Genomic DNA, 56,492 nt, shown 5'->3' on the forward strand with positions numbered 1-56,492 from the left:
AGCAGTCCGCCGATCGCGCCGAACACCCAGGCGAGGGTGCGGCGGCCGCGGTGGGGCGCTGAACGGTCACAAGCACCCAGCATAGGCGGGCCGTGGCTCCGCCCTGTGATGCCCGTGGTCGAGGAGGACGGTCAGCCGAGCTCCGCCTGCCGCTCCTCGACGACCGCCCGCACCTTCGCGAAGAGCGGATGCCGCGCATCCAGACCTGTGACCTCTGCCGTGACCGCGTCCGCTGTGCCCGTGCGCAGCAGCTCCTGCAGGGCGACGGACTGCTCGTCGTCGGGGTCGGTGAACTCCAGGGCCGCCGCCATCGCCGCCACCAGCGCGTTCGGGGGAAGGCCGAGCTCGGCCGCTCTCGCGGCAGGCCCCACGAACCTCTCGTGGCGGGAGAGCTTGCGCAGCGGCTGGCGGCCGACGCGGTGCACGGTGTCGGGAAGCTCGGGGTTGCGGAAGCGCTCGAGGATCGTCGCGCGGTAGTCGGCCAGATCCTCGCCGGAGAGCCCGTGGGTCGCGGCGAGAACGGCGGAGGTCTCCTCCAGCGCCGCCTGCACGCGTGCGGCGATCGACGGCTCGGCGAGGGCGTCGGCGATGCGCTCGATCCCGGCCTGCGCGCCGAAGTACGCCGTCGCGGCGTGCCCGGTGTTCACCGTGAAGAGCTTGCGCTCGATGAAGGGGCCAGATCGTCCACGAAGTGCGCCCGGGGATCGTCGGCGGGGTGTCGCCGAAGGGCGCCCGCTCGATCGTCCACTCGAAGTAGGGCTCGACGGTCACATCGATCCCCGCACCTTCGGGCTGGGCGGGGACGATGCGGTCCACGGCGGTGCCGGCGAAGACGGCGCGGGAGAGGACGGATGCGGCATCCGCCCCCGCCGCCTTCTCGATCTCTCCGTGCAGGGTCTCGGTCGCCCCGATCGCGTTCTCGCAGGCCATGACCTGCAGCGGCGGCAGCGCGTCCGCGCGCCGGGCGAGCCCGGCGGCGATCACGGGGGCGATGAAGCGCAGGACGGTCGGACCCACGGCGGTGGTGACGACGTCCGCCGTCGCCACTTCCGCCGCCACTCCGTCCGGGTCCGCGCCGCTGTCGACGCCGCGGAATCCGGTCACGACGCGGTCGATGCCCCCGGGGCCCGCCTCGTGGACGGTGTAGGAGTCGGCGGCGTTGAGCGCGTCGATGAGGGGCGCCGCGACATCCGAGAAGACCAGCTCGTAGCCGCCCTCGTGCAGCAGCAGGCCGACGAAGCCGCGACCGATGTTGCCGGCCCCGAAGTGGACGGCCTTCACTGCTCGTTCACCGCCGCGAGCGCCTCGTACAGCTCCTCGGGCGTGTCGAGCGACTTCAGCCGGGCGACGTCGTCCTCGTCGGAGAACAGGATCGCGATCTGGGAGAGGATCTCCAGGTGCTCGTCGCCGCGCCCGGCGATGCCGATCACGAAGGTCACCGGCTCGCCGTCCCAGTCCACGCCGCCGTCGTAGCGCACGACCGACAGCGCCGAGTCGAGGATGGCGTCCTTGGTCTCGTTCGTGCCGTGGGGGATCGCCAGCTCATTGCCCATGTAGGTCGAGACGGTCTGCTCCCGCTGCTGCATGGCGTCGTAGTAGGCCGAGGTCACCGCCCCTGCGGCCTCGAGGATGTCCGCCGCCTCCCGCATCGCCTGATCCCGCGTGGCGGAGCCGGAGCGGATGCGGACCTGGCCGAGGGTGAGGATGCTGCGTGCCATGGTGGCTCCCTTCGTTCTTAGGATGCCGGCGCGCTCCCCAGCAGCCCGCCGGCATCCAGCCTGTCTCAGTCGCCTTCGGCCTCGCGCTGCGCGCGGACCATCTCGACCACCTCTTCATACTTCGGGGAATTCATGAAGTTGTCCACCGAGATGTGCACGGCGTCGGGGGCTTGGCCGCGGGCGCGATCGGTCAGCTGCTGCTGGGTGATCACGAGATCCGCGCTGGCGTCGAGGTTCGCGACGGCCTGGTTGGTGACCGTGACATCCTCGATGCCCGCCTTCTTGAACTTGTTGCGCAGGACGCTCGCGCCCATCGCCGAGGAGCCCATGCCGGCGTCGCAGGCGAACACGATGTTCTCGATACGGGTGGCGATCGCGGCGGGGCGGCGGCGGTCGCCGCGGCGAGGTTCGACAGCGTCGACGAGGTCTTGCCCTTGTTCGCCTCGGTCTTGGCGATCGCTGCAGCCAGGTCGCCCGCGCCCTCCGTGGCCAGATCCTTCTTGCGCGAGGCCCGCAGGATGATCGCGGAGATCACGAACGACACCGTCGCGGCCAGCACGACCGAGAGGATCACTCCCACGTAACTGCCCACGGGCGTCTGGATCAGCACCGCGAAGATGCTGCCCGGTGCGGCCGGTGCGCGCAGCCCCGACTCGAAGATCGCGTTGGTCGCGACACCCGTCATGCCACCGGCGATGGCGGCGATGATCAGGAGCGGCTTCATCAGCACGTAGGGGAAGTAGATCTCGTGGATGCCGCCCAGGAACTGGATGACGATCGCTCCCGGTGCCGAGGCCCGGGCGGCGCCGACGCCGAAGATCGCGAACGCGAGGAGGATGCCCAGGCCCGGGCCGGGGTTGGCCTCGACGAGGAACAGGATCGACTGACCGGTCTCGATCGACTGCTGGGTGCCGATCGGGGTGAACACGCCGTGGTTGATGGCGTTGTTGAGGAACAGCACCTTCGCCGGCTCCACGATGATGCTCAGAAGCGGCAGCAGACCGTACTGGACGAGCCAGTCCACGATCGCTCCGAGGCCGTTGCTGATCCACTCGACCAGCGGCCCGAAGATGTAGTAGCCGAGGATGGCCAGGAGCATGCCAAGGATGCCGGCGGAGAAGTTGTCCACCAGCATCTCGAAGCCGGGCTTGATCTTGCCCTCCCAGAGCTGGTCGACCTTCTTCATGAGCCAGGCGGCGATCGGACCCATGATCATCGCGCCGAGGAACATCGGGATGTCGGTGGCGACGATCACACCCATCGTGGCGATCGTCGCCACGACACCGCCGCGGGCGTTGTAGACGATGCGACCGGCGGTGTTGGCGATCAGCAGCGGCAGCAGGTAGACGATCATCGGGCCGACCATCTCGGCCAGCCGTTCGCTGCCCGACCACTGCCAGGCCTCGACCGGACTTTCGGCGCCCACCCACCCGTTCGGGATGAACAGGGCGGTGATGAGGCCCCAGGCGATGAACGCCGAGATGTTGGGCATGATCATGCCCGCGAGGAAGGCGCCGAAGCGCTGGACGCCGACTTGCGCCCTTCTCGCCCCGGAAACCTGTGTTGGTGACGTCGTCGTCATGATTGTCGTCTCTCTCTTTCGGGTGGTGGGGGATCAGGCCGCAGCCGCTGCTGCCGCCAGGGAACGTGCCTCCGCGGCATCCGACGCCCCCAGCGCCGCCTCGGCGATGCGCCGGGCATCGTCGAGGGAGTGCTGGGCGAGCGTCTGACGCACGTCGGCAAGGGCCACGGGGGCCATGGAAAGACTCGTGGCGCCCAGGCCCGTGAGCACGACCGCCAGAAGGGGTCCGCGGCGGCTTCGCCGCAGATCCCGACGGGCTTGCCGGTCGTGCGCCCGGCATCGCCGACCTCGCGCACGAGGCGGAGGACGGCCGGATGCCAGGGTCCTGGAAGGAGGCGACCGAGCCGAGCATGCGGTCGGCGGCCATCGTGTACTGGGTGAGGTCGTTCGTGCCGATCGAGGCGAAGTCCGCGTCGCGCAGCAGTCGCTCGGCGAGCAGGGCGCTGGCGGGGATCTCGACCATGACGCCGGCCGTGCGGATGCCGTACTCCCGCGCGAGCGCGGTGAAGTACTGCGTCTCCTCGACCGTGGCGACCATGGGCGCCATGACCCACAGATCTGCCTCGGTCTGGGCATCCGCCTCGGCGAGGGCCGTGAGCTGCTCGCGCAGGATGTCCTCGCTCGCGCGGAGCGCCCGCAGGCCGCGCAGGCCCAGGGCGGGGTTCTCCTCGTGCGCGTCGTTGAGGAAGGCCAGCGGCTTGTCGGCGCCGGCGTCGAGGACCCGCACGACGACCTTCTTGCCGGGGAAGGCGGCCAGCAGCTCCTGGTACGCCTCCCGCTGCTGGGCGACCGTGGGCGCCTGCGCCGAGGAGAGGAAGAGGAACTCGGTGCGGAACAGCCCCACGCCCTCGGCGCCGCGTGCGACGGCATCCGGGGCATCCGCCGGGGAGCCGAGGTTGGCGAGCAGGGCGACGGGCGTACCGTCCTTCAGCGCGCCCGGGGTGAGCGGCGCGTCCGTGGCCGCGGCGCGGTCGGCGGCGCGGCGCTGGGCGCGGGCGAGCTCCTCGTCGCTCGGGGCGCTCGTGATGACACCCGCCGCGGCGTCGACGATGACCGTCTCGCCCTCGGTGAGGTCTGCGGCACCGGCGGCGCCCACCACAGCGACGATGCCCTTCTCCCGGGCGAGGATCGCCGTGTGCGAGGTGGGGCCGCCGTCGGTCGTGACCAGCGCGATCACCTGATCGAGATCGAGCGTCGCGGTGTCGGCCGGGGCCAGGTCGCGGGCGACCAGTACGAAAGGATGCCCGGGATCGGGCACCCCGGGCGCCGGCACGCCCCGGAGGCGTGCGATCACGCGCAGGGCGATGTCGTCGAGATCCGCGGCGCGCTCGCCGAGGTAGCCGCCGACGGCCTCGAGCGTCGCACGGAACCCGCGAAGGCGTCGTGCACCGCCCACTCCGCCGTGCCGCCGTCGCCGATGCGGGCGTCGACCTCATCGTGCAGAGTGGGATCCTCGGCGATCATGGCCTGAGCCTCCAGCACGTCCTGGGCCGCACCGCCGGCGGCGGCACCGCGCGTCTCCAGCTCCCGGGCCACATGCTCGACGGCCTCGCGGAAGCGGGTGCGCTCCTCGTCGGGGTGAGCGCACTGGGCGTGCTCTCGGGTGCGGGCGGCGCCTCGGTCATACGGGCGACCGGTCCGTGCGCGACGCCCAGACCGATGCCGACTCCTCGGAGCTCGCTCATCCGGCGGCGTCCTGGTCGTGGTCGGTGGCCAGAAGCTCGGCGAGCGTGTCCAGCACGCCCTCGGCGCCGTCGCCGTCTGCGGTGAGGGTGACATAGTCGCCCTTCTCCACGCCCAGCGCGATGACCCCGAGGATGCTCGCCGCGTTGACCGGCTTTCCGGCATCCTTGGCGATCGTCACGGGGATGCCCGCATCCTTCGCCGCCTGGGCGAACAGCTTCGCCGGGCGGGCGTGCAGGCCGTGGGAGGAGCCGATGTGTACGGTGCGGGAGAGAGCGGTCATGGTCTACCTTTCGCTGGGGGCGTCGAGGCCGAGGGTGGTGCGGACGAGAGCGAGGGTGCGCCGGCCGGACAGGTCGGTGAAGATGTCCTCCGGCAGGGCGGCGAGCGCCGCACCGTGACGAGCGGCCATCTCGGCGAACTCGGCGGCGCGCGGGGCGAGATGCGGTCCGATGAGGACGAGGTCGACGGCGTCGACGTCCACACCCAGCGAATCCTCCGTTCCGGCGGTCGCGCTCCAGGCGAGTCCTTCCGCGTGAGCGGCCGTGCGCAGTCGCTGGGCGACGAACGTGCTGGACGCGCCCGCGGCGCACACCACCAGAATCCTCATTGATCTCTCCTTCCGAGCCATTCTGAAAGAACGCTGGGAAGGGTGCCACCACAGTCCTTTCCGCCCCTGCGGAATCCCGTTGCGGCATCCGTGCGCCGGTGGTTCCTGACATCATGGGGGATGTCGCGTTCGCCGCCGAGCCGGCTGTGCACACCAGGGAAGGACGGAGCATGTCGCGTCAGCGCCAGGATCAGCTCCTGTCCGCTCTCCTGCGTGAGGAGTCATGGGTGACGGCGGCGAGCCTCGCGGACGCGTTGGGGGTCACCCCCCGCAGCATCCGCTCCTATGTCGTCGCGCTCAACGCCCGCGTCGCGGCGACGGATGCCGTGGAGTCCGGCCCCGCCGGCTACCGCGCCGGTCCCGGTGCCCACGCGGCACTGCAGCAGCGCGAGGCGGGGGAGGCGACGCCGCGGGATCGTCTGCACACGCTCGTGCGGGCCCTCCTGGACGCCGAGGAGGGCGTCGACGTCTACGAGACCGCCGAACGGCTGCACGTGAGCGAGGCGACGCTCGAGTCCGATCTCGGACGAGTGCGAGGGCTGCTCGCGGGAACCGGTCTGACGCTCGTGCGCGATCGTGCGATCGTGCGCCTGCGCGGGGAGGAGTCGGCGCAGCGACGGCTGCTCTCGCGTCTCGCGCACGACGAGATGGAGTCGCGCGTCTTCAGCCCCGACGCCTTCCGGCGGGCGCTGCTCGGCAGCACCGCGGCCGAGGCCGTAGGCCCCTTCAAGGCGGCGCTCGTGCGGCGGCTGGGCGAGCTCGGCTACTACGTCAACGAGCTGGCGATCGCCGACGTGCTGCTGCACATCGCCATCGCGACCGAACGCGTCGCCGCGGGGCACGCGCTGGCGGCGACGGGCACCGACGACGGGGAGGTCGTGCAGGGGCTCGCCGATGCGATCGCCGAGCTCGTCGTGGTGCACTTCGGTGTGGAGCTCGGGCGCGGCGACCGCGCGCACCTGGCGCGCCTCGTGCTCACCCGGGTCGTCGCCCCCGACGAGTCCGCCCCGGCCGTCGCCGCCCGTGCGGGTCTGGAGCCCGCGGTGGAGGAGGCGGTGCGCGCCGAGGTCGCCCAAGCGGCCGAGGACTACGACGTCGGCGTCAACGGCGAGGAGTTCATCCTGCGCCTGGCGCTGCACGTGCAGAACCTGCTGCGGCGCGCCCGGGAACAGGCCTGGAGCCGCAACCCGCTCACCCGCGACCTGAAATCGGCGTACCCGATGATCTTCGAGGTCGCCGTCTCGATCGCCAGCGGTCTGAACCGGCGCCTGGGCGTGCCGCTGAACGAGGACGAGATCGCCTACATCGCCATGCACGTCGGCGGCCGCCTGGAGCGCAATCGGCGGGCCGCCTCCATGCTCACGGCCACGATCGTCTGTCCCGGCTACTACGAGCTGCACGAACTGCTGCGATCGAGCGTGGACCGGTCGCTGGGCCAGTCGATCGAGGTCACGGGGGTGGAGACGCGCGTCGACCCCGACTGGTCGGCGATCGACACCGATCTGGTGCTCACCACGATCGACCCGGGTGCGCCGGGCGAGAACATCGTGCGGATCCAGACCTTCCTGACCGACGCCGACGTCGAGCGCGTGCAGCAGGCCGCCGCCCGCATCCGCCGCAGCCGTCGTCTCACGCGCCTGCGCGAGGAGCTGTCGCGCTACTTCGACGGCAGCGCCTTCGTGTCGCCCCTTCCCGATGCCGGTGAGGAGGAGCTGATCCGTCTGCTCGGTGAGCCGCTGCGCGAGGCGGGGCTCATCGACCAGGACTACATCGAGAACTCCATCGAGCGGGAGCGCATGAGCTCGACCGCCTTCACCGATGCGCTCGCGGTGCCGCATGCGCTGCAGATGACCGCCCGCCGCACGGCGCTGTCGGTGGGCGTGGCCGATGGTTCGGTGCGCTGGGGAGACGGGCGTGTGCAGGTCGTCGTGCTCGCCGCCTTCAGCGAGAGCGATCGCGCCGCGTTCCAGACCGTCTTCGAGCAGTTCGTCGAGGTCTTCAGCGAGCGCGACAGCGTGCAGCGGATCGTCCGGCGCGGAACGACCTTCCACGGCTTCCTCGACGAGCTCGTCGCGGTCATCGACGGCTGACGGCGCCGGGTCGGATGCCGAGGCTCAGTGCCGCGGCGCGAGGACGGCGCTCAGCGCGTCCAGGAGGTCGTCGGCATCCGATCCCTCGGCGCGCAGCGTCACCGTGTCTCCGGGATTCAGGCCGAGGTCCATGAGCGCGAGCACGCTGGAGACGTCGACCTCTTCGCCAGAGGCCGTCGTCAGCGTCACCGGCGTCGTGTGCTGCTGCGCGAGCCGGGCCAGCTGCGCCACGGGCCGGGCGTGCACCCCGTCGGGCACGCCGATCGTCACGCGTCTGTGGGTCATCGGCGCTCGTCCAGGAGCGCGCGCACGGCCTCTTCGAGATGGGCGACGATGTCACGGGCGGCCGATGCCGCATCCGCCCGTGCATCGATGTACACCTTCAGCTTCGGCTCGGTGCCGCTCGGACGCACGATCACCCGCGAGCCGTCGGCGAGCCGATAGCGGAGCACATCGCCGGGAGGCAGGTCGCCGCCCGGCACGGCGAGATCCTCCGCGGCGACGACGGGGGTCTGCCCGATCCGCTCGGGCGGGAGGGTGCGCAGGCCGAGCATGATGCGCGAGATGATCGACAGGTCGTCGACGCGGATCGACACCTGACCGCTGGCGAAATGGCCGTAGGTCGCCCCGTGCTCGGCGAGCAGCCCGGCGAGGGTCACGCCGCGACCGCGAGCCTCGGCGGCGAGGCCGAGCAGCGCCACGGCGGCGGAGATCCCGTCCTTGTCGCGCACCGTCTCGGGGTTGACGAGATACCCAGCGCCTCTTCGAAGCCGTAGACGATGCCGGGGCGCGCGAGATCCACTTGAAGCCGGTGAGCGTCTCGGAGAAGCCGAGCCCGTGGTGCGCGGCTATCGCCCCGAGCCCAGGAGAGGAGACGAGCGAGCATGCCAGAGCGGCGCCGGGGGTGCCCTCGACGGCGCGCGCGGCACGGGCGCCGAGGAGGAGCCCGACCTCGTTGCCGGTGAGGCGTCGCCAGCCGCCCTCGGCGGAGTCGTCGGGGATCGCGACGGCGAGCCGGTCGGCATCCGGGTCGTTGGCGATGATGAACTCGGCGTCCGTCTTCTTCGCGAGGGCGAAGGCGAGATCCATCGCGCCCGGCTCCTCCGGGTTGGGGAAGGAGACCGTGCGGAACGAGGGGTCGGGGTCGCGCTGCTCGGCGACGACGTGCGGCGCGGGGTACCCTGCCTTCGCCACGATGCGCGAGAAGGTCTCGGTGCCGACGCCGTGCATCGCCGTGTACACCCAGGTCATGTCCTGTATGCCCTCCGGCGCGGGGGCGACCCGCGCGGTCGCGTCGACGTACGCCTGCATGACCTCTTCGCCCGCGATCTCGTAGCCGTCCGACCGCGGCAGCGCCCCGATGTCGCCGGCCGCGGCGACGCGGGCGATCTCGGCGGCGATCTCGGCATCCGACGGAGAGACGATCTGCGCGCCCTCGTCGGCCCCGCCCAGATACACCTTGTAGCCGTTGTCGTTGGGTGGGTTGTGGCTCGCCGTGACCATCACCCCGGCATCGGCGCCCAGATGCCGGACGGCGAAGGCGAGCACCGGCGTCGGCAGGAGCCGGGGGAGAAGGATCGCCCGCAGCCCCGCGCCGGCGAAGATCTCGGCCGAATCGGTCGCGAACACCCGGGAGTTCTTGCGTCCGTCGTAGCCGATCACGACCGTGGGGCGTGTCGTGCGGCCGCGCAGGTAGGCGGCGAATCCCGCGGCAGCTTGGGCGACGAGCACCCGGTTCATGCGGTTGGGTCCGGCACCCAGCGCGCCGCGGAGCCCGGCCGTGCCGAAGGCGAGGCGCGCGCCGAAGCGATCCTCGAGATCGCGCAGGGCCGCGTCCTCGCCCGCGGCGGCCCGCGTCACGAGGCCGGCCAGCTCATCGCGGGTCTCGGCATCCGGATCCTGACGCAGCCACGCGCGGGCCTGCGCGAGCACCTCGCTCACAGCGCCTCGACGATCCGCGCCAGCAGCGAGGAGATCACCGGCTCCGCGGCCTGGCCGGCTTCGATGACCTCGGCGTGGCTGAGCGGCGTCTCCTGGATGCCGGCGGCGAGGTTGGTGATGAGCGAGAGGCCGAGGATCTCCATGCCCGCCTGGCGTGCCGCGATCGCCTCGAGGGCGGTGGACATGCCGACGATGTGCCCGCCGATGTGCTTCGCCATCTGCACCTCTGCCGGGGTCTCGTAGTGCGGACCTCGGAACTGGCAGTACACGCCCTCGTCGAGCGAGGGGTCGATCTGCCGGGCGATGTCGCGCAGTCGGCGCGAGTACAGGTCGGTGAGATCGATGAAGGTGGCGCCCTCGAGGGGCGAGTCGGCGGTGAGGTTGATGTGGTCGCTGATGAGCACCGGCTGCCCCGGCTTCCAGGTCTCGCGGATGCCGCCGGCACCGTTGGTGAGCACCATGATCTTCGCGCCGGTCGCGGCGGCGGTGCGCACGCTGTGGACCACGCGACGAACGCCGTGATCCTCGTAGTAGTGCGTACGCGCACCGATGACGAGCACGTTCCTCCCGGAGGGCGTGCGGATGCTGCGCAGAGTGCCGACATGACCCTCGAGCGCGGGCCGGGAGAAGCCCGTCACCTCGGTCGCCGGAACGGACGCGATCGTCTCGCCGATGATCTCGGCGGCCTTGCCCCAGCCGCTGCCGAGGGTGAGCGCGATGTCGTGGTTCTCGACGCCGGTGAGCCGGGCGATGTCGGCGGCGGCCCGGGCTGCGATCTCGAAAGGATCTGCCGCGGGGTCGTCGAGAGGGTTCTGCGGTGAATGAGCCATGCCTCCACTTTAGGAAGCCGGCGGCGTCTCGGCCAGGATTGCGGAAGAATGGATGCCATGGCATCCACCTTCGAACAGTCCCCGCGCGTCGCCGTCCTCGGCGGTGGCCCGGGCGGATACGAGGCCGCGCTGTCGGCGGCCCAGCTCGGCGCCGACGTGACGCTGATCGAGAGGGTGGGGGTCGGGGGCTCGGCCGTGCTGACCGACGTCGTGCCCTCCAAGAGCCTCATCGCGACGGCGGACGCCGCGGTGGCGATCTCCGAGGCGAGCGACCTGGGCGTGCAGTTCTTCGTCAAGGGCGAGAACGGCACGGCCTCCAAGCCGCAGGTGGCGATCAATCTCGCCGCCGTCAACAAGCGGCTGCTGTCGCTGGCCCGCCAGCAGTCCGACGACATGCGTGCGACGCTCGCCGACGCGGGCGTGAAGATCATCTCCGGCCACGGCCGCCTGGAAGGGCGCGGCACGATCATCGTCGCGACCGGGCCCGGCGGCACCGACTTCGACCGCGTCGAGGCCGACACGATCGTCGTCTCGGTCGGCGCCTCGCCCCGCGAGCTCGACTCGGCCAAGCCCGACGGGCAGCGCATCCTCACCTGGACGCAGCTGTACGACATGAAGGCGCTGCCCGAGCACCTCATCGTCGTGGGCTCCGGCGTCACCGGGGCGGAGTTCGCCTCGGCCTACATGAACCTGGGCGCGAAGGTCACGCTCATCTCCAGCCGCGACCAGGTGCTCCCCGGTGAGGACAAGGACGCCGCACGGGTGCTCGAGAGCGTCTTCACGCGCGGCGGCATGCAGGTGCTGTCGAAGTCGCGTGCCGAGAAGGTGGAGCGGACGGATGCCGGTGTCACTGTCACCCTTTCCGATGGTCGCACCGTCGACGGCAGCCACTGCCTCATGGCGGTCGGATCCATCCCCAACACGACGGGCATCGGCCTGGAGGAGGCGGGCGTCGAGCTCGACGCCTCCGGTCACGTCCGGGTGAACCGCGTCGCGCGCACCTCGGTGCCCAACATCTACGCCGTGGGCGACTGCACGAACTTCTTCCCGCTCGCATCCGTCGCCTCCATGCAAGGCCGCACCGCGATCTTCCATGCGCTCGGCGACATCGTGATCCCGCTCGAGGAGCGCAAGATCACCGCGAACATCTTCACCGCTCCCGAGATCGCCACGATCGGCGTCTCGGAGGCCGACATCGACAGCGGTGCCGTCGACGGCTTCGTGTACAAGCTGCCGCTCGCGGCGAACCCGCGCGCGAAGATGATGGGCGTGAAAGACGGCTTCGTGAAGATCTTCGCGCGCAAGGGCAGCGGCACCGTCATCGGCGGCGTGATCGTCGCCCCCAAGGCCTCCGAGCTCATCTACCCGATCGCGATCGCGGTGGAGCGGCGGCTGACGACCGAGCAGGTCTCGCGCGTCTTCGCCGCCTACCCTCGCTGTCGGGCAGCATCACCGACGCCACGCGGGCGATGCACATGGTCGCGCAGGGCTGACGGCCGGGTCAGGGCGCCTCTGCGCGGTGGAAGATCACCGCCCAGGCACCGTCGCCGGCATCCGAACCGGCCATGGCGGCGAGGCCCTCGACGAGTCGGGGCGCCTCTTCGACCACGAGCGGACTGTCGGCGCAGGACACCTCACGGCTGTAGACCATCGTTGAGTCGGCCGCCGCCATGCGGATGTGGAAGGTGGCAGTGTCGACGCCCGTGCAGTGCATTTCGATCGTGCCGAGGTAGCGCTCGTCCTCGATGCCGATGTTGATCACCCCGTCAAGCGCCCCGTAGCCGGAGGAGTCGGCGAGAGGAGCCCACATCGCCCCGAGACGTGTCTCGTAGGTTCCGCCCGAGACCATCGCCTCGCCCCATTCTGCATGAGCGCCCTCCAGTCCTGGGGAATCGCCGCTGCAGCCTGCGAGAGCGAGCGTGGTAGCGAGGGCGACGGCGCCGGCTGCGAGGAGACGCTTCATGCGTTCATCGTCGCATGCCGATGCCGCGGTTTCACGAGGACAGGCAGACGCGCCGCAACAGGCCGATCGGGACCGCATCCGCCTGTTGCGGGGTCTTCGCCTGTTCTCGCGCGGTGTGCGGTCGCTAGGAGATGACCAGCAGCTGGTGGCCCGAGGACACCGTCTCGCCGGGCGTGGCGTTGATCGAGCCGACGGTGCCGTCCTTGTGCGCCTGCAGCGGCTGCTCCATCTTCATCGCCTCGAGCACGACCACCAGGTCGCCCTTGACGACCTGCTGCCCTCCTCGACGGCGACCTTGACGACGGTGGCCTGCATGGGCGACTTGACCGCGTCGCCGGAGGCGCCGGCATTGACGACCGCGGTGTGGCTGCGGCGCGACGGCGGCACGGCGGCGGGGCGCCCGGCGACACCCGGGGCCTGCGCGATCCGGTCGGGCAGGGAGACCTCCAGGCGCTTGCCGGAGACCTCCACGACGACGGTGTGGCGGCTCTCCGCAGCGGCGGGAGCCTCCAGCTCGCCGTCCCAGGGGGCGATGTCGTTGTCGAACTCGGTCTCGATCCAGCGCGTGTACACGCCGAACTCGCCGTTCTCGGCGGTGAAGGCCGGTTCGCGCACCACCTTGCGGTGGAAGGGCAGGACGGTGGGCATGCCGGCGACCTCGAACTCGTCGAGGGCGCGGGCGGCGCGCTCGAGCGCCTGGGCGCGGTCGCGGCCGGTCACGATGATCTTCGCCAGGAGCGAGTCGAAGGCGCCCGAGACGCTGTCGCCGGCGGTGACGCCGGAGTCGAGGCGGATGCCAGGGCCGCCGAACGTCTTGAAGACGTGGATCGGGCCGGGCTGGGGAGGAACCCGCGACCCGGGTCCTCGCCGTTGATGCGGAACTCGATGGAGTGACCCACGGGCTCGGGGTCGTCGTAGTCGATCGTGCCGCCCGCGGCGATGCGGAACTGCTCGCGCACGAGGTCGATGCCGGTGATCTCCTCGGAGACCGGGTGCTCGACCTGGAGGCGGGTGTTGACCTCGAGGAACGAGACGGTGCCGTCGGCGCCGATGAGGAATTCGCAGGTTCCCGCGCCGACGTAGCCGACCTCGCGCATGATCGCCTTCGACGACTCGTAGAGCACGCGGTTCTGCTCCTCGGTGAGGAAGGGCGCGGGCGCCTCCTCCACGAGCTTCTGGTGGCGGCGCTGCAGCGAGCAGTCGCGGGTGGAGATGACGACGACGTTGCCCGCGGCATCCGCCAGGCACTGCGTCTCGACGTGACGGGGCTTGTCGAGGTACTTCTCCACGAAGCACTCGCCGCGGCCGAAGGCGGTGATCGCCTCGCGGGTCGCCGACTCGAACAGCTCGGCGACCTCGTCGAGCTCGCGGGCGACCTTCAGGCCGCGACCGCCGCCGCCGTAGGCGGCCTTGATGGCGATGGGCAGGCCGTGCTCCTTCGCGAACGCGATCACCTCGTCGGCGCCGTCGACGGGGCCGGGGGTTCCCGGGGCCAGCGGCGCGCCGACCTTCTCGGCGACGTGCCGGGCGGTGACCTTATCGCCGAGCGACTCGATCGCCTCGGGCGACGGCCCGATCCAGATGAGCCCCGCCGCGATCACGGCGCGGGCGAAGTCGGCGTTCTCGGCGAGGAAGCCGTAGCCGGGGTGCACGGCGTCTGCGCCGGCACGGCGGGCCACCGAGAGGATCTTGTCGATCTGGAGATAGGTCTCGGCGCTGGTCGAGCCGCCGAGCGCATAGGCCTCGTCCGCGAGGCGGGTGTGCAGCGCGTCACGGTCCTGTTCGGCGTAGACGGCCACGGATCCGATTCCGGAGTCCCGAGCGGCACGGATGATGCGTACGGCGATCTCGCCGCGGTTCGCGATGAGCACCTTGGCGATATCAGGCATGGTGTCCAGCCTAGTGAGGACTTGTGCGATCGCTTTGACAACATCCCACAAGAAAACGTCGAATCGGTAGCGGAGTGTCTACGACCCGGTGGCCTCGCGGTCAGGCGGCGATGCGGCGGAGCAGAGGGTCGGCGACTTTTCGGGAGGGGGCGCAGAGCGTCTGGCCGAGCAGGGCGAAGACATCATCGCGATGCCTGAAGTATCCGTAGTGGGCCCGGACGAACTGCGAAAGGTCGTAGCTCGCGTCGCCGGCACGGCCGTCCCAGTCGATGGCGCAGCGCCCGACGGCCTCGAACAGCGTCTCCGCGCCGCGGCTGGTGAACGCACCGCCCCGCGGCATCCGATCGGGCCGAAGAGTTCGGATGCCGCGTGCCACTCGTCGATCCTGAACTCCGGCCAGGCGAGCAGGATCCGGTCGGGCAGGACGGCCGTGAGGTGTGGGAACCGCGGATACCAGAAGGCGCGATCGATGGAGAGCGCCCGTACCCGGGTGGGTACCCCGATCGCCCGCGCGACGCTCTCGAGGATCGCGAGCCGTTGACTGCAGGAGCCGAAGCCACGCAGGAGGGTCTGCGAGGCCGGCGTCCTCTCCTCGACGGAGTAGACCGCGCGCACCTCCTGGCGGATGATCGCGTGTGCCGCGCCGAGGACGGACACGGGATCGCTGGACCGTGCGTCGTCGCGCGCCCGGTCGATCATTCGTGTCATCTCCGGGGCGTCGTAGTCGAGAATCGCGGTGCTCGACGTCGCGCCGGGCTCCTCCGGGCCGCGTCCGACTCCGGTCGAGAGACGCCGGTACCACGGCGTCATCACGGACCCGAGGGCCATCAGGCGTGCGCTTCGCGGGCGTCGCCGTCCTGGCGGACGCCGCGCTTTCTGACCTCGCGCAGCACGATCTGCTCGGGGCACACGGTGGACAGGAAGTCGCCGACCGACAGGGCGAGCCTCTCGCTTACCAGGGAGTAGAAGATGCGGTTCGCGTCGCGCCGCTCGGCGACGAGGCCGGCCTGACGCAGGACGCCCAGGTGTCGGGAGATCGTCGGGCCCGTCGCGGCGAAGCGGGCGGCGATCTCTCCCGCGGTGAGCTCGCCGTCCTTCAGGTCCTGCAGGATCTGTCGGCGCGTCGGATGAGCGAGTGCGGCGAAGATGTCGGACGCGATTTCTGCCATATTTGCAATATAGCACCATTGCTAATTACGGTGTAGCTTCTTAGCTGAACAGCGAAGGAGAAAGCCATGCGCATCGCGATCACCGGCGGAACAGGTTTCGTGGGGCGCCATCTCGCCGCGAGGCTCGACCCCGCCGACACCGTCATCGTCTCGCGACGAACCGGCATCGCCATCGATGACATCGACGCGCTGACCGCCGCCTTCACCGGGTGCGACGCCGTGGTGCACTGCGCGGGGATCAACCGCGAGATCGGCGGTCAGACCTTCGAGCGGGTGCACGTCGAGGGCACCCGAGCGGTGGTCGAGGCCGCGCGCCGGGCCGGCGTGGGGCGCATCGTCATGCTGAGCTTCCTGCGCGCCCGGCCGGACTGCGGCTCCGCGTACCACGAGACGAAGTGGGCCGCCGAGGAGCTGATCCGGCAGTCGGGTATCGAGCATACGGTTCTCAAGGCGGGGATGATCTACGGCCCCGGCGACCACATGGTCGACCACGTCACCAAAGCGGTGCGCACCTGGCCGGTGTTCGCCACCGTGGGCTTCCGCGAGCGGAAGGTGCGCCCCGTTCCGATCGAGGACGCCGTCGACGTGCTGCTCGCGGCACTGCAGGGACGGCTGCCCGACTCGACGGTGGCGGTCATGGGAGCCGAGGAGCTGGAGCTCGGCGAGGCGGTGCGCCGGATCGCGCGCGTCGCGCAGCGACGGCCCGTCTACATTCCCGTTCCGGTATGGACCATCCGTGCACTCGCGCAGCTGACAGAATGGACCATGGTCACGCCGCTCGTCGCGAAGGCGCAGGCGCGCATGCTCGCCGAGGGGGTCAGCGAGGCGGCTCCCTCGACGCCGGAGCCTCCGCCCGGCATCCGACCGGCGCTGCCCTTCAGCGAGGAGCGCATCCGTGCGGCGCTGCCGGGCGGCAGATTCACCATCGACGACCTGCGGCCCACCCGTCATGCGAGGGCCTGCCTGCGGCGGCTGCGGAACGGGCCGGTGGCAGTGGCGTCGTGAGATCGATCAGGGCGTGCGCCGGTTCCAGAGATCGGTCCACACCACGCCGAGTTCTGCAGCCAGGCGGCGAAGGACCGAGAGCGACATCCCACCACCGTGGAGGGGTCGCCGTCGACCCGGTCGATGAACGGCCCGCCGAGGCTGTCGACGGTGAAGGCGCCGGCGACGTGCAGAGGCTCGCCGGATGCCACATAGGCGGCGATCTCGGCATCCGATACGTCGGCGGCGAAGGTGACGGATGCCGCGGCCACCGCCGTCGCCTCGCGCGGATCCTGACCGGGCGTGACGCGGAAGACCGAGTGGCCCGAGTGCAGGATGCCGGTGTGCCCGCGCATCTCCTGCCAGCGCCGGGTGGCCTCTTCGGCCGTGTAGGGCTTGCCGTAGACGCGGCCGCCGAGGGCGAACATCGAGTCGCCGCCGATCACGATCCCGTCGAAGCCGGGCTCTTCGGCGGAGAGGCGCTCGGCGACGTCGGCGGCCTTGGCGCGCGCCAGGAGCAGCACGAGCTCCTCGGGCGGGAGCTCTCCTCCACGGCGGGCAGCGGCATCCGCCGCCACGGCGTCCTCGTCGATGTCGGGGGAGCGCAGGACGGGCTCGATGCCGGCCTGGCGCAGCAGCATGAGGCGGGCGGGGAGGTGGAGGCGAGGCAGACGCGCATGCCCCACCCTATTCGTCCCTCCTGCCCGACTCCTCGACCGCTGTTGTCGCCCGATGCGCGCGAGGGGCGACAACATGTGCCGAGGACTTGCGTCCGGAGGGGCAGGGGCAGGGGCGGGAGCGGGCGGGGCGGGGAGCCAGAGCTACTCTGGGTGAATGACCTCCGACCTGCTCGACCTCGAGATCACCGGCATCGCCCACGGAGGCGTCTTCGTCGCCCGCCACGAGGGGCGGGTCGTGTTCGTCTCCGACGCCGTGCCGGGAGAGCGCGTGCGCGCTCGGCTGACCGACCCCGCGGCCGGCTCCGAGACCGACACGCGGAGCTTCTGGCGCGCCGAGACGGTCGAGGTGCTCGAGGCCTCCCCGCACCGCCGCCGGCACATCTGGCGGGAGGCCGACGTCACCCGCGCGCCCGCCGACCGCCCCGGCGGGGCCGACCTCGGCCACATCGAGCTCGCCCATCAGCGCACGCTCAAGCGCCAGGTGCTGGCGGAGGCGCTCGACCGCTTCGCCGGAGGTGGGATCGAGGCGCCCGAGGTGTCGGCGCTCGACGAGAGCGACGGCACCGGCTGGCGCACCCGGGTGACGCTGCACGTCGACGCGGACGGCCGCATCGGTCCGTTCGCGGCGCGCAGCCACCGCGTGATCGAGACGCGGGAGCTTCCGCTCGCACGACCCGTGATCGCCGACGCAGCCCGCACCCTCGCCGCAGCGGATCCCGGCCGCATCACGCTCGTGGAGCCCGGCGACGGCCGGGTGCGCGTGATCCCGCAGCCGGAGAAAGGGCGTCAGCCCAAGCCCGAGGTCGTCTGGGAGCAGGTGCGGGAGCGCCGCTTCGCGGTCGACGCCGGCGGTTTCTGGCAGGTGCACCCGCACGCGGCCACGACGCTCGACGAGGCGGTGCGAGGGCTCCTCGACGGCCGCGTCGACACACGCTCCGCGCACCTCGACCTCTACGGCGGCGTCGGGCTGTTCGCCGCCACGCTCAGCGACCTGGGCGCCCGCCGCGTCACCACGGTCGAGTCGAGCAAGCGGGCCACGGCCCACGCGGCGGCGAACCTCACAAAGGCATCCGCCCGGGTCTCGGCCGTCACGGCCCGCGTCGACCGGTTCCTCGCGAAGATGGAGGCGGATGCCGCGAAGACGTTCTCCGGAGGCACGGTCGTGCTCGATCCGCCGCGCTCGGGCGCGGGCCGTCGGGTCGTGGAGGCGGTCGGCGCGCTGCATCCGTCCGCCGTCGTCTACGTCGCCTGCGACCCGGTCGCCCTCGCCCGGGATCTGAAGACCTTCCGCGGCCTCGGCTGGGAGCCGGCGGCGCTGCGCGCCTACGACCTGTTCCCGCATTCGCACCACTTCGAGACCGTCGCGCTGCTCCTTCCGGCGGCATGACCGCGGCCAGGGAGACCTTCCCCGACATCTCGATAGGCTGACATCATGAGCACCGTGGCACTCATCGATGACCACGAGTCCGTGCGGCTCGGCCTCGAGGCGGCGTGCCTGCGCGACGGCACGCAGTCGGTGGTCTTCTCGGGGAGCACCGTGGGCAGTTATCTCGAGTGGCGTCATGGCTCCGGGGCCGCTCCCGCCGAGATCGTCGTGCTGGACCTCACCCTCGGCGACGGCACGACCGTGACCGAGAACGTGCGCGCGCTCACAGACGACGGATCGAGCGTGATGATCCACAGCGTCGCCGACAGGCCCGCCGTCGTCCGTGAGGCCCTCGCCGCCGGCGCCGTCGGTGTGGTGAGCAAGTCCTCGGCGCTGGAGGACGTGCTCAGCGCGATCCGCACGGTCGCACGGGGCGAGCCGCTGAACAACCTCGAGTGGGCCAGCGCCGTCGACGGCGACCGCGCCTTCGCCGACGCGCAGCTGTCGGTGCGCGAACGGGAGGTGCTGAGCCTGTATGCGACGGGCCTGCCCCTGAAGGCGGTCGCCGAGCGGCTCGGCGTGGCCTACTCGACCGCCAAGGAGAACATCACCCGCGTGCGCACGAAGTACGTCGAGGTGGGGCGCCCGGCGCCGACCAAGATCGATCTGCTGCGCCGTGCGGTGGAGGACGGCATCATCGCGCCTTCGGCGGAGGGCGGTTCGGGTGGCGTCTGAGCGTCTGACGTTCCCGAAGGCGTGGTCGACGGTCTCCGCGCACTCCTCTGCGGGAGGGGAGTCGGAGCGCTTCACCGGGCAGCGGATGGAGCGCATCATGGCGATCGTGGTCGCCGTCGGCGCCGCCGCGCTCGGCCTGCAGGCCTTCTTCGCGGCACTCGACGGCATCCGCTTCGCGTCCCTCGCGCACATCGTGCTGCTGGTGACGGTGCTGCTGGTCCTGGTGGCGATGATCGTGGCGTGCCTCGTCGGCCGATGGGTGCGCGTGCTCAGCGGCACCTTCGCGATCGTGTACCTCCTGGCGCTCGCGCTCTGGCCGCTCGTCGTGGAGCCCGACGGCCGCTCGGCCGGGCCGCAGCCCTGGATCTTCTTCCTCGTGAACATCGCCGCCGTCGCGGCGATCCTCGCCTTCCCGATGCCGCTGCAGATCTTCGTGGTACTGCTTCTGCCCTTCCTGTACGGCCTGGTGCGCGTGGCCCAGGGCGAGTTCACGCAGGGGTTCTGGATCGCCACGGCCTTCGACGTCTCGTTCACGCTCATCCTGGGCGTGGTGCTTCTGGCGATGGGCTGGATGTTCCGTTCGGTCGCGGCGGGCGTCGACGATGCCCGTGGTGAGGCCGTGGCGACCTACGCCGCCGCGGCCGCCGATGCCGCCGCGGAGGAGGAGAGGGTGGATCTGGCCGCGCTCATGCACGACAGCGTGCTCGCCGCCCTCATCGCCGCGGAGCGCGCCGACAGCGAGCGCGAGCGCGAACTGGCCGTCGCGATGGCACGGGAGGCCCTCACCCGCCTGGCCAACACAGAGGAGCACGCGGCCAGGGAGGGCAGCGACGCCCTGATCGCCTGGGAGCAGATCATCGTCGAGCTGCGCCGTATGCTCTCGGAGTTCGGGGCGGATGCCGTCGTCGAGGTCCGCGGCGACAGTCCGCGCATCCCGGAGCGCGTCGCCCGTGCGGTCGTGCTGGCGGCGCGCCAGGCGTGTCACAACGCGATGGAGCATGCGCGCGGTCGCGGTCTGCACGTCCTGGCCGAGGGCCACGCCTCGGGGGGCTTCACGATCACGGTGAGCGACTCCGGCCCGGGCTTCGACCCGGAGGACATCCCCGCCGATCGCCTGGGGTTGCGCGCATCCGTCGTCGCCCGCATGGCCGCCGTCGCCGGCGCAGCCCATATCTTCTCCGATGACGCCGGAACGGTGGTGACGCTGACATGGCGGCGCGGATGAGTCTGACGGTCCGCAGCGTCGCGACGGGCCTCGCGCTCGGCTTCAGCCTGTACTTCGTCGCGCGCGGCATGTGGTGGATCGAGCAGCCGCTGGTGCCCCCGTTGCTGCTGGGCGCCCTCGCCCTGTATCTGGGCATCATGGTGACCGCGACCCTCGTCGACGACGACGGGCAGCGCCGGATGCCGCTGTGGGTGACGATCGCGGTGGTCGCCGTGGCCGTCGCGATCCCCACCATGGTGTCGCTCGCCTTCACGCCGGTGTCGCGGCTGGCGCCTTTCGCGACCTGGTACATCGGCGGCGTGGGCCTTCTGGGGGTCGTCTGCGTCGTCCGCCGACGCCCGATCTGCGGCTGGGCGGTGCTGCTGTCGCTCATCGTGTCGTCGATGGCGTGGATGGGACCGGGCAACGCGCTGAGGCTGGGCCTGGTCGGATCCGTGGTGTGGATGGTCGTCGCACAGCTGCTCGTCTGGATGTGGGCGCGCGCCGTGCGCGACACGGAGCGGCTGGCCGGCATCCAGCAGCAGGTCTCCAGCTGGCATGCCGCCCAGCAGGTGCGTCAGCGGGAGCGCCGCCGCCGCGTGCAGTACGCGCTGGCGGTCGCCGGTCCCGTGCTCAGCCGGGTCGTCACCACCGGCGGGGCCCTCGACGAGCAGGAGCGGATGCAGGCGCGGCTCGCCGAAGGGCAGCTGCGCGACGAGCTGCGGGGAGGCGACCTCCTCAACGATGAGGTCCGGCTCGCGATCGACGCCGTGCGCCGCAGCGGCGGCACCGTGACGGTGCTCGACGAGGGCGGACTCGAAGGCGTTCCCGAGCAGCGCCGGGCGCAGATCCGCGACGAGCTGGCCGCGGCGCTGCATGGAGCCGGCTCGCTGCGCGTGATCATCCGCGCCGCCCGGCACCCGCAGACCGCCCTCACGGTGGTCGGCCGGGCCGGGGGCGGCGCCTACGCCGACGACGACGCGGTCGAGCTGTGGCTCGAGATCGCGCGTGACGCGGCATCCGACACCCACGACTGACCCCGCACCTTCCGCTCCCGGTGAGGGAGGGAGAACGGGAGCGGAAGGTGTCGGTTCGAGAGAAGAGGCGGCGAGGGTGGACGGATCAGATCCCGTCCGCCCCTCGCCGAATGCGGCACAGTTACCCGAAAACTGTCCGCCAAGGGCATCGATCGGTCGTCTACCCTGGGACGACGAACGAGCCCGAACGCGAAGCGTCCTGTCTATTGTCCCGCGGGAACAAGAGCCTGTCTGTAGGCCTTTCGGGGGACAAAATGGACGAAAGTCGAGCCATTTCGGGTGATTCAGCCCGAAAAACGCCCCCAGGGGATGTCCCGGCGCAGCGGAGTGCGCAGTCCGCGCTGGGTCCGTGCCCACGCCGAGACGTGCGGCTCCTCGGCGACCGCCTCCTCGCGCTCGCCGGCGTAGGCCTGGCCGACCACGGCGATGAGCGCGGCCAGTTCCTCCTCGGTCGCGTCCCCGCGGAGGATCCGCAGATCCGTCGAGACGGCGTCGTCGGACTCGCTCACAGCGGGATGTTCCCGTGCTTCTTCGGCGGCAGCTCCTCGCGCTTGCCGCGCAGGGCTCGCAGGGCCTTCGCGATCGAGACGCGCGTCGCGGCGGGCTCGATGATGCCGTCGAGCTCACCGCGCTCGGCGGCCAGGAACGGCGAGGCGACGTTGTATGTGTACTCGTTGGCCAGTCGCGTGCGGACGGCGGCGACGTCCTCGCCGGCCTCCTCGGCCTTCTTGATCTCGCCGCGGTAGAGGATGTTCACCGCGCCTTGACCGCCCATGACCGCGATCTCGGCCGTCGGCCAGGCGAGGTTGACATCGGCGCCGAGCTGCTTGGAGCCCATGACGATGTAGGCGCCGCCGTAGGCCTTGCGCAGGATCACCGTCACCAGCGGCACGGTGGCCTCGGAGTAGGCGTAGAGCAGCTTCGCGCCGCGGCGGATGACGCCTGTCCACTCCTGATCGGTGCCGGGCAGGTAGCCGGGCACGTCGACGAGCGTCACGATCGGCACCGAGAAGGCGTCGCAGAAGCGCACGAAGCGGCTCGCCTTCTCGCCCGCCTCGATGTTGAGGGTGCCGGCCATCTGGGAGGGCTGATTGGCGATGATGCCGACGGTGCGGCCCTCGACGCGCCCGAAGCCGATGACGATGTTCGGGGCGAACAGCGGCTGCACCTCGAGGAAGTCCCCGGTGGCCTGCTCGGCACCGGTCGCGGGGTCGAGGATCGACTGGATGACCGTGTGGATGTCGTAGGGCTGGTTCGGCGAGTCGGGGATGACCGTGTTGAGCACGCGGTCGGCATCCGTCGTCTCGAACTCGAACGACGTCTCGTAGGAGGGGAGCTCGGCCATGTTGTTGTCGGGCAGGAAGCTCAGCAGGCTGCGCGCATAGTCGATCGCGTCGTCCTCGTCTTCGGCCAGATAGTGCGCCACGCCCGAGCGGGTGTTGTGCGTGTAGGCGCCGCCGAGCTCCTCCATGCCGACGTCTTCGCCGGTGACGGTCTTGATCACGTCGGGGCCGGTCACGAACATCTGGCTGGTCTTGTCGACCATGATGACGAAGTCGGTGAGGGCGGGGGAGTAGACGGCGCCGCCGGCCGCCGGGCCCATGATGATCGAGATCTGCGGGATGACGCCCGATGCGCGGGTGTTCAGGCGGAAGATCTCGCCGTACTTGCCGAGGGCGACCACGCCCTCCTGGATGCGGGCGCCGCCCGAGTCGAGGATGCCGACGATCGGCATGCCGCCGGCGAGGGCGAACTCCATGATCTTGATGATCTTCTCGCCCGCGACCTCGCCCAGAGAGCCGCCGAAGGTCGAGAAGTCCTGCGAGTAGACCGCGACCGTGCGACCGTGGATGGTGCCGATGCCGGTGACGACCGAGTCGCCGTAGGGGCGGGAGCGGTCCATGCCGAACGCCGTCGTGCGGTGACGCACGTACTCGTCGAACTCGACGAAGCTGCCAGGGTCCATGAGCAGCTCGATGCGCTCGCGCGCCGTCAGCTTGCCCTTGGCGTGCTGCTTCTCGATGGCCGTCTTCTCGGCATCCGTCACCGCGTCCTGGAAGCGGGCGCGGAGGTCGGCGATCTTGCCGGCGGTCGTGGAAATGTCGGGCTGGTCCGTCACGGGTTCCAGACTAGCGGCGAGGCGTGCGCGTTCGTTGGATGTTCGGCACAACGGAGCGCCGGATGCTTTAGAGGTCGCGCCGAGGAGCGACGGTCCCTGAGCCCGTCGAAGGGCCCGAACTCCTCCGCTCTGGGGCGCGATATGCCGTGGATCGCGGCCGTCGCTGCGCGTACGCTGACGAGCATGAGCTTTCCCCGCACCGCCGCCGTCGCCGCCCGACTCGAGGTCGTCGCCGAGACCGGCTCGACGAACGCCGACCTGAGGGAGAAGGCGTCGGATGCCGCGGGGTGGCCGCACTTCTCGGTACTGCTGACGCGGAACCAGACCGCCGGTCGCGGGCGGCTCGATCGCGAGTGGTCCGCACCGCCGGGCGCGGCGCTGGCCGTCTCGGTGCTGCTGCGCGACACGGCGATCCCGGTCGCCGCACGCGGCTGGATCCCGCTCGTGGCGGGCGCGGCGATGGCCGACGCCGTCTCCGCGCAGCTGCCGCGCCGCGAGGTGAGCGTGAAGTGGCCCAACGACGTGCTCGTCGAGCCGGTGCCGGGGGCGGCGGATGCGGGGGCAAGATCTGCGGCATCCTCGCCGAGGCGGCCGGCGACGACGTCATCGTCGTGGGCGCCGGGTGAACACCGCCATGAGCGTCTCGCAGCTTCCCGTGCCGACCGCGACCTCCTTCGTCGCACTCGGGGAGACCTGCGAGGAGGACCGCCTCGTCGCCGACTATCTGCGGAGGCTGAACGAGCTGCTCTCGGCGCTCGCGGCGACGGGGGATGCGGTCGCCGGCGGCGTGCACGCGGCGGTGACCTCGCGCTGCGGGACGCTCGGGCAGCGCGTGCGCGTATCGCTGCCCGGCGGCGGCGAGCTGACGGGGCGCGCGGTGCGGCTGGAGGCCGACGGTCGCCTCGTGGTCGACGACGACGGCCTCGTGCACTCGGTGGGCGCCGGTGACGTGGTGCACGTGCGCCCCGCATCCGATCGCTGACACCCTCTCGCCGGTCTCACTTGTTGCGGGTGCGCCGCACGGCAGGTCGCATTTTCTGAGACCGCCCGAATCGCCGGTCTCACTTGTTGCGGGATCGAGCGCGTCTGAGTCGCAACAAGTGAGACCGGCGGGGTGCTGCCGGCGTCCGACACACCCGCGCCGTAGCGGCCGATGTCGGCGGTCCGGCCCACAATGGGGGTGTGACACAGCCCGCAACGCTCGGAGGGCGCCCCGTGGCGCCGCAGCCGGGCGTGCCCGCGCAAGAGCGGCTGATCGCCCGCTTCCGCGGCCACGGTCGACGCCTGTTCTGGTCGGCGCTGCTGCTGATCGCGGTCTCGGGCGCGACCGCCTACCTCTACGGCAACCTGCCCGAACCCTTCGAAGACTGGATGCTGCTGGCGGCGGCCGGTGCCCTCGTCTTCTTCGGAGCGGTGCTGCCGCTGCTGATCTGGTCCTCGCGCAGCTACTCGATCACGACGCAGCGGGTCATCGCCGCGCGCGGCATCGGCGCCCGCAACCGCCGCGAGCTCTCGCATATGCGCGGCTACACGATCGCGGTGCGCCGCGGCATCCTGCAGCGGATGTGGGGGCGGGCACGATCACGCTCTCCGACGGGCGCTCGGAGACGTTGCGGCTGAAGAACATCCCCAGCGTCACGCTCGTGCACGAGACCCTCGCCGATCAGGTCGAGATCGGCCAGATCCTCGCGCATCGCGACGCCCACGCGCTGGGCGGCGACGAAGAGCAGTAGCGCTCCCCTTCGCTCTTCGCGTACGGAAGAATGGTCGCGGACGAGAAGGAGATCGAATGACGTTGCGCATCGGTGTGGTCGGCGGCGGACAGCTGGCGCGGATGATGATCGCGCCGGCGGTGGAGCTCGGCATCGAGCTGCGCGTCCTCGCCGAGGAGCAGGGGATGTCGGCGCAGCTGGCGGCATCCGACGTCGGCGACTACCGCGACCTCGAGACGGTGCGCGCTTTCGCCGAGCAGGTCGATGTCGTCACCTTCGACCACGAGCACGTGCCGCAGGACGTGCTGCGTGCCCTCGTCGCCGACGGCGTGGCCGTGCACCCGGGGCCCGATGCCCTCCGCTTCGCGCAGGACAAGCTCGCCATGCGGGCGCGGCTGGCGGAGCTGGGCGCCCCGCAGCCGGACTGGGCGGCGGTGCGCACCGAGGCGGAGCTGCAGGCCTTCCTCGACGATCACGGCGGGCGGGCGGTCGTGAAGACGCCCCGCGGAGGCTATGACGGCAAGGGCGTGCGCGTCGTGTCGGATGCCGCGGAGGCCGCCGACTGGATCGCCGCGACACCCGAGGGCGAGGCGCTGCTGGCCGAGGAGCTCGTCTCCTTCACTCGCGAGCTCGCCCAGCAGGTCGCCCGACGCCCGAACGGCGAGGCGGTCGTCTACCCCGTCGTGGAGACCGTGCAGCAGAACGGCGTGTGCGCCGAGGTGATCTCACCGGCCCCCGGCGCCTCCGAGAAGCTCTTCGAGGTCGCCGCCCGGATCGGGCGCGAGATCGCCGAGGGCTGGGCGTGACCGGGATGCTGGCGGTCGAACTCTTCGAGACCGACGACGAGCGCATTCTCGTCAACGAGCTGGCGATGCGCCCGCACAACAGCGGGCACTGGAGTCAGGACGGCGCGGTGACCGGGCAGTTCGAGCAGCATCTGCGCGCGGTCGCGGATCTTCCGCTGGGAGATGTCTCGCCGCTGGCGGACTGGTCGGTCATGGTCAACATCCTGGGCGGCCCGCAGGAGGGGTCGATCGACTCCCGGCTCCCGGTGGCGATGGCCGAGCACCCGGCGGCGAAGATCCACACCTACGGCAAGGCGCCGCGCCCCGGGCGCAAGGTCGGCCACGTCAACGTCGTCGGCGACGACCTGGACGACGCGGTCTACCAGGCGCGCGCGACGGCGGCGTTCTTCGCCTAGCGGCGCCGATCCGCCGACTCCTCGGCAGCGCCCCGCGGCATCCGACATCGAGTGCGCAGGAGTCGGAGCGGCACAGGATGCCGCAGCGCGCCGTTCCGCGAACTTGCAGGGAGTGCGCCGTAGCCTGGATGGGTGACTGAGCCGCTGCACTCCTCCGCAAACCCCCTCGTCGGCGTCGTGATGGGCTCTGACTCCGATTGGCGGGTCATGAGCGACGCCTCGCAGGCGCTCACCGACTTCGGCATCCCGCACGAGGTGGAGGTCGTCTCGGCCCACCGCACGCCCGACAAGCTCATGCAGTACGGGCGCGAGGCGCGCGGCCGCGGCATCCGGGTCATCATCGCCGGCGCCGGCGGCGCCGCGCACCTTCCGGGCATGCTCGCCTCGGTCACCGCGCTGCCCGTGATCGGCGTGCCGGTCCCGCTCGCCTACCTCGACGGCATGGACTCCCTCCTCTCGATCGTGCAGATGCCCGCGGGCATCCCCGTCGCGACCGTGTCGATCGGGGGCGCGCGCAACGCGGGAATCCTCGCCGCCCGGATCCTCGGCTCCTCCGATGCCGCCCTCGGCGACCGCGTGGAGGAGTATGCACGCGACCTCGAGGCGCAGGTCGCGGAGAAGAACAGCCGCCTGAAGGACTCTCTGTGACGGTCGCCCCACCGCAGCGCCTGACGCATCCGGCCCCGCCCGGCCGTCTCGTCGAGACGCGTCCTCTGCGGAATCCGGATGCCGCATCGCCGGCGTTCATGAGCCGGCGCGCCTGGTGGCTCGTGCTGATGAACGTGCTGATCCCCGGCTCCGCCCAGGCGCTGGCCGGCAATCGCCGGCTCGGACGCTTCGGTCTCGGGGCGACGCTCGTCTCGTGGCTGCTCGTGATCGCGGCGCTCGCCACGGCGCTGCTCTCCCGGGGCCTGTTCATCACCCTGATGTCGAATTGGTTCGTGCTGACCCTCCTGCAGGTGCTGCTGATCGGTTATCTGCTGCTGTGGATCGTGCTGACCTTCGACACCCTGCGTCTGGTGCGCCTGGTCAAGCTGCCTCCGCTGAAGCGGCTGGCGGTGCCGGTCGTGGCGCTGCTGCTGCTCGGGCTGATCGGCTCGGGCACGGCCTATGCGGCATCCGCCATCGGCGCCGGGCGCGGTGCGCTGTCGCTGGTCTTCGGCAACAGCGGGCCGAGTCTGCCGCCGAGCGACGGCTACTACAACGTGCTGCTGCTGGGAGCGGACAGCGGGAAGAACCGGGATCACACGCTGTTCGACAGCATCTCGGTGGTCTCGCTCAACGCCGAGACGGGGCGGTGACGATCACCGGCATCCCGCGGGACCTGCCGGGGTTCCCGTTCTCCGAGGGCCCGATGAAGGAGCTGTATCCGGACGGGCACACCGCCCACGCGAACCGGGAGTGCGGCTGGGGCCCGGGCATCAACCAGCTGCGCACCGAGGTCGATCTGTGCCGGAACCAGTACAACGGTGAGGATCTCTATCCGAACGCCGTGCTGAACGGCTCGACGCCGAGCGTGGAGGCGACGAAGGATGCCGCGGAGGGCATCCTCGGCATCGAGATCCCCTACTACGTCTTCATCGACATGAAGGGCTTCGCGGAGCTCATCGACGCGCTCGGCGGGGTGGAGATCACCGTCGACGAGCGACTCCCCAAGGGCGGCGGCCCCGGACCGAACAACCTCCCGTCGAGGAGTGGGCGACGGGCTGGATCGAGGTGGGCACGCAGCGCATGGACGGCAACACCGCCCAGTGGTATGCGCGCTCGCGGTACACGACCAGTGACTGGGATCGCATGAAGCGGCAGCGCGAGCTGCAGATCGCGATCCTCGAGCAGTTCACGCCGCAGAACGTGCTGCTGCGCTTCAACGAGATCGTCGAGGCAGGTTCGGTCATGGTGCAGACCGACCTGCCCAAGGACACGCTGCCGGAGTTCTTCGACCTGGCGCTCAAGGCCAAGGATCAGAAGGTCACGACGATCGAGCTGACGCCCGACGGCGGAATCTCGGCGACGAACCCCGACTTCGCGTACATCCAGACGCTCGTGCAGGAGGCCCTGCATCCGCCCGAGCTCGAGGAGACCGACGCGCCGGAGGGTGAGCGCTCAGTCGCACTCGAGCGGTGCGGTGGCGATCTCGGGCGCGTGGAGCATCGGTGTGTGCCGCACCTCGCGGAGCCGTTCGCCGGCTCCCGTCCCGGTGAAGTCCACGGTCACGGTCTCCGATCCGCCCGGGGCGACGATGACCTCGTGCCGCACCGCGGGCCGGGTGCCGAGCACGGCATCGGCGGCGCCTTCGCGCACGTCCGCTCCGGCGGGGCCGTAGACGGTGATGCGGGTGCGGACGCTCCCGGGCTCGTACTCCTCGCGTGCCGGTCCGGTGAAGCCGCCCGGAAGCGGGTTCTCCTCGTCGATCTCGACCGTGTTCGTCCAGGTGACCTGCACGCGCGTGATCGGCACGCCGGCGCAGGATCCGACCGCGGTGGTGATCTCGGCCCGGGTGAAGGCGTCCAGGCGCCCGCCGGTGGCGTCGTTGACGAGCACGCCGACCTGCGGGCCGTGTTCGTCGGAGAGGGGGAACACGCCCCGAGGTCGGATGCCGCGAACTGCTCCTGCTCGGTGGTGTGCGCACTCCAGATGCGGATGCCGCCGTCGGCGGCGGACTCGGCGATCGCGGCGACGAGGGCTCCCGGGTCCTCGGTGGCGAACGCCTGGACGAGCACGGCGCGCACGGCGCGCGAGAAGTGGTCGGACTGGCGGCTGCGGGAACCGGCCTCGAGCGGGATCCGCTCGGTCAGGGTCTCGACCAGAGACGCGCCGCTGAGCGCATAGTCGCCGACGGTGGTGGGTCCCGTCGCGGCGAGCACGCGGGCGAGCGTCGCGACGTCGACGGCGATGACGCCGTCGATGGAGCCGCCGTGCTCCTCCTCCCAGTGCGCGGCGATGAGCCGGGCGGAGGTGGGGAAATCGGGCACGGAGGAGGCGTCGGACAGGCGCGTGTCGAATCCTGCGGGCAGCAGCGCGGAGAGGTTCTCGTCGAGGTCGGCGACCAGTGGCTCGGAGAGCCGGGGCACGGTGCGGGCGCTGATCGTGCTCCGGCGCTCGAGCACTCCGGAGTCGGCCGTGATGCGGGTGATGCTCTCCACGGCCCGCCGGCGCTGCGCAGATGACTGCCGTTGTGGACGACGAGCAGATAGGAATGGCGTTCGTGCTGCCCGACCATGGTCGGCAGCAGGCGGACGGCCGCGCTCATGCCCTCGACGGTCGCCGCGGCATCCGACAGGGCGGCGTGGGTCTCGGCGACGGCGCCGCGCGCAGGGCCGGAGACCGCGGCGGGTCGATCTCGCGGAGCCGCTCGCTCACGGCGGCGGCGGCGGACCCGGCCCGGTCGAGGTGCAGCCGCGCCTCCGGGTATCCGCTGAGGTCGATCGTGTCGCCGTCGAGGCCGAAGGTGCCGAGGTCGAACTGCTCGGATGCGGCCAGCAGGTGCGGAAGCGTGCCGCCGGCGAGCGAATCGGATGCGGCGGCCAGCTCGCGGAGGGCGGTGAGACCCGATCCGATCCCCGGCACGAACTCCGCGGCACGCCAGACGGGATCGGAGGTGAGCGAGCGCGCGGAGGAGGTCTGGTCGCTCAGCCGGGTCGCGAGCATCTCGTACTGGTGCTCTTTCCCCTCCACGATCGCGGTGCGGAGGGTCTCGCTGGTCCGGGCCGCCTGCTGCAAGGTGTCGCTCGCACCCATGCCGCGCACGACGACCCAGCCGACGAGGATGAACAGCACGGCGAGGCCGGCCAGGGTCCAGCCGATCCACGCACGTGCGGGGAGTCGCGTTCCTCGTTCACCCCTGCATTCAAGCATGCCGTCTTGTGCGGCGCCCCGATGCACCGCTCTCCCGCGGGCGAGCGGACCTCGATGGGGCCCCGGCGCGCTATACGCTTACCGCATGGGTGCGCAGTTGCGGGTGGTCCTCGACCAGGTCGATGCCGTGGTCAACCCCGCGGAGGCGGAGGCGTCTCTGGCCCTGGTAGCAGGTCTGGTGGCGACCGCTCCGGTGGGCTGCTCGGTCGCGGCGATCGTCGCGGCGCGCGGCGCGGTGGAGATCGCCGGCATCGACGAGGTGCGCGTCCTCGGCAGGGGGCGCAAGAGGCTCGCCGCCGCCTGGCGTCTGGGATTCGGGCGGGCGTCGGCCGCGGGCTCATCCACGCTCCCACGCTCATGGCGCCGCTGGTCAAGCACGACCGGCTGCACGACAACGATCAGACGGTCGCGACGATCTGGGACCTGCGTGCCTGGGAGCGGCCGGAGGCACTGCCGAAGTCGACCGTGGCCTGGCAGCGCGGCATGCTGCGACGCGCGGTCCGGCACGCGGATGCCGTGGTGGTCCCCTCGCACGCCATGGCCGCCCGTCTCGGCGCCCTCGCAGGGCTGGGCGACCGCATCCGGGTGATCGCCGGCGCTCCGCCGGAGCGTCTGAGCGTCCCCTCGGATGCTGCGCGGCGCCGTGCCGATCTGTTCCTCCCCGCCGAGTACGTGGTGCTGAGCGGCGATGAAGCCGATCTCGCGGGGGCTTCCGCGCCGCCGCCGCCCGCGGGATGCACGCCGTCGCGCTCGACGCTCCCGAAGGGCCGAGCCGCGGCTGGCGGAGCGCGCGGTGTCGGCCGGCCTGGACGAGCACCGCGTGCACGTGCGCGGGATCTCGAGCTCGGGGACCGCGCCGCCGTGCTGGCCGGTGCGGGGCGCTCGTGGCGACGAGCATGGATGCGGTGTGGCCCTGGCGGGTCGTGGAGGCGATGACGCTCGGCGTGCCGGTGGTGGCCGCGGCATCCGATGTCCATCGTGACGTCATCTCCGACGGCGGCTCGATCGTCGCTCCCGAGGAGCTGCCGGAGGCGCTCGAGGCGGCACTGGGACCGGATGCCGCGCGCCTGCGCGTGCTCGGTCAGGACCGTTCGCGCGCGTTCTCCTGGGCGAGCACGGGAGAACGGGTCTGGGCGTTGCACGCCGACCTCTGAGCGCGGCTCACTCCCGCGGAGGGATCGTCGGCATCGTCCCGGTGTGCACGGCGTCGATGTTCTCCCGCCAGGAGCTGGACTGCCCGGCGCGCAGCGCGCACAGTACGAGCAGGAACCATCCGGCGCCCACGATCGTGAAGCTCTCCAGCATCGACTCCACGGCGAGGGCGACGAGGATGAGCGGGGTCCACGCGTAGATGATGGAGCGACGCGCGCTGGCGACGAGCCAGGAGCGGATGACGGCGATGCCGCCGAGGGCGAGGAAGGCGACGAGGCCCACGGCGCCCAGCTGCAGCAGCACGTCGACGTAGGCGTTGAGGGCGGAGGTGTGGTCCTCGCCGAGTCGCCAGTTGATCGTGCTGAACGGGAACTGGTAGGGGACCCACTCTCCGAACCAGCCCCACCCGTGCAGGCTTCGGAAGGCGACGAAGTCGAAGATCTCCCGCCACAGCTCGGTGCGGCGGGAGAAGTCGGTGCCTGCCCCAGCAGCACGACGATCTGGCTGCGCAACAGCACCGCGACGCCGAGTCCGAGCAGCACGACGGCTCCGAGCGACCACTGCACCATCGCACGACGCTGCGGCGGGGTGTTCCGCACGATCGCCAGGGCGCCGGCGGCGGTCCCGACGAAGACGGCGAGCACGAAGACCACCGGCGAGGCGGCGAGGAGCGCGAGCACGGCCCGAGCACGGTGGAGTAGACGGCCAGCCCGGGAGGGATCGAGCGCGTGCGCCACTCGACGGCGAAGGTGATGAGGGCGATCACCGCGACGAATCCGAGCATGTTGCGGGCGCCGAAGATCCCCTCGAGCGGGCCGCCGTAGGCGATGTTGCCCGAGATGCCGAGGATGGTGAAGGGGACGTCCAGCAGGATGCCGGAGAGGATCTCGAGGGCGAGGGAGATCGTCAGCAGCACCCTCAGCACATCCCCGATCGCGCGCACGGTCTGGAGCGTGTCGCGCACGTGCCCGATCGTCACGGCGAGGAAGGCGTAGGCGAACAGGGCGACCCAGGCCTGGAGGGTGTCGGCGCGGTCGATCGACCACACGACGCTCGCGAGCGCGACGAGCAGGAAGACCACGAGAGAGGAGGGCGCGATCCGCAGGATCGAGAGCTCGGCGCGGCGGACGACGAGGATGAGCGCCCCGATCACGCTCAGCGAGGTCAGCATCGTGAGGAGGGTCACCGGGCTCGTGATGCGCTCGATCGCGAGTGCCGAGAACGTCACGGCGAGCACCGTCAGCGTGTAGGCGCGGGCGAACTCCGCCGACGCGAGGAGCCGGAGGAGAGAATCGAGGAGGCGCATCAGGGGACCTGTCGCTGCTGCTCTCCGCGCTCGATCACGCGGGCGCGCTCGCTGAGTCCGACGCCGAGCAGCGGCACCGACTTGATCTTGAACGAGAACAGCACCAGCAGCAGCCAGCCCCACATCATGATCGGCGCGGACTCCGCGATGCCCTGCACGAGCAGCACGATCGTGATGAGCGAGGGGCGAGGGTCAGCGGCGAGAAGGGGCGATCGCCGCGGAGGTCCCACCGCGGACGGTCCACCGCGAAGAACCAGCTGCGCCACAGCAGGCTCGCCCAGATGAACGCCATGAGGACGACCCCGACCCAGCCGAGCTGGAAGAGCACGTCGATCCACATGTTGTGCGCGTGGAACACGGTGATCCCGTGGTCGACGATCCACCCGTGGATCTCGGGCTCGCTGGGGATCCACGGCGTCGAAAAGCCCAGCCCGAACACCGGGCTCGTCGCTGCGCGCTCGAGCACCTGCTGCCAGATCTCGAAGCGGCCGGTGAGGTCGCCGGTGCGGCCGAGGCGCTCCAGGATGGGCCCGCGGAACACGATCGCCGCGGCGGCGAGGACGGCGGTGCCGCCGAGGGCGACGACGTAGAGGCGGGTGCGCGCCCCCGGTCCCGGGGCGCGGCGCATGAGGAGGGCGACGACGAGGGTGATCGCCACGGCGATCGCGGCGGCGTAGATCGTCGCCGATGCCGCGCGCACGAGAAAGTAGGCGGCGACCAGGGTCCAGAGGGCGAGGGTGGTGCGCCAGCGCACCCGGGCGGCGAAGAGCACGCCGAAGACGATGATCGCGACGAGGCACAGCGCCGCGAGCATGTTCGAGTTGCCGACGATCCCCTGGATGCGTCCGCCCTCGATGAGGTTGCCGCGCACCCAGTACCAGTGCGCGTTGACCTCGTCGCCGGGGGCGTCGAAGAAGAACGGGAGGATCGGATGCCGCACGACGAGCGCGACCCACAGTTCGATCGCGACCGAGAGCCCCAGCAGCCACTTCAGCGACGACGCCATGGCCCGCAGGAGCTCCCGCCAGCTGAGCATGTGCGCGATGAAGAGCGCGTGGAGGGTGAGCGAGAGCAGGAGCAGGCCGGTGAGAAGCGTGGCCAGCGGCCAGTGCGACCATGTCACGGAGACGAGGGCGAGCGCGCAGTAGCCGAGGATCGCCCAGGGAAGACGGCGCCATTCCAGAGGCCAGGGCCGGGCGCGCGAGATGGCGGGCACCCAGATGCCGAGCGTGCCCAGGGTGAGGACGGCGAGCACGATGATCGAGCCCGTCATCCCGACGAGGTTGTAGACGGCCGAGTGTCCGAAGGCGACGATCAGGACCACGATCACGTAGGCGCGCAGCATGAGCCGACCCGTCGACTCTCGCTCGGGCGCCGTGGGCGGAGCGGCGGCCTGCTGCCTCGAATGCTGCACCATCGGAATCAGGCTACATCCCGCGAGCGCGGCTCGCCGTAGGCTGAGAGCGTGCTGATCCCCTCTCCAACGCCCCCGCGACTACGCCTGGGGTTCGACGACGCTCCTGGCCGCACTGGAAGGCCGCGCCCCCTCCGATGCGCCCGAGGCGGAGGTGTGGTTCGGCGACCATCCGGCGGATCCGGCCGACGTCGCCGCGGGCGGCACGCTCGCCGACATCACGGGCGGCGAACTGCCGTATCTGCTCAAGCTCCTCGCCGCCGACGCGCCCTGTCGATCCAGGCGCACCCCACCAGGGAGCAGGCGCAGGCCGGTTTCGCGCGCGAGGCGGGGCTGGCATCCGATGATCCGGCGCGCAACTACCGCGACGCCAACCACAAGCCCGAGCTCATCGTGGCGCTGAGCGAGCGCTTCGACGCCCTCGTCGGACTGCGCGAAACCCGCGACACCCTCCGTCTCGTCGACGCCCTCGACGACGCGCCCGGGGTGCGGGCGCTGCGCGCGCACCTCGCGGACGGCGACGACCCGCTGCGGGCGGCGATCCGCTGGGCGCTGGCGGAGGCATCCGACACCGAGGTCGACGATGTGATCGGCGCCGTCGCGACGGCCGTCGTGCCCGAGTTCGCCGGCGCCCTCGACGCCGTGCGGCGTGCGGCGGCGCGCAATCCCGGCGACCGCGGAGTGATCGTGGCGCTGCTGCTGAACCACGTGGTGCTGCGGCCGGGGAGGGCGTGTTCCTCCCCGCCGGCGTGCTGCACGCCTATCAGGGCGGGCTGGGCGTGGAGATCATGGCGGCCAGCGACAACGTGCTGCGCGGCGGGCTCACCGGCAAGCACATCGACGTGCCCGAGCTGCTGTCGATCCTCAACAGCTCGCCGCACGAGGTGCGGGTGCAGCGGCCGCAGGAGGCGGCATCCGAGGTCTCCTACGAGGTGCCTGTATCAGACTTCGCGCTGCGCCGCTTCGAGATAGACTCCTCGCCGGTCGATGTCGCACTGTCGGGCCCGGCGATCCTGCTGGCCACCGCCGGTGACGTCACCGTGGAGTCGGATGCCGGGAGCCTTCCCGTGCCCGTCGGAACCGCGGTGTTCGCGACAGCCGAAGAGAGCCGCGTGCGCCTTTCGGGGCGCGGACAGGTGTTCGTCGCCCAGCCCGGATGATGCCGGCGTGGTGTCGACGACACGCCGTGGCGGCGGGGTGAACCTTCAAGAGTGTCTTGAGGGTTTACGATTCGCGACTTGACCGATACGAATGACAGCGGTGTAATTAGTCCATCACGCGGCCCGCGTGGGGGCTTTGAAGGGTGGAGGACAACATGACGAGCTATCGGTCAGATGTCCCGGGCAACTGGTACGTCGATCCGGTCAACCTCGGTGTACCCGGGGTGCGCCGATTCGACGAGGAAGACGACAACGCCCTCGGCTGGCAGAGCGACGCGCTGTGCGCGCAGACCGACCCCGAGGCGTTCTTCCCCGAGAAGGGCGGATCCACGCGCGACGCCAAGCGCATCTGCACCTCCTGCGAGGTGCGCGACCAGTGCCTGCAGTACGCGCTCGAGAACGACGAGCGCTTCGGCATCTGGGGTGGCCTCTCCGAGCGCGAGCGCCGCAAGCTCAAGCGCGAGGCCAGCTGACGCTTTGCGTCGCCGTCGGCCAGCTCCCGGTCGTTGAGCGAGGAGCGCAGCGACGAGTCGAAACGCGAAGAGTCGCGCGGATACGGCGCGCTGCTTCCCGACCGCGGTATACGTAGTTTCCACGTCCTGGAGAGAGGGAGTCTCGGTGGAGAGCGAAGTTTCACGGGATGGAAAGCGACTCTCTCTCACAATCTCGTATGACGAGATGGTCGTCCTGTTCGATCTCTTGTTCCGCCTAAACTCCGAATCCAGCAAGTTCGAATTGGTGCATGAGGCAGAAGAGAGGATTCTCTGGAACTTGGAGGCGACTCTTGAGACCCACATCAACGAGATTTTCGATCCTGACTTCCAATCGATCATCGACGCCGCGAGAGCTCGTCTCACCGAGAGAACTTCCGACAAGTAGCCCTCAAGAAGAACCAGAGCAGCCCGCCATAGTTCGATCCGAAGATGGGACTGCGGGTGTCAGGTCACATCGTCGGCGTCGGGCCCGAATCAGCGGCATCGTGTGGCGGTGACCTTACGCGACGAGTTTCGCGGAGATGGCGAGTTGTTCCGCGATTTCGGTGTACGTAGTTTCCACATTCTTTGCTTTGTGGTCTTCCCTTGCGGGGTTTTCGTGCAATAGCTTTCGGGGTAGAACTACATGCGGCGAGCGGATGGTCCCTGGCCGGTGGGCGGAGGGGATATTCCGTGGCTGGTATGGGTCGGGGTTTGCTGCGCTGTGCTCGGCGATGGGAACGGCGTTGGCGTTGCTGGTCTCGCTGCTGGTAGTCGCGCCGGCTGCGGCGGTAGAAGAGGCGGCAAGGATCGCGCTGGCGGAAGGTGATGTCACGGTTCTGCCTGCGTTGCCGTCGTCGGCAGCGTCGGATTCGGCCGCGCGCATACCGGTAGGGGATTTTTCGGCGTTGTTGGATCCGGGGGCGGCTGATCTGCCGGCGGCGGCTCCGATGGGTAAGGGGCCGGATACGGCTGATCTTGAGCGGTGGTTGGATTCGGCGTCGGAGTCGGATGTGGCGGAGCGGTCGGAGTACACGACGACGTTCGATCGTGGGGACGGGTCTCTGATTGAGGTGATCTCCGAGTCTCCGGTGAATGCGCAGCGGGCGGATGGGTCGTGGGTGGCGTCGTCGACGCGGCTGAGCAAGTCGTCGTCGGGGTGGGCGGTTGCCGATCACCCGTTGTCGCCGAGTTTCGCGGGCCGGGCGGATGCGGCCAAGGCGTCGACGTTCCGTCGCGACGGGCGGAGGTGTCGTTCTCGCTGCGTTCGGTCGGTGCGGGGAAGGCGTCCACGGGCGCCTCGGAGGCGCGGGGCGTGGTGGACACGCTGACGTTCGAGGGCGTCGCACCGGGTGTCGATGTGGAGCACGTGGTCGAGCCTGGCGGGGTGAAGGAGACAGTGGTCGTTGCCGCGCCGCCTGCGGGCGTGTCTTCGTGGACGTGGGTGCTGCGCGCGGATGGAGTCTCTCCGGTGCTGGACGAGCTTGGCACGGTCAATCTCGTCGACGCCGACAGGGAGATCGTGATGCATATCCGACACCAGTGGCGTGGGATTCCTCTGGGTGGAGGGTGAGTCGTCCCCGGTGCTGATCAACCCGGCTGTGTCGTTGACGGCTGCAGGCAAAGGGGCGTGGGAGTACACGGTCACGGTGGACAGTGCGTGGATGAACGCGAAGGAGCGCGTGTTCCCGGTGTTCGTGGATCCGACGATCAATGCGGGGCCGTCGTATAAGAAGTCTTTCAAGTCTGATGGTGCGGTCTTCATCAATCAGTCGCACGTGGGTAACACCCGCCAGTCGAACAAGAACGTGTACTGGCGGGCCTACGCCCGTTACCCTTACGGCACGTCGACTTCGAACTTCATCGGTGCGGCGCAGGTGGGTATCGCCTATGACGGGCTCGGGGCGACGGGCAGCTTCACCGGGTCGATCCGCCGTGCGACGGACGAGTGTTACACCTGCACGGCGACGGCGAATATCACCACCTACACGCTGGGTCGGGGTCGACGCAAACCTCGGGCAACACCTTCGCGCAGTTCCTGGTGAACCGGGTGAAAGCCGGCGACAAGACTCCGGCGTTGATGTGGCGGGGTGCGGGCGGGTCGGACTATTCGCATAAGCGGGTGTCGACGGCGATGGCGATCCAGTACTGGGGTTATCCCACGGCGACGTTGCAGACCGGAACGGGGACCCCGGCCAATGGGGCGACGGGTGCGTCGTTGACGCCGACGTTGCGGTGGAGCGGCACGGAGGCGCATCCGAACACGAATGTGAAGAACTTCCTGCTGGAAGTGTCGAAGAACTCGAATATGTCGTCCCCGGTGTGGAACAGCGGGTGGACCACGGCGACGACGGCGACGGTGCCGGAAGGCAAGCTGCAGCAGGGCACGAAGTACTACTGGCGGGTGAAGATCCGCGACGGCGGCCACGGGTTCCTGGGCCAGTCGACCGAGAAGATGAGCAGCGTGTGGTCGTTCACGACGAACTACCCGCCGCCCACGCCCCCAGTGGGCTCGGCGTCGCCGGGTTCGACCGGCGCCCCGCAGACGGTGACCACGCTCACCCCGACGCTGCAGGTGGGCGCGGTCACCGACCCGGACAACCGTCCGGCGGGCGCGACGGTGAAGTATGAGTTCAAGATCGCCTCCGGCACGGACGGAAAGTCCGGTGCGGTGATCACCTCACCGCTGCTGACCGCCTCCGGTGGTGTCGTGAAATGGCAGGTCCGGAGGGGACGCTGCGCGATGGCGGCACTTACTCGTGGGTGGTGCAGCCCACTGACGGGTTGAGCAAGAATGTGTACCCGGCGTGGGTGATGAAGATCAAAGTCGATCTGCATCTGGGCGCGACCGGGCCTTCCCCGTTCGATGCGGCGGGACCGGTGACGGTCAACCTCGCCAACGGCAACGCGAACCTCACCTTCCCTCCCCGCTCGTGGAGACCCTCGGAGGTCCGATGGGTCTCTCATTCAGCTACAACTCGCAGGAACGCTCCAATGCGATCCGCGGCATCACCGGGGAGTATTTCTCTGCGCTGGATGCGTTGGGCAATGTGCCCACCTCGGCGGCGGGCTACACCTTCGCGGGGAAGACGCCAGCCTTGGTGCGCACGGACCCGGCGATCTCCTTCGACTGGGGCAACGGCCAGCTGGTCCCTGCACTGCCAGGGGACTACGTGATGGGGCGATGGACGGGCTTTCTCACCGCCCGGCCGGCACCTACCGCTTCGGGGTCCGTCACAACCACGGGGCGCGACTGTGGGTGAACAACACCTCCGTGTTCGAGGAGTGGTCCGTGCTGTCGACGCCCGTGTCGTGGGCGTCATCGACGACAGCGCTTCCCGGCACAGCGGTACCGATCACCATGGAGTACTACGAGCGGGTCGGCGCGGCCTTCCTCGAGCTCTGGGTGCGGGACTCAGCCGGCAACGAGTTCATCGCCCCACCGGACTGGTATACGACGAAGATCCGTACTCTCCCTGCCGGGTGGACGTCTACCAGCCCGATCGCCGGGGCGGGATCCGAATACGTCTCGGCGCAGGTGATGGATAACTCGGTAATCCTCACCGACGCGACCGGTAAGGCGCACACCTGGACGCGCAAGTCCAATGGCGGGTACACGCCTCCGACCGGTGAGTACGGGCACCTCGGTTTCGATGCAGATGGCCGAGTCGTCTTCACCGGCGACGACGGCACTGTATACCAGTTCACGAACGCCGGGAAGCTGGAATCGGCGACCGCCCCCGCTGATGCGGGCAAGCCCGCTACTCCGATCACGAAGTCCGTCAATGGGGTTGTCACCGAGATCCTGGACCCGGTCTCCAAAGACGGCGACACGTATCACCGCAAGGTCACGTTCACCTACGCGAACGGCACCGGCTCGAACTGTCCGACGCTTCCCGGAGCGGGGTATGCCCCGGCCCCGGCGGATATGCTCTGCAAGATCTCCTACCCGGACGGGGCTATTACCAGTCTGCACTTCAACACCGACGGTGACCTCGCGGCGATCCTCGATCCGGGTGAGGAGCTGACCACCTTCGGGTACACGAACGGGCTGCTCACGACGATCCGTGACTCGGTTGCTGCCGATTGGCTGGCCGCGACCGGCAACACCCCGATGCCGCCTCCACTACGCAGATCACCTACGCGACCCCGCAGGTGACCAGCCGGCCAAGGTCGCCACCGTGACCCTGCCCGCCGGCGACGGCACCACCGCCGCCGAACGACCGCGAAAGTCCTACACGTACGCGACCGGGACGACCCATGTGGACGTCCTGGGCCTGGATGTCCCGGCTGGTTCGCATGCGGCCACCGTCACCTATGACGATGCCTGGCGGCAACTGTCGACCACCTCTGCACTGGGGTTGACGGCGACGCAGCAGTGGGCCCCGAACAAGGACCTCGTCCTCTCCGCAGCCGACCCTTGGGGACGGACGAGCACAACGATCTACGACTCGTACACCGACAGGGCGACCGCGTCTTACGGTCCTGCTCCTGGAGAGTGCTTCACCGCCGCGCGCACCCCCGTCGCTGACCCTGAGGGCACTGCGGGGTGTGGGATCCGTCCGGCGCACACCACCACCAGCTACGACACGGGCCTGACCGGGCTGCACGCGGCCTACTATGCGAACAAGACTCTCGCCGGGCAACCGAAACTGCTCAACCTCGGTTTGGTGGGCGTATCCGGCGGCGCGGTGAACAAGGACTGGGCCTCGGCCGCCCCCGCACCCGGGATCCCCGCCAACGCCTGGTCGCTGCGTCTGACCGGACGTGTCTCCTTCCCTGCCGCGGGTACCTACAAGTTCATCGTCAACAGCGACGACGGCGCCCGCGTCTGGGTCGATGACACCCTCGTCGTCGACAGATGGGAGACCGGGGCCGGTGAATCCGGCGACTTCGCCCTGACCGTAACAGCCGGTGATTCCAAACGCATCCGGGTGGAGTACTTCGACGACACCGGCGCCGCGAAACTCCAGCTGAAGTGGATCGCCCCCGGCTCCTCCACCGCGGTAGTGATCCCCGGTGCACGCTTCACCCCCGACTACGGTGTCACCACCACCACGACCGCGCACGATTCCGCAGCTGGCGCCCCGGAAGTCACTGACGCACTCGTCCCGGACCTGACCACATCGTTCAGCTACACCCACCCCTGGCTAGGGGCGGCCACCTCGTCCACGATCGACCCGTCGACACTCGCGCTGATCACCGCTGTCAGCTATGAGGCACCCGACGACGCGAACGGCTGGCTGCGCCGCACCAGCCGTACGCTGCCTGCCGGCACCGTCACCGGCGCACCATCGACGGCGAAGACTACCTACGCCTACTACGGCGACCTCGAAACCGCCCCGACCGTCTGCGGGATCCCCGCAGGCACACGGCAATACGGGGCACTGAAATCCGTGACCGGGCCCACCCCCGACTCCGGAGCACCGGTGGCGACCTCCTTCGCCTACGACAGCTGGGGCCGCACCGTCGCCACCCGCGTCAACAACGAAGACTGGTCCTGCACCAGCTACGATGATCGCGGCCGGGTGACAGAACACACCACTCCCGCATACGGCAATTCCCTGGCGCGCACCACGACGTCCGGATATGACATGGTGGCCCAAGGCGTCCAGATCACTGTCGCCGACGATGCTGTGGCCGGCTCGCCCAACGGATCGACGATCACAACGGTCACCGACCTGCTGGGGCGTGCCCTGTCGTACACGGACGTGTGGGACACCGTCACCACGCACGAGTACGAATCGCTGACCGGACGCCTGCTGTCCTCGACGACAACACCCGAGGGCGGGTCTGGGTCGGTGACCGAGTACGACTACGACGCGGACGGAAAAATCACCCTGGTCACCCTGGATGGCCAGCCGATCGCGACCCCGAACTACACGACACAGCAAGAACTCGCCTCGGTGACCTATCGCGGCGGGTCAGCACTCGAAGGCATCACCCGCGACGGCGCCGGGCGAGTGACCGGACAAGAATGGTCATTCCCGGGCGCCGACACGATCACCGACGCAGTCGTGCGGGCCCAGTCAGGCCGAGTGGTGCAACACACCACGATCCGCGACGAAGACACCTACACCTCCACGTACGGATACGATGCGGCCGGCAGGCTGACCTCCGCAGTCATCCCCGGACACGAACTCAGCTACGAGTTCGCCGACACCGGCAGCTGCGGACCGAACACCGCCGCGGGAGCCTCAGGCAACCGCACCAAGCTCGTAGACGTCTACACACAGCCAGGCGAAGACCCGATCACGACAACGACCGACTACTGCTACGACTGGGCCGACCGGCTCCTGTCCACCTCGGTGACCAACCCCATCACCGGCGCACACGACGTCGCCGACGGACTGGACGCCACCGATATCGTCTACGACACTCGCGGCAACATCACCACCCTCGGCGGCATGACCTTCACCTACGACGGCAACAACCGGCACGCCTCCACCACCCACGCAGATAGCACCGTCGTCACGAACGTGCGCGACGCGACCGGACGGATTGTCGCGCGCACCGTGGACCCAGCAGGAGCAGACCCCGCCGTAGAGACCCGACACTTATATGTCGGTGGCGGGGACGTGCCGTGGGCGGTGGAGAAGGACGGCGTCCTCTCTAAGACCATGGGACTGCCTGGCGGAGTGAGCGTGACCTTCACCGGGGCAACTGCCGAGTACGCCTACCCTTCACTGTTGGGACACACCCTCACCACCGGGAACGGCACCACAACCGCCGCCGGTATCGGCCTGTTCGACCCATTCGGGCAACGCCTGGACCCGACAACCCTCGCAATCGGCACAGCCGCATCCGATGGCCAGACCGATGAGCAGGATCGCACTGGATGGCACCAGGTAGGACTCAAAACCACCGACACGGCAGGGGGCGTCGCCGTCACCGAAATGGGCGCCAGACTCTACGTCTCCGCACTGGGCAGATTCCTGCAGATCGACCCGATCGATGGCGCCAGCGAGAATGACTACATTTGGCCGAGTGATCCTATTGGAGGACATGACCTAAGCGGCGAGATACCCGCGTTCCAGCGTGATGGTGGCGGGCACAGCGCCAAAGGTGGCGGACGCGGCTCCGGAACTGGAAGTGCAACCGTCGGCTTCGGTTCTCCTGGAGGAGGTGCTGGTGTACGCCCGAAGGCTGTTGTTCCAGTACTTCCGGACACTACACAAGGATCGGCGAAGAAGATTCCTCGTGCTGTCCCGACGAAGTATCGGGAGAACAGGACCTATATCGTGTACGAGATCTTCCCAAGAGTCACTCTCGATACCTGGAAATACGGGATCACCAGCGCTGAACCGTTGACTAAACGACCCGCGAGCCAGGTTGCGGCCTGTAGCGCGCACTTTGGTGAATCGTGTGACTGGGTTGAGCGTCATCGCACGGTCGGCTACTACAACGCGCGATTTGTCGAGTACTCTTTAATCTCTGCGTACGCTGCACAGCATGGACAATGTCCGCCCGGTCAACCTAGTTGCAAGTGACAGGAGCGGACATGTTGTCGTGGGATGAGGTTTCAAAACGCGCAGCGGAACAGTTGCGTCTTGGTCAGCTCCAGGCACATGGTTTTCAGGGTGGGCGAGTCTCTCATGGGTGGACGGAGCGTGTGGTGTTTCGTACGGGTCGCCGCTTCTACGAGACGCTGAGATATCAACCATCGCCGGATGAGGGAATCGATGTATCCGAAGCGGTAGGTGAAGCGGTCGTGGTGTCGGTCACGCCATTCGACATAGAATCGGAACAAGGTCCAGTCATTGTCAGTGATCGCGTCCTACCTGGTCGGCCCAATGATCCGCAGAAGTGGATTGACAGTGTGATCGCATCGGCGATTCCTAAAAAGCGGAAGCGGAAAGCAGGGTCGTCACCGCCGATGCCGGATGAGGCGTTCTGGGCGTACATCTCCGTCCTGGGCGGAACGGTGACCCTAGTCGGGTAGGAGAGCTATACAAGAAACTCGACTCACAGCCGCCCGCGGTGCGTAGCGCTTTCGCGCAAACGCTCGTCACCAAGCTAGAAGCGTTGAACCATCCGGAGAACACCGTGCGCCTAGGAGAAGGGGATACGGCGTTCATTAGCGAAGATGCGTCTCTGTACTACCGTTGCGAGATCATCGCCGCCGGTCCCCAGCTTTATAAGCAGAGGTTGGTCGAACCTCGTCTGGGCACCGGCTTGGATGGCACCAATGGGGAAGCTCTATTGCGTCTTCTGGAACTGGGTGATTCTGATGACTCCTCAAGCAAGATCGATGACCTCGAGTTCAGCACGGACACCACAGTGCGGGAGATTGCCCCGGATGCAGTGGCATCTGAAGGGTCTTTCGAATGGTCCTGCGGTCCGTTTTCCTACGAGACTCAGATGATGCGGTTACGCCTCCACACTCCAATCCCACAGTCGCTACATTCCTTTGTTGCGTATGCAAGCCACAAAGATTGCGTTCGAGAGATTATGGGATGTCTAATGGCGCCGTCGTTTGCTGTGACGTTGTCCGAGGTCTCAGCGTTCCTTGCCCCTCGTGTAAGTGATGGATTTGTGCTATATCCGAAACTGCTCTTGAGGCGCCCCGGTGTAGACGGAATCACCCGTGGGATAGGAATGGTCGACATCGACCGGAGAGGTAACTGGACCGTCGATGAATACATCGCGACCTTCATCGAAGGTGTTCGTCTGCCATGAGATAGTGAGATAGAGAGACTCATTACAATACGAGGGTATTAAGTCGAGCTATGCAATTGCATGTCCGTAGTCGTGTCTGCTGTTCAGGGACAGCGGCTCGCACTGAGAACCGCACCTCGCAGTGAACGAACTATCAGTTTGCTGTCGGTGTATATTTTCAAGCGTTGAAAGTGGGAGCGGAGGGGGTGGGAGGTTCTTGCTTAGATGAAGCGGTTTCTTCGCGGATTCGTGAAACTAGCAGGTGTACCAATCGCATTCTGTGCGATTGTAATTCTTCTGCTGAATGATGGTCCGCTGATATCAAAAATTGCAGCCATAGTTGGCGGAACGCTTATTGTTTTCCTAGCGTTTTCTTCTATGTGGTGAATTAGATTACGACAAGATAGCCGCAACAATGTTGGTGGGCAAATGTACGGAGAATTAGATCAGGATGAAGGATCGAACTCGATAGACGCTGAGTATGACGAGGGACAAGACCAAACGGAAGGTGAACAAGGAGCGCCTTGACGGGTTAGACCGTGATCCGATGTCGTGCGTGGAACACTTTATGAGTCCACGGAATCTAACTCGGGCTTTGGAAGCCGTGTTCCGGACCCGCTGCGCGCCTGCGCGCGGCCGGTGGGAGGCTCGCCTAGGCTGACCACGTCATGCCACTTCGAGTTCACGCGGTCGTCGTCACGCGGCACGGCGCGACCTCTCATGCACAGCTGCTGCGCGTGCTCGAAGCGCTGAACGCCCAGACGTGCCCGGCGGAGGCGGTGACCCTCGTCGTCTGCGGCGACGCCGAATCCGCACGCGGAAGCGAGCTGGTCGCGGCATCCGTCGAGGGGATCATCCAGACCCGCTCCGGCGACTCCTTCGCCCACGCGGCCTCGCTGGCCTTCCGCCGCATCCCCGACGACAGCGCGATCTGGCTGCTCGACCACGACACCGTGCCCGATCCCGAGGCGCTCGCCCACCTGGCCGGGGCGCTGGAGCGCTCGCCCATGGCGGCCGTGGCCGCGCCCAAGGTGCTCGGCGACTCCGAGCCGCCCGAGATCGTCTCGCTCGGGGTGACCATGACCCGGTTCGGCAGCAGCGTGGAGCTGGCGGCCGGCGAGATCGACCAGGGGCAGCAGGACGGCGTCGAAGACGCCCTGGGCGCCGACATCCGCGGAATGCTCCTGCGCGCCGAGCTGCGCGAGACGCTCACACCCGACCCGCCCTCGGCGTGGCCGACCAGGGCCTCGATCTCGGCGTGCGCGCACGACTGGCCGGTGGTCGGCTCGTCCTGAACCCCGCCGCCCGCGTCACGGTCACCGGCACCGGACCCGCCGCGGTCCCCACGCGCGCCTCTGCCCACGCCTACGCCGTCCGCCGGGCGCAGCTGCACCGCCGGCTCGTCTACGCTCCCGCGCCCGTCGTGCCGCTGCACTGGTTGAGCCTGCTGCCGCTCGCCCTGTGGCGCTCACTCGTCCAGCTCGTCGGCAAGCGGCCCGCCGCCGTGCTGCCCGAGTGGGCGGCGGCGGTCGCGGCCGCCGTGCACCTGCCCTCGGTCGCCAAGGCCCGAGCGCGCCTGCGGACGTCGCGGCGCGCGGGGTGGGCGAGCGTCGAGCCGCTGCGGGTGAGCGGATCCGAGCTGCGCCGGCGCCTCGACGACGGGCACGGCAGCGAGCAGGGCGCCGTGAGCGAGCTGCGCTTCTTCTCCGGCGGGGGAGCGTGGGCCGTTCTCGCCGCCCTCGTGGTCGGCATCGCCTCCTTCGTCTCGCTGCTGGCCTGGCCGGCGATCGGCGGCGGCGGCCTGCTGCCGCTGCGGACGACGGTCGCCGCCCTCTGGCGCGACGCGGGCTGGGGACAGCGCGGACTCGGCGTCGACGTCATCGGGCCCGCCGACCCTTTCGCCGGGGTGATCGCCGTGCTGGGCACCCTCTGGCCGGCCGCTCCGTCCTACTCCCTCGTGCTGCTGTGGCTGCTCGCCCTTCCCTTCGCCGTGCTCGGCGGCTGGTTCGCTGCCACGCGCGTGACCGATCGTTCCGGGCTGCGCATCCTCGGTGGCCTGCTGTGGGCGCTCGCGCCCACTTTCCTCACCGCCCTCACCGACGGCCGCCCGGCGGCGGTCATCGCGCATCTTCTCCTGCCGTGGCTCTTCCACGCCGCATCCGTCGCGCACCGTTCCTGGGGCGCCGCCGGGGCCGCCTCGCTCCTCCTCGTGGGCGTCGTCGCCTGCGCGCCCTCCCTCGCCCCGCACTGGCGCTGCTGTGGGCGCTCGCGCTCATCCTCGCCCTCGCCCATCGCCTCGGGCACGGCGCCGTGCGCCTGGTCTGGGTGCCGATCCCCACCGCCGTCGTCTTCGCGCCGCTGATCTGGTGGCAGGCGCAGCGGGGGAACGTCTGGGCGCTCCTGGCCGACCCCGGTCTCGTGTGGGACGGGCCCCAGTTGGGGGCGGATGCCGCCGGTCGCGGCCTCCTGGCCACGGGGTTCCCGAGCCCCGACCTCGCCGGCTGGACAGGACTGATCGGCGATCAGGCCGTATGGGCACCGCTCCTGCTGGCCCCGGTCGCGGTGCTTGCGCTCGCCGCCGCGGTGTCGCCGCGCTGGCGCGTCGGCATCGCCCTTCTCGTCGTCACGGCGACAGGGCTCGCGACCGCCTTCCTCGCGGTCGGTGTCTTCGTGGCCTTCGTGCAGGGCGCACCGGTGGCGATCTGGCCCGGAACCGGGCTCAGCCTCGCCTGGATCGGCCTCGCCGGCGCCGCACTCGTCACCCTCGACACGGCCCTTCCGCTGCGGCAGCTGCGCGCCCTGGCCGCACTCGTCGCGGGTCTTGCCGTGATCGCCTGTGCGGCACCCGCGCTCACGGCTCTCGCCCGCGACGCCACGCACCTCACCAACGGGCCGATCAGCACCCTCCCCGCCTACGTCGCCGCCGATGCGCGCGGCGACCTGCCCCGCGCCACACTCGTGCTGACGCCGCTCGGCGCGAATGAGCTCTCCGCCCGCACCGTGTGGGGTTCCAGCGAGACGCTCGGCGCCCAGACGACAATGGTGACCACCGCGACCAGGCCCGTCGGCACCGATATCTCGGAGCTCGCTGTCGCCCTCGTCTCGCCGCGGGCCTTCGAGGTCGCCGAGGAGCTGTCGGAGCACGGCATCCGCTACGTGCTCGTCTCGGAAGGCGCCGAGGAATCGGCCGGCGCACGCGAACTGCGCCTGGCCGCGATCAGCGCGCTCAACCAGCGCGCCGGACTCGTGAAGGTCGGCGAGACCGACAAGGGAACGCTGTGGCGCACCGCCGGCGACACCGGCGAGACGACTCTCACGGCCGGGCAGGAGCGCATGGCCGGGCAGATCTTCGGCGTCACCTTCGCCGTGCTGCTGGCGGGGCTGCTGCTGGCGCTGCCCACGCGCGCCTCACGGCGGGCGGCCCGCTCCCGTTCGCGCGTCGTCGGAGCGACAGGGGAGGAGCGATGAACACCGACTCCACACCCGTCCGCCCGTCGCTGCGTCTCGTGGCCACAGGATCCCGCCTGGCGGTCGGCATCGCCGTCGCCGGCGCTCTCGTCGTCGGCACTCTCCTCGGCGTGCCCGCGGCTCTCCCCGGGGTGCAGGCGACGGCGGCCCGCACCGTCGTGACGCCCGATGCCGGTGACACACTGCTCGTCTGCAGCGGGCCGTTCCTCGCACTCGGACGCGATGCCTCCGACGCACTGCAGATGCAGGCGGCCGGCACGGCGCGCTTCACCGTCGGCAGCGACGGCGAGCAGCCGGAGCGCACCGAGCTCGCCGTTCCCGATGTCGTCGGCGCCGCCGCGACACCCGTCTACACGGTCACGGCCGACGACGGCCCGGTGCCTCTCATCGACGCCGCCCAGTCGCTCCGGCTGCGAGACGACGATCTGACCGGGTACGCCGCCTCGGCATGCCGTCCGCCCAGCATGCAGGCCTGGCTGGTGGGAGGTGCGGCATCCGTCGGCACAAGCGACGTGCTCACGCTCGCCAACCCGGGCGAGGTCCCGTCGACCGTGACGGTGACGACGTTCGGAGACACGGATGCCACGGGGCGCACGCTCGTCGTCCCGGCGTTCACGCAGATCGCGGTGCCGCTGGCATCGGCGGCGATCGGTGCGAGCGCTCCGGTCGTGCATGTCAGCGCGGACGGCGCCCCCGTGCGCGCCGCGCTGCAGTCCAGCCTCGTGCGCACCCTCGACCCGGGCGGGATCGACCTGCAGGACGATGCCGGGCACCCCGACACCGACCTCGTCGTCGCCGGCGTGCAGGTCGTCGGCCCCCGCTCCGGCCAGGCCGTCGCGAGCGTGCGGCTCATGGCGCCCGACGCCGACACCGCGGCGCGGGTGAGCATACGCCTCGCGGGCAGCGGGGTGGATGCCGCGCAGCCTCAGGAGGTGTCGCTCGCCGCCGGCGTGCCGGTCGAGATCGACTTCCCCGAGCTGCCGGTCGGCGTGTACAGCGTGCACGTGACCGCGGGCGAGCCGGTCGTCGCGGCGGTCTGGCAGACCTCGGGCTTCCACCCGGGCTCCGACTTCGCGTGGATGACCCCGGCGCCCGAGATCGACGGCCGGGTGATGACGACCGTGCCCGCCGGCGTCGCGACGCGCCTGCACATCGTCGGCGACGACGTCGTGGATCGCACGGTCACGATCACGGATCTGCGGTCGCAGGTCGTCCGCGAGATCAGCGTGCCCGCGGGCTCCTCGACGCTCGTGTCGCTGCGGAACGCGGCGAGCTACGCCGTGGAATCGGATGCTGGCATCCATGCCGCCGTCGTCATGGGCGGCGTCGACGCCCTCGCAGGCTGGCCGCTGTGGCCGGCATCCGGGCAGCCGGAACCTCTCGTCGTCTATCCCTGAGGATCTTTCTCAGGCGCGACCGCGCGCTCAGTGCCCGTGGTCGTCGAGCTCCCACGGCTCGCGGCCGACGTATTCGGCGGCGGCGCGGAAGGTCGCGCTCTCGATCGCCATGCGGCGGTGCAGGGCGTCATCGTGGCCGGGCACGAGCAGGCGTTCGATCGGCACGCGGAACAGCACGATGCGGCCGCGCGCGTGATCGAGGTGCCACATGGGGATGCCCTCTTCGGAGTCGGCCATGGGCATGCCCGCGACCTCCAGGCGCACCGCGCGCAGCTCCGGCCAGGCGCCGCGGAGGAACTCCATCGCGGTCGCCGCGACCACGTCGAAGCGCTCGATCCGGCCGTCGAGCGGCGGCAGCGGCGGGCGCACGACCGGGCTGCGCCCGACCCGCCCATGGCGGCCGTGGCGCGACAGGCGCCGGGGTGCCGGCTGACTGCGGGATGTGCGGCGACGGACCATGCCTGAAGTCTAGGCGCTGCCGCGTGCCCTGCCCGCTTCGCCGCGGGCGGTGCCTAGGCTGAGTGCGTGGAAGAGAGACTGTGCTCCAAGATCGCCTGCGCGCGCGAGGCGGTCGCCACGCTCACCTACGACTACGCCGATCAGATGGCCGCACTCGGCCCCTCGGCGCCGCCCGGGATCCGCACGCGCACGACCTGTGCGCCCAGCACGCCGATCGCCTCTCGGTTCCCGCCGGCTGGCTCGTCGTGCGGCACGAGAGCCTGCGCGTCTGACTCCTCCCGGCGGGATGGGAGAATGGGGGAATGCTCAAGACCCTCGACCACCGCATCGCCGACATCACGCTCGCAGAGGCCGGCCGTCACCAACTCCGTCTCGCCGAGAACGAGATGCCGGGCCTCATGGCGCTCCGTGAGGAGTTCGGCCCCTCGCAGCCGCTGAAGGGCGCGCGCATCGCCGGCTCGCTGCACATGACGGTGCAGACCGCGGTGCTCATCGAGACGATCGTGGCGCTCGGCGCCGAGGTGCGCTGGGCGAGCTGCAACATCTTCTCCACGCAGGACGAGGCGGCCGCGGCCGTCGTCGTCGGACCGGAGGGCACCGTCGATGCCCCGCCGGCGTCCCGGTCTTCGCCTGGAAGGGCGAGACGCTCGAGGAGTACTGGGCCTGCACCGAGGCGATCTTCGACTGGTCGGCCACCGGCCATGACGGGCCCAACATGATCCTCGACGACGGCGGCGACGCCACGCTCCTCGTGCACAAGGGCGTCGAGTTCGAGAAGGCCGGCGCCGTGCCGGAGGCGACGGATGCCGACAGCGACGAGTACCGCGTCATCCTGGGCGTCCTCCGCCGCTCGCTCGCGGCCGACAGCACCCGCTGGACCCGCCTGGCCGAGGGGCTCATCGGCGTCACGGAGGAGACGACCACGGGCGTGCACCGCCTGTACGAGCTCGCCGCATCCGGAGACCTGCTCTTCCCGCCATCAACGTCAACGACTCGGTCACCAAGAGCAAGTTCGACAACAAGTACGGCATCCGCCACTCCCTGCCCGACGGCCTCAACCGCGCCACCGACGTGCTCATGGGCGGCAAGGTCGCCTTCGTCTGCGGCTACGGCGATGTCGGCAAGGGCGCGGCCGAGGCGCTGCGGGGCCAGGGCGCGCGAGTGATCGTCAGCGAGATCGACCCGATCTGCGCGCTGCAGGCCGCGATGGACGGCTACCAGGTCGCCCGGCTCGCGGATGTCGCCGGCGACGTCGACATCGTCGTGACCGGCACCGGCAACAAGGACGTCGTCACGGCCGAGAACCTCCTCGCACTCAAGCACCTCGCGATCGTCGCGAACGTCGGGCACTTCGACAACGAGATCGACATGGCGGGGCTCGCCGCGATCGCCGGCGCCGAGGCGGTCGAGATCAAGCCGCAGGTGCACGAGTGGCGCCTGCCGAACGGCCGCAGTGTGCTCGTGCTCAGCGAGGGCCGTCTGATGAACCTCGGCAACGCCACCGGTCACCCCTCCTTCGTGATGAGCGCCTCGTTCACGAACCAGGTGCTCGCCCAGATCGAGCTGTTCACGAAGACCGCCGACTATCCGACCGGCGTCTACACGCTGCCCAAGGCCCTCGACGAGAAGGTCGCGCGGCTGCACCTCGACGCCCTCGGCGTGCAGCTGACCGAACTCACCCCCGAGCAGGCCGACTACATCGGTGTGCCCGTCGACGGTCCCTACAAGCTCGAGCACTACCGGTACTGAGGCGGGGCGTCAGCCGGCGAGCGGAACCACCTCGACGCGTCCCTCGGCGCCCGCCACGACGAGCACGCGGCGGGCCTCGACGCCCTCGAGCGCAGCCGTGATCGTCTCGGCGGAGGCGGGTTCTGCGGCATCCGACCTCGTCCACACCACGACCGAGGCGCCGGTCGCCTCGCGGATCGCCTGCGCGACCGGCTGCGCGTCGCCGGCGGCGACGAGCACGACCTGATCGAACGCGCGAGCGGGAGCGGCGGATGCCGGGGCCGCCGCCCGATCGCGTCGCCAGATCGCGAAGTGGTAGCCGGCCACGAGCGCCGTCGCCACGAGCAGCCCCAGGGGCGCCCGGACGCGTTCGACGACACCGCCGGAGGAGTCGAGCACGAGCTCGAAGATGCGGAAGCCGATCACCAGCAGCGTGCTGAGCGCGACGACGGCGCTCGCGCCGAAGACCGCGACCAGATAGACCCGGCGGGCAGGGCCGCCCGCGCCCTCCTCGACGCGGAGAGGACGCCACGCCCAGACCCAGACGATCGCCCCGACGATGAGCGCGGCGAGCCCGCCGAACAGCAGGCTGAGCGCATCCGACCCCGCCAGAGGTGTGACGGTCGCCGCGAGGAGTGCATTGAGGACCACGCCGATGCCCGAGGCGAGCGCGATGAGCCCGAGTCCGGCTTCGACCAGCCCGGCGGCCGCACGCGTGCGCTCACCCCGCTCGAGGACGATGCGGCGATGATAGAGCCACACGATCGCGCCGATGACCGCCGCCGCGATCGCGAGAGCGAGGTCGCCGAGCAGGTCGCGGGAGGAGGCGCTCGGGTCGAAGGCCCCGCGCAGGCCGGTGTGCAGCAGCGAGATCACGCCGCCGAGCATCGCCCCCGCGGCGGCGAGGATGCCGGTCAGGACCAGGGCGACGTCGGCGAATCCGCCGCGGAAGCGCCGCGCGCCGTCGCGGAACCAGTGCCACCACCACAGCAGGATGCCGCCGGCGCACCAGATCAGCGACTGCAGCACCGACTGCCACCAGGGGTCGCCCAGCGGGAGCCCGGTCTCCGAGAGGAGGGCGGTGTCGAGCAGCCCCTGGAGAGTGCGTCCGGCCGAGAACGCGGCGACGCCGAGCCCATAGGCGGCGCCGAGCACGACGGGCAGGGTCGCCAGGCGCGTCGGCCCCTTGTCCCGGTGCCGCAGCATCGCGTGGTGCCCGAGCCAGACCGCGAACCAGACGATCGCGCTCGCGCACTCCCACGGCTGCCAGTCACCGCGCACGAGAGCCGCGAGGGTCGACAGCGCGCCCACGGTGAAGACGACGAGCGAGGTGACGTACATCGCGGCGATGTAGAGGCCCCAGGCGACGGAGCCGCGGTCCGCATCGTCGAGGCGCCGCCACACCAGCCACCACAGCAGCAGCGCCAGAGGACCGCCGATGAGCGCGTACGCCAACGCCAGCGCCAGGCCGTAGGTGCCCTCATCGAAGAGCGGATCGACGTCGAGGAGACGACCGAGGAGGCTGCTCACGCCGTTGGCGGCGATGGCGACGAGGGTGAACAGGATCGCGTAGACGATCCAGCGCCGGACGACTCCGGAGACGGCGGTTCCGGGCAGCTGCTGACTCATTCCCACACCCTTTCGCAGATCGTGAACTCCCAGGGCGTCTCGGTGATCCGCCACGCGTCCCCGTCGCGCTTCAGGGCGAAGCGGTCGTCGGACTGGTATTCAGAGGGGCCGAACAGGCCGCTCCCGCCGGAGTGCACGATGATCACGTCGACGGTGGCGGTGTCGCCGCGTTCGACGGTGCGCCGGAGCGTCACGCGCACGTCGCCCGGCTGATAGCCCTCGAGCGTGTCGCACTTCTCGGTGAGCTCCGGATGCAGGTACTGCTCGGCGCCGGCCATATCGCCGTCGATGACCGCCTGGACGTAGCGTTGCACGACGCCCTCCGGCGACGACTCGTCCAGCGGCGCGGCGCCGCCGCGGGTGAGCACGACGACGAGGGCGACCACGACGATCACGACGACAGTGCCGATCGCGATGAACAGGGGGAGTCGCGAGGCGCGCGGCGCAGCCTCCGCAGGAGTATTCATAGCCACATCATCCTCCCGGAAGCCCTCTGAGGCCAGGAACGGATGCGACGGCGCGTCACAGCGGGCGGCCGATGAGCTTCGCCACGCGCTCGTCGGCCAGGTCGAGCGAGCGATGCTCCCGCTCGCGCCGCAGGATCGTCATCGCGATGAGGATCTGCTCGGGCGGCGCCGGCGGTTGCGGAGCGACATACTCGCGGGTCTCGGCGACGAGGTCGGCCGCCACGCGGGCGCGGGCCTCGGGGGTGAGGCGATCGGCGTTCTGCAGGAACTGGGCGACCCGGCGCGCCAGACGGTCGGGGAGCCGGGCGACGTCGGCGAGCCTCGCCCATTCGAGCAGGCCGCCGGGCATGACCGGGGTGTGCTCCACAAGCTGGGGTGGGCGCACGCGCTGGCTGTAGGTGCCGGCGACCATGTCGCCCAGACGCTGCGAGCGGGAGGAGAAGGCGCCGGCGATGACGGCGATCGCCCCCAGCGTGAGGTAGATCTCCAACACCCCACGAGTGCGCGGATGAACGCGTGCCGGAATCCCGCCGTGCCGCCGTCCAGGCGCACGATCCGCCCGCCGACGGCGAGCTTGCCGAGGCTGCGGCCGCGCAGGGCGACCTCCATGCCGCAGGGGAGCATGACGAAGGCGATCACGAAGGCGAGGACGCTGAGGATGCGCTGCGTCGCATCGGTGAGCAGGCCGAGCTCGCCCAGCCAGATCATCAGCCAGATCATGAAGATCAGCACCGCGAACGAGACGACCATGTCGATGAGCGCGCCAAGAACCCGGAAGAAGAAGCCCACGGGCTGCACGTCGATCGCGACCGCCTCGCCGGAGAGGACTTCATCGGTGCTGGCGGTGCTCACAGACATAGGTACAGTAAATCAGGTGGATGCCGACGCCCTGACCGACGCGCGACGGGCCGAGTGGGCCCGCCTGGACGAACTCAGCCGTGCTCGCCTGGACGGCGAGGGCGTCGACGAGCTCATCGCCCGGTACCGTGCGGCATCCGCCGATCTCGCCGAACTCAAGACCTCGGTCGGCGAGTCGCCGCAGGGCGCCTATGTCTCCACGATCCTCGCGGCCGCGCGGCTGCGCCTGACCGGCGCATCCGACTCGGTGCTCACCCAGGTGAGGCGTTTCTTCGTCCGCCAGCTGCCCGCCGCCCTCTACCGGGTGCGCTGGGAGACGCTCGTGATCGCGATCGCCTTCCTCGCGGTGGCGGTCGGGGTCGCCTTCTGGGTCTCGCGCGACCCGGCGCTGGTCGCGACGCTCGGCCCGCCTGGCCTCCTCGAGCAGTACGCCGAGGAGGACTTCGTCAGCTACTACACCGAGAATCCGGCGGCGGAGTTCGCGGGCATGGTGTGGACCAACAATGCCTGGATCGCCATGCAGTGCGTGCTCTTCGGCGTCACCGGCATCTGGCCGCTGTACGTGCTCGTCCAGAACGCCATGGGGATCGGCATCGCCGGTGCGGTCATGGCCGCCCACGACCGGGTCGACGTCATGATCCTCTACCTCCTGCCGCACGGGCTCCTGGAGCTCACCTGCATCTTCGTCGCGGCGGCGGCAGGGCTGCGCATCTTCTGGGCGTGGGTCGCGCCGGGCCACCGCACGCGAGGGGCGGCGCTCGCCGAGGAGGGGCGGGCGCTGGGCACCGTCGCGATCGGCCTCGTCTTCGCCCTCCTGCTGGCCGGCCTCGTCGAGGGCTTCGTGACCGGCTGGTCGCTGCCCTGGCCGATCAAGATCGGCATCGGCGTCGCTGCCCTCGCCGTCTTCCTCGTCTACATGCTCCTGCTCGGCAGGCGCGCCTACCGTGAGGGCGAGACCGGCGACCTGACGGAGTACGAAGCGGGCACCCCGCGGCTCGTCGCGGGCTGACCCCCGCGAGCGAGGGACGTGCGGCATCCTGTCGCCCGACGTCGAGAGCGTCGGATGCCGTCGGGAACGTGGGCTGTCGACGTCCGGAGCGAACGTTCTCGACGACACCTCACGCTCCCGGCGCGCGCCGCATCGGCATTCGCCCCACGCGCGAAGCGGGCGCCCCCGGCAGGAGAGCCGAGGACGCCCGCTTCAGAGAACGGCTACTTCTTCTCGGAGTCGAAGAGCGCCTTGTAAGTGATGCCGGCGATGAGCGCGCCGACGACCGGGAACACCAGGAACACCCACAGCTGCGAGAGCGGTCCGATGCCGCCGTAGACCGCCGCGGCGATCGAGCGGGCCGGGTTCACCGAGGTGTTCGACACCGGGATGCTGATGAGGTGGATCAGCGTCAGGGTGAGACCGATCGCGAGGCCCGCAAAGGGGGTGCCGCGCTTGGAGTGCGTCGTCCCGAGGATGACGTACAGGAAGATCGCCGTGAGGATCACCTCGATCACGATCACCGACCCGAGGCCGAACCCGCCGGGCGAGTGGTCGCCGTAGCCGTTGCTGGCGAAGCCGGCGTCCTGCGCTCCCTTGAGCCAGCCGTCCGGACCGAAAAGCCCGATCAGCACGAGGGCGCTGGAGGCGATGACACCACCGACGATCTGCGCGATGATGTACGGTCCGACATCCTTCCACGGGAGGCGTCCGGCCGCGGCCGCACCGACGGTCACGGCGGGATTGAAGTGCCCGCCGGAGACCGGACCGAAGGCATAGGCGCCGACGACCACGGTGAGACCGAAGGCCAGGGCGACCGCGACGTAGACGCCGGATGCCGCTCCGGCCTCGGTGTACAGGTGGGAGGCGAAGAGCGCGGTGCCGACGCCGCCGAAGACGAGCAGGAACGTGCCGAATGCCTCCGCGGTGAGTTTCGCACCGAGAGTCGGGACGCCGGCCTCTGTCG

51 protein-coding genes and 16 pseudogenes (2 of these 67 only partly in view) are annotated in these 56,492 nt (G+C 69.9%); 38 read left to right on the forward strand and 29 right to left on the reverse strand.

Features of this window, described 5'->3' with window-relative positions:
* The 7 genes and pseudogenes from KAE78_RS11140 to KAE78_RS11170 form a co-directional block, all read right to left on the reverse strand.
* Positions 1-83 (reverse strand): annotated as a pseudogene (locus KAE78_RS11140) (alpha/beta hydrolase) (it extends 687 nt beyond the left edge of the window).
* A 48-nt stretch (positions 84-131) separates the two neighbouring features.
* Positions 132-1,281, reverse strand: a pseudogene (locus KAE78_RS11145) (mannitol-1-phosphate 5-dehydrogenase).
* Positions 1,278-1,718: a PTS sugar transporter subunit IIA gene (locus tag KAE78_RS11150; RefSeq protein WP_223170883.1), complete on the reverse strand. Its 441-nt coding sequence runs from the start codon at positions 1,716-1,718 to the stop codon at positions 1,278-1,280. The pseudogene KAE78_RS11145 and the gene KAE78_RS11150 overlap by 4 nt, the downstream one beginning before the upstream one ends.
* Positions 1,719-1,783: 65 nt before the next feature.
* Positions 1,784-3,300 (reverse strand): annotated as a pseudogene (locus KAE78_RS11155) (PTS mannitol transporter subunit IICB).
* A 33-nt stretch (positions 3,301-3,333) separates the two neighbouring features.
* A pseudogene (gene ptsP / locus KAE78_RS11160) lies at positions 3,334-4,985 on the reverse strand (phosphoenolpyruvate--protein phosphotransferase).
* Positions 4,982-5,266 carry an HPr family phosphocarrier protein gene (locus KAE78_RS11165; RefSeq protein WP_223170884.1) on the reverse strand — a complete coding sequence of 95 codons (285 nt, stop codon included), beginning with the start codon at positions 5,264-5,266 and terminating at the stop codon, positions 4,982-4,984. Before KAE78_RS11165 ends, ptsP begins: the two are co-directional and overlap by 4 nt.
* 3 nt (positions 5,267-5,269) lie before the next feature.
* Complete coding sequence (locus KAE78_RS11170; protein ID WP_223170885.1) at positions 5,270-5,593, reverse strand: PTS sugar transporter subunit IIB; 324 nt, start codon at positions 5,591-5,593, stop codon at positions 5,270-5,272.
* 170 nt (positions 5,594-5,763) lie between these two features.
* On the opposite strand from KAE78_RS11170, the gene KAE78_RS11175 reads away from it, so the two are divergent.
* The gene (locus KAE78_RS11175; protein WP_223170886.1) at positions 5,764-7,683 is read left to right on the forward strand and encodes a BglG family transcription antiterminator; all 1,920 of its coding nucleotides are present in this window, start codon (positions 5,764-5,766) and stop codon (positions 7,681-7,683) included.
* Between the two features lie 24 nt (positions 7,684-7,707).
* Here KAE78_RS11175 and KAE78_RS11180 read toward each other — a convergent pair whose 3' ends face one another.
* From KAE78_RS11180 to KAE78_RS11190, 3 genes and pseudogenes are all read right to left on the reverse strand, one after another.
* Positions 7,708-7,968, reverse strand: coding sequence for an HPr family phosphocarrier protein (locus tag KAE78_RS11180; RefSeq protein WP_223170887.1), 261 nt, complete (start codon positions 7,966-7,968; stop codon positions 7,708-7,710).
* Positions 7,965-9,624: pseudogene (locus KAE78_RS11185) on the reverse strand (phospho-sugar mutase). Before KAE78_RS11185 ends, KAE78_RS11180 begins: the two are co-directional and overlap by 4 nt.
* Complete coding sequence (locus tag KAE78_RS11190) at positions 9,621-10,454, reverse strand: purine-nucleoside phosphorylase (RefSeq protein WP_223170888.1); 834 nt, start codon at positions 10,452-10,454, stop codon at positions 9,621-9,623. Before KAE78_RS11190 ends, KAE78_RS11185 begins: the two are co-directional and overlap by 4 nt.
* 48 nt (positions 10,455-10,502) lie before the next feature.
* Here KAE78_RS11190 and KAE78_RS11195 point away from each other — a divergent pair.
* Positions 10,503-11,947, forward strand: a pseudogene (locus KAE78_RS11195) (NAD(P)H-quinone dehydrogenase).
* 8 nt (positions 11,948-11,955) lie between these two features.
* Here the strand turns inward: KAE78_RS11195 and KAE78_RS11200 are convergent.
* The 4 genes and pseudogenes from KAE78_RS11200 to KAE78_RS11215 all read right to left on the reverse strand — a co-directional run bounded on the left by KAE78_RS11200 (position 11,956) and on the right by KAE78_RS11215 (position 15,475).
* Complete coding sequence (locus tag KAE78_RS11200; RefSeq protein WP_223170889.1) at positions 11,956-12,417, reverse strand: hypothetical protein; 462 nt, start codon at positions 12,415-12,417, stop codon at positions 11,956-11,958.
* Positions 12,418-12,541: 124 nt separating this feature from the next.
* Positions 12,542-14,306 (reverse strand): annotated as a pseudogene (locus KAE78_RS11205) (acetyl/propionyl/methylcrotonyl-CoA carboxylase subunit alpha).
* 100 nt (positions 14,307-14,406) lie between these two features.
* Positions 14,407-14,682, reverse strand: a complete 276-nt coding sequence (locus tag KAE78_RS11210; protein ID WP_223170890.1) for a hypothetical protein — start codon at positions 14,680-14,682, stop codon at positions 14,407-14,409.
* A gap of 451 nt (positions 14,683-15,133) precedes the next feature.
* The gene (locus tag KAE78_RS11215) at positions 15,134-15,475 is read right to left on the reverse strand and encodes a metalloregulator ArsR/SmtB family transcription factor (RefSeq protein ID WP_223170891.1); all 342 of its coding nucleotides are present in this window, start codon (positions 15,473-15,475) and stop codon (positions 15,134-15,136) included.
* A gap of 66 nt (positions 15,476-15,541) precedes the next feature.
* On the opposite strand from KAE78_RS11215, the gene KAE78_RS11220 reads away from it, so the two are divergent.
* On the forward strand, positions 15,542-16,480 hold the full coding sequence (locus KAE78_RS11220) for an NAD-dependent epimerase/dehydratase family protein (RefSeq protein WP_223170892.1): 939 nt from the start codon (positions 15,542-15,544) through the stop codon (positions 16,478-16,480).
* A gap of 6 nt (positions 16,481-16,486) precedes the next feature.
* On the opposite strand, the pseudogene KAE78_RS11225 reads toward KAE78_RS11220, so the two are convergent.
* Positions 16,487-17,138, reverse strand: a pseudogene (locus tag KAE78_RS11225) (Maf family protein).
* A 155-nt stretch (positions 17,139-17,293) separates the two neighbouring features.
* Between KAE78_RS11225 and KAE78_RS11230 the strand changes: the two are divergent.
* From KAE78_RS11230 to KAE78_RS11245, 4 genes are read left to right on the forward strand one after another with little or no spacing between them, the layout of a single operon-like run.
* Complete coding sequence (locus tag KAE78_RS11230) at positions 17,294-18,526, forward strand: class I SAM-dependent RNA methyltransferase (RefSeq protein WP_223170893.1); 1,233 nt, start codon at positions 17,294-17,296, stop codon at positions 18,524-18,526.
* A gap of 45 nt (positions 18,527-18,571) precedes the next feature.
* Entirely contained in the window at positions 18,572-19,240 is a 669-nt protein-coding gene (locus tag KAE78_RS11235; RefSeq protein WP_223170894.1) for a response regulator transcription factor, read from the forward strand.
* Positions 19,230-20,465: an ATP-binding protein gene (locus KAE78_RS11240; protein ID WP_223170895.1), complete on the forward strand. Its 1,236-nt coding sequence runs from the start codon at positions 19,230-19,232 to the stop codon at positions 20,463-20,465. The genes KAE78_RS11235 and KAE78_RS11240 overlap by 11 nt, the downstream gene beginning before the upstream one ends.
* Positions 20,462-21,481, forward strand: a complete 1,020-nt coding sequence (locus tag KAE78_RS11245; protein ID WP_223170896.1) for a hypothetical protein — start codon at positions 20,462-20,464, stop codon at positions 21,479-21,481. The genes KAE78_RS11240 and KAE78_RS11245 overlap by 4 nt, the downstream gene beginning before the upstream one ends.
* A 284-nt stretch (positions 21,482-21,765) precedes the next feature.
* On the opposite strand, the gene KAE78_RS11250 is transcribed toward KAE78_RS11245, so the two are convergent.
* Both KAE78_RS11250 and KAE78_RS11255 read right to left on the reverse strand, forming a co-directional pair.
* Positions 21,766-21,990 carry an acyl-CoA carboxylase subunit epsilon gene (locus KAE78_RS11250; protein WP_223170897.1) on the reverse strand — a complete coding sequence of 75 codons (225 nt, stop codon included), beginning with the start codon at positions 21,988-21,990 and terminating at the stop codon, positions 21,766-21,768.
* Positions 21,987-23,609 carry an acyl-CoA carboxylase subunit beta gene (locus KAE78_RS11255; RefSeq protein ID WP_223172471.1) on the reverse strand — a complete coding sequence of 541 codons (1,623 nt, stop codon included), beginning with the start codon at positions 23,607-23,609 and terminating at the stop codon, positions 21,987-21,989. Before KAE78_RS11255 ends, KAE78_RS11250 begins: the two co-directional genes overlap by 4 nt.
* 174 nt (positions 23,610-23,783) lie before the next feature.
* Here KAE78_RS11255 and KAE78_RS18775 point away from each other — a divergent pair.
* From KAE78_RS18775 to KAE78_RS18800, 9 genes and pseudogenes are all read left to right on the forward strand, one after another.
* Positions 23,784-24,074 (forward strand): annotated as a pseudogene (locus tag KAE78_RS18775) (biotin--[acetyl-CoA-carboxylase] ligase); the annotation flags it as partial.
* A 148-nt stretch (positions 24,075-24,222) separates the two neighbouring features.
* Positions 24,223-24,582 (forward strand): hypothetical protein, encoded by a 360-nt coding sequence (locus KAE78_RS18780; RefSeq protein ID WP_317451766.1) that lies wholly within the window; start codon positions 24,223-24,225, stop codon positions 24,580-24,582.
* A gap of 200 nt (positions 24,583-24,782) precedes the next feature.
* Entirely contained in the window at positions 24,783-25,220 is a 438-nt protein-coding gene (locus tag KAE78_RS11265) for a PH domain-containing protein (protein WP_317451767.1), read from the forward strand.
* Positions 25,211-25,333, forward strand: a complete 123-nt coding sequence (locus KAE78_RS18785) for a hypothetical protein (protein ID WP_317451768.1) — start codon at positions 25,211-25,213, stop codon at positions 25,331-25,333. The genes KAE78_RS11265 and KAE78_RS18785 overlap by 10 nt, the downstream gene beginning before the upstream one ends.
* A 56-nt stretch (positions 25,334-25,389) precedes the next feature.
* A pseudogene (locus KAE78_RS11270) lies at positions 25,390-26,513 on the forward strand (5-(carboxyamino)imidazole ribonucleotide synthase).
* A 180-nt stretch (positions 26,514-26,693) separates the two neighbouring features.
* Positions 26,694-27,161, forward strand: a complete 468-nt coding sequence (purE, locus tag KAE78_RS11275) for a 5-(carboxyamino)imidazole ribonucleotide mutase (RefSeq protein WP_223172472.1) — start codon at positions 26,694-26,696, stop codon at positions 27,159-27,161.
* A complete protein-coding gene (locus KAE78_RS18790; RefSeq protein ID WP_317451769.1) occupies positions 27,158-27,814 on the forward strand; it encodes a hypothetical protein in 657 nt (218 codons plus the stop codon). Before purE ends, KAE78_RS18790 begins: the two co-directional genes overlap by 4 nt.
* Positions 27,815-27,867: 53 nt before the next feature.
* A pseudogene (locus tag KAE78_RS18795) lies at positions 27,868-28,104 on the forward strand (transcriptional regulator); the annotation flags it as partial.
* A 140-nt stretch (positions 28,105-28,244) separates the two neighbouring features.
* Positions 28,245-28,289, forward strand: a pseudogene (locus tag KAE78_RS18800) (hypothetical protein); the annotation flags it as partial.
* 434 nt (positions 28,290-28,723) lie between these two features.
* Here KAE78_RS18800 and KAE78_RS11285 read toward each other — a convergent pair.
* The 3 genes from KAE78_RS11285 to KAE78_RS11295 all read right to left on the reverse strand — a co-directional run bounded on the left by KAE78_RS11285 (position 28,724) and on the right by KAE78_RS11295 (position 30,713).
* Positions 28,724-29,656: a DUF4012 domain-containing protein gene (locus KAE78_RS11285; RefSeq protein ID WP_223172473.1), complete on the reverse strand. Its 933-nt coding sequence runs from the start codon at positions 29,654-29,656 to the stop codon at positions 28,724-28,726.
* A gap of 103 nt (positions 29,657-29,759) precedes the next feature.
* Positions 29,760-30,290, reverse strand: a complete 531-nt coding sequence (locus KAE78_RS11290) for a hypothetical protein (RefSeq protein ID WP_223170898.1) — start codon at positions 30,288-30,290, stop codon at positions 29,760-29,762.
* A 156-nt stretch (positions 30,291-30,446) separates the two neighbouring features.
* A complete protein-coding gene (locus KAE78_RS11295; protein WP_223170899.1) occupies positions 30,447-30,713 on the reverse strand; it encodes a hypothetical protein in 267 nt (88 codons plus the stop codon).
* A gap of 12 nt (positions 30,714-30,725) precedes the next feature.
* Between KAE78_RS11295 and KAE78_RS11300 the strand changes: the two genes are divergently transcribed.
* Positions 30,726-31,304, forward strand: coding sequence for a glycosyltransferase (locus KAE78_RS11300; protein WP_223170900.1), 579 nt, complete (start codon positions 30,726-30,728; stop codon positions 31,302-31,304).
* Positions 31,265-31,522, forward strand: a complete 258-nt coding sequence (locus KAE78_RS11305) for a hypothetical protein (protein WP_262927646.1) — start codon at positions 31,265-31,267, stop codon at positions 31,520-31,522. Before KAE78_RS11300 ends, KAE78_RS11305 begins: the two co-directional genes overlap by 40 nt.
* Before the next feature lie 7 nt (positions 31,523-31,529).
* Here the strand turns inward: KAE78_RS11305 and KAE78_RS11310 are convergent, their stop codons facing one another.
* Positions 31,530-32,081 (reverse strand): O-antigen ligase family protein, encoded by a 552-nt coding sequence (locus KAE78_RS11310; RefSeq protein WP_223170902.1) that lies wholly within the window; start codon positions 32,079-32,081, stop codon positions 31,530-31,532.
* Positions 32,082-32,542: 461 nt separating this feature from the next.
* On the opposite strand from KAE78_RS11310, the gene KAE78_RS11315 reads away from it, so the two are divergent.
* Positions 32,543-32,770 (forward strand): hypothetical protein, encoded by a 228-nt coding sequence (locus KAE78_RS11315; RefSeq protein WP_223170903.1) that lies wholly within the window; start codon positions 32,543-32,545, stop codon positions 32,768-32,770.
* 55 nt (positions 32,771-32,825) lie between these two features.
* Here the strand turns inward: KAE78_RS11315 and KAE78_RS11320 are convergent, their stop codons facing one another.
* Together KAE78_RS11320 and KAE78_RS11325 are read right to left on the reverse strand one after the other, a co-directional pair.
* Complete coding sequence (locus KAE78_RS11320; protein WP_223170904.1) at positions 32,826-32,993, reverse strand: hypothetical protein; 168 nt, start codon at positions 32,991-32,993, stop codon at positions 32,826-32,828.
* A complete protein-coding gene (locus KAE78_RS11325) occupies positions 32,951-34,171 on the reverse strand; it encodes an O-antigen ligase family protein (RefSeq protein WP_223170905.1) in 1,221 nt (406 codons plus the stop codon). Before KAE78_RS11325 ends, KAE78_RS11320 begins: the two co-directional genes overlap by 43 nt.
* Positions 34,172-34,396: 225 nt before the next feature.
* Between KAE78_RS11325 and KAE78_RS18810 the strand changes: the two are divergent.
* The 16 genes and pseudogenes from KAE78_RS18810 to KAE78_RS11400 form a co-directional block, all read left to right on the forward strand.
* A pseudogene (locus KAE78_RS18810) lies at positions 34,397-34,615 on the forward strand (hypothetical protein); the annotation flags it as partial.
* 356 nt (positions 34,616-34,971) lie between these two features.
* Entirely contained in the window at positions 34,972-35,400 is a 429-nt protein-coding gene (locus KAE78_RS18815) for a hypothetical protein (protein ID WP_317451932.1), read from the forward strand.
* Positions 35,401-35,555: 155 nt separating this feature from the next.
* Positions 35,556-35,873, forward strand: coding sequence for a WhiB family transcriptional regulator (locus tag KAE78_RS11335; protein ID WP_223170906.1), 318 nt, complete (start codon positions 35,556-35,558; stop codon positions 35,871-35,873).
* Between the two features lie 145 nt (positions 35,874-36,018).
* A complete protein-coding gene (locus tag KAE78_RS11340) occupies positions 36,019-36,279 on the forward strand; it encodes a hypothetical protein (RefSeq protein WP_223170907.1) in 261 nt (86 codons plus the stop codon).
* 711 nt (positions 36,280-36,990) lie between these two features.
* Positions 36,991-37,446 (forward strand): hypothetical protein, encoded by a 456-nt coding sequence (locus KAE78_RS11345; protein ID WP_223170908.1) that lies wholly within the window; start codon positions 36,991-36,993, stop codon positions 37,444-37,446.
* Complete coding sequence (locus tag KAE78_RS11350) at positions 37,421-37,918, forward strand: hypothetical protein (protein ID WP_223170909.1); 498 nt, start codon at positions 37,421-37,423, stop codon at positions 37,916-37,918. The genes KAE78_RS11345 and KAE78_RS11350 overlap by 26 nt, the downstream gene beginning before the upstream one ends.
* Positions 37,915-38,661, forward strand: coding sequence for a hypothetical protein (locus KAE78_RS11355; protein ID WP_223170910.1), 747 nt, complete (start codon positions 37,915-37,917; stop codon positions 38,659-38,661). The genes KAE78_RS11350 and KAE78_RS11355 overlap by 4 nt, the downstream gene beginning before the upstream one ends.
* A gap of 166 nt (positions 38,662-38,827) precedes the next feature.
* Positions 38,828-39,136 carry a hypothetical protein gene (locus tag KAE78_RS11360; protein WP_223172522.1) on the forward strand — a complete coding sequence of 103 codons (309 nt, stop codon included), beginning with the start codon at positions 38,828-38,830 and terminating at the stop codon, positions 39,134-39,136.
* Positions 39,133-40,032 (forward strand): hypothetical protein, encoded by a 900-nt coding sequence (locus KAE78_RS11365; RefSeq protein WP_262927647.1) that lies wholly within the window; start codon positions 39,133-39,135, stop codon positions 40,030-40,032. Before KAE78_RS11360 ends, KAE78_RS11365 begins: the two co-directional genes overlap by 4 nt.
* 22 nt (positions 40,033-40,054) lie before the next feature.
* Positions 40,055-43,363: a PA14 domain-containing protein gene (locus KAE78_RS11370; RefSeq protein ID WP_223170912.1), complete on the forward strand. Its 3,309-nt coding sequence runs from the start codon at positions 40,055-40,057 to the stop codon at positions 43,361-43,363.
* A gap of 11 nt (positions 43,364-43,374) precedes the next feature.
* Positions 43,375-43,815, forward strand: a complete 441-nt coding sequence (locus KAE78_RS11375; RefSeq protein ID WP_223170913.1) for a hypothetical protein — start codon at positions 43,375-43,377, stop codon at positions 43,813-43,815.
* A 38-nt stretch (positions 43,816-43,853) separates the two neighbouring features.
* The gene (locus tag KAE78_RS11380; protein WP_223170914.1) at positions 43,854-44,552 is read left to right on the forward strand and encodes a hypothetical protein; all 699 of its coding nucleotides are present in this window, start codon (positions 43,854-43,856) and stop codon (positions 44,550-44,552) included.
* A 647-nt stretch (positions 44,553-45,199) separates the two neighbouring features.
* Complete coding sequence (locus KAE78_RS11385; RefSeq protein WP_223170915.1) at positions 45,200-45,826, forward strand: glycosyltransferase family 2 protein; 627 nt, start codon at positions 45,200-45,202, stop codon at positions 45,824-45,826.
* Positions 45,763-46,893, forward strand: coding sequence for a hypothetical protein (locus tag KAE78_RS11390; RefSeq protein ID WP_223170916.1), 1,131 nt, complete (start codon positions 45,763-45,765; stop codon positions 46,891-46,893). The genes KAE78_RS11385 and KAE78_RS11390 overlap by 64 nt, the downstream gene beginning before the upstream one ends.
* Positions 46,842-47,999: a hypothetical protein gene (locus KAE78_RS11395; protein WP_223170917.1), complete on the forward strand. Its 1,158-nt coding sequence runs from the start codon at positions 46,842-46,844 to the stop codon at positions 47,997-47,999. The genes KAE78_RS11390 and KAE78_RS11395 overlap by 52 nt, the downstream gene beginning before the upstream one ends.
* Complete coding sequence (locus KAE78_RS11400; RefSeq protein ID WP_223170918.1) at positions 47,996-49,396, forward strand: DUF5719 family protein; 1,401 nt, start codon at positions 47,996-47,998, stop codon at positions 49,394-49,396. The genes KAE78_RS11395 and KAE78_RS11400 overlap by 4 nt, the downstream gene beginning before the upstream one ends.
* A gap of 27 nt (positions 49,397-49,423) precedes the next feature.
* Here the strand turns inward: KAE78_RS11400 and KAE78_RS11405 are convergent, their stop codons facing one another.
* Positions 49,424-49,765, reverse strand: a complete 342-nt coding sequence (locus tag KAE78_RS11405) for a hypothetical protein (protein ID WP_223170919.1) — start codon at positions 49,763-49,765, stop codon at positions 49,424-49,426.
* Between the two features lie 156 nt (positions 49,766-49,921).
* On the opposite strand from KAE78_RS11405, the pseudogene KAE78_RS11410 reads away from it, so the two are divergent.
* Both KAE78_RS11410 and ahcY read left to right on the forward strand, forming a co-directional pair.
* Positions 49,922-50,127, forward strand: a pseudogene (locus KAE78_RS11410) (DUF3499 family protein).
* 30 nt (positions 50,128-50,157) lie between these two features.
* A pseudogene (gene ahcY, locus KAE78_RS11415) lies at positions 50,158-51,604 on the forward strand (adenosylhomocysteinase).
* Between the two features lie 9 nt (positions 51,605-51,613).
* Here ahcY and KAE78_RS11420 read toward each other — a convergent pair.
* The 4 genes and pseudogenes from KAE78_RS11420 to KAE78_RS17815 all read right to left on the reverse strand — a co-directional run.
* Entirely contained in the window at positions 51,614-53,212 is a 1,599-nt protein-coding gene (locus tag KAE78_RS11420) for a DUF5671 domain-containing protein (protein WP_223170920.1), read from the reverse strand.
* On the reverse strand, positions 53,209-53,679 hold the full coding sequence (locus tag KAE78_RS11425) for a nuclear transport factor 2 family protein (protein WP_223170921.1): 471 nt from the start codon (positions 53,677-53,679) through the stop codon (positions 53,209-53,211). Before KAE78_RS11425 ends, KAE78_RS11420 begins: the two co-directional genes overlap by 4 nt.
* 55 nt (positions 53,680-53,734) lie before the next feature.
* On the reverse strand, positions 53,735-54,172 hold the full coding sequence (locus KAE78_RS11430) for a hypothetical protein (protein WP_223172523.1): 438 nt from the start codon (positions 54,170-54,172) through the stop codon (positions 53,735-53,737).
* A gap of 53 nt (positions 54,173-54,225) precedes the next feature.
* A pseudogene (locus KAE78_RS17815) lies at positions 54,226-54,537 on the reverse strand (RDD family protein); the annotation flags it as partial.
* 16 nt (positions 54,538-54,553) lie between these two features.
* Between KAE78_RS17815 and KAE78_RS11440 the strand changes: the two are divergent.
* The gene (locus KAE78_RS11440) at positions 54,554-55,546 is read left to right on the forward strand and encodes a stage II sporulation protein M (protein WP_223172474.1); all 993 of its coding nucleotides are present in this window, start codon (positions 54,554-54,556) and stop codon (positions 55,544-55,546) included.
* A gap of 203 nt (positions 55,547-55,749) precedes the next feature.
* Here the strand turns inward: KAE78_RS11440 and aqpZ are convergent, their stop codons facing one another.
* Positions 55,750-56,492, reverse strand: the 3' portion of a protein-coding gene (aqpZ, locus tag KAE78_RS11445) for an aquaporin Z (RefSeq protein WP_223170922.1). 19 nt of this gene lie beyond the right edge of the window; 743 of the gene's 762 nt are visible here — the last part of the coding sequence; its start codon lies off the right edge, out of view; its stop codon occupies positions 55,750-55,752.

The sequence above is a fragment of the Microbacterium sp. NIBRBAC000506063 genome (assembly GCF_017968845.1).
Lineage (GTDB): Bacteria > Actinomycetota > Actinomycetes > Actinomycetales > Microbacteriaceae > Microbacterium.

What these genes read in the sequence shown, in the direction of transcription:
- KAE78_RS11325 (WP_223170905.1), bottom strand. Translation starts at nt 34,171, where the DNA reads ATGCTGCGCGCCTACGTGATCGTGGTCCTGATCGTCGCCTTCGGACAC.
- KAE78_RS11190 (WP_223170888.1), bottom strand. Translation starts at nt 10,454, where the DNA reads ATGGCTCATTCACCGCAGAACCCTCTCGACGACCCCGCGGCAGATCCT.
- KAE78_RS11245 (WP_223170896.1), top strand. Translation starts at nt 20,462, where the DNA reads ATGAGTCTGACGGTCCGCAGCGTCGCGACGGGCCTCGCGCTCGGCTTC.
- KAE78_RS11425 (WP_223170921.1), bottom strand. Translation starts at nt 53,679, where the DNA reads ATGAATACTCCTGCGGAGGCTGCGCCGCGCGCCTCGCGACTCCCCCTG.
- KAE78_RS11150 (WP_223170883.1), bottom strand. Translation starts at nt 1,718, where the DNA reads ATGGCACGCAGCATCCTCACCCTCGGCCAGGTCCGCATCCGCTCCGGC.
- purE (WP_223172472.1), top strand. Translation starts at nt 26,694, where the DNA reads ATGGGCTCTGACTCCGATTGGCGGGTCATGAGCGACGCCTCGCAGGCG.
- KAE78_RS11180 (WP_223170887.1), bottom strand. Translation starts at nt 7,968, where the DNA reads ATGACCCACAGACGCGTGACGATCGGCGTGCCCGACGGGGTGCACGCC.
- KAE78_RS11335 (WP_223170906.1), top strand. Translation starts at nt 35,556, where the DNA reads ATGACGAGCTATCGGTCAGATGTCCCGGGCAACTGGTACGTCGATCCG.
- KAE78_RS11420 (WP_223170920.1), bottom strand. Translation starts at nt 53,212, where the DNA reads ATGAGTCAGCAGCTGCCCGGAACCGCCGTCTCCGGAGTCGTCCGGCGC.
- KAE78_RS11300 (WP_223170900.1), top strand. Translation starts at nt 30,726, where the DNA reads ATGGCGCCGCTGGTCAAGCACGACCGGCTGCACGACAACGATCAGACG.
- KAE78_RS11230 (WP_223170893.1), top strand. Translation starts at nt 17,294, where the DNA reads ATGACCTCCGACCTGCTCGACCTCGAGATCACCGGCATCGCCCACGGA.
- KAE78_RS11400 (WP_223170918.1), top strand. Translation starts at nt 47,996, where the DNA reads ATGAACACCGACTCCACACCCGTCCGCCCGTCGCTGCGTCTCGTGGCC.
- KAE78_RS11375 (WP_223170913.1), top strand. Translation starts at nt 43,375, where the DNA reads ATGTTGTCGTGGGATGAGGTTTCAAAACGCGCAGCGGAACAGTTGCGT.
- KAE78_RS11235 (WP_223170894.1), top strand. Translation starts at nt 18,572, where the DNA reads ATGAGCACCGTGGCACTCATCGATGACCACGAGTCCGTGCGGCTCGGC.
- KAE78_RS11165 (WP_223170884.1), bottom strand. Translation starts at nt 5,266, where the DNA reads ATGACCGCTCTCTCCCGCACCGTACACATCGGCTCCTCCCACGGCCTG.
- KAE78_RS11385 (WP_223170915.1), top strand. Translation starts at nt 45,200, where the DNA reads ATGCCACTTCGAGTTCACGCGGTCGTCGTCACGCGGCACGGCGCGACC.
- KAE78_RS11215 (WP_223170891.1), bottom strand. Translation starts at nt 15,475, where the DNA reads ATGGCAGAAATCGCGTCCGACATCTTCGCCGCACTCGCTCATCCGACG.
- KAE78_RS11175 (WP_223170886.1), top strand. Translation starts at nt 5,764, where the DNA reads ATGTCGCGTCAGCGCCAGGATCAGCTCCTGTCCGCTCTCCTGCGTGAG.
- KAE78_RS11360 (WP_223172522.1), top strand. Translation starts at nt 38,828, where the DNA reads ATGGGTCTCTCATTCAGCTACAACTCGCAGGAACGCTCCAATGCGATC.
- KAE78_RS11220 (WP_223170892.1), top strand. Translation starts at nt 15,542, where the DNA reads ATGCGCATCGCGATCACCGGCGGAACAGGTTTCGTGGGGCGCCATCTC.
- KAE78_RS11170 (WP_223170885.1), bottom strand. Translation starts at nt 5,593, where the DNA reads ATGAGGATTCTGGTGGTGTGCGCCGCGGGCGCGTCCAGCACGTTCGTC.
- KAE78_RS11305 (WP_262927646.1), top strand. Translation starts at nt 31,265, where the DNA reads ATGGATGCGGTGTGGCCCTGGCGGGTCGTGGAGGCGATGACGCTCGGC.
- KAE78_RS11200 (WP_223170889.1), bottom strand. Translation starts at nt 12,417, where the DNA reads ATGAAGCGTCTCCTCGCAGCCGGCGCCGTCGCCCTCGCTACCACGCTC.